The following is a 57,671-nucleotide window of genomic DNA, read 5'->3' as shown; positions in this document are numbered from 1 at the left end:
GCGCCTCGACGCCGACGGTGATCCGGATCTGCACGCGCTGGACCCTGCCCAGGGACTGGGCGATGTGGGCCACGCGCACGATCTCCTGGAAGGAGTCGAGCACGATCCGCCCGACCCCGGCCTCGACGGCCCGCTGGATCTCTTCCCCGGACTTGTTGTTGCCGTGGAAGGCGATGCGGTCGGCCGGCATCCCGGCGGACAGCGCGGTGGCCAGCTCCCCGCCGGAGCACACGTCCAGATTGAGCCCCTCCTCGTGCAGCCAGCGCACGACGGCCCGGGACAGGAACGCCTTGCCCGCGTAGAAGACGTCGGCGTCGGGCCCGAAGGCGGTGCGCCAGGCACGCGCGCGGGACCGGAAGTCGGACTCGTCGAGGATGTAGGCGGGGGTCCCGTGGGTCTCGGCGAGCGTCTTCACGTCGATCCCGCCGACGGTGAGTACGCCGTCCTCGCCCCGGCCGACGGTCTCGGCCCACACCTTGGGGTCGAGCGCGTTGAGGTCGGTGGGCGGGGCGGAGTAGTGGCCCTCGGGGAGGACGTCGGCGTGACGGGGCCCGGCGGGATGTGCGGAACGGCTCATGTCTGGGTCTCTTTTTTGCTCAGAGGTGGTCGGGTGCGTCGATGCCGAGCAGGGACAGGCCGCCGGCCAGCACCGTCCCGGCGGCTTCGGCGAGCGCGAGCCGGGCGCGGTGGGCGGCCGAGGGTTTCTCCTCGCCGCACGGCAGCACGCCGGGCAGCAGCGCAAGGGTGGCATCGGCGACGGTGACGAGATGCCGGGCAAGCCGGTCGGGCCCGCGGTGGGTGACGGCGGCGGTGAGGATGCGGGGGTGGTCGGCTAGGGCGGCTAGGAGGGGGGTGTGCGGGTTGGGGGCGGGGTGGGGGTGGCGGGTGGCGGGGTGGTTCGGCCGGGCGGCGGTGGGGTGGGGGTGGCGGTCGGCGGTCTGGTTCGGCCGGTCGGCGGGGAGGCGGCTGTGCCGGTCGACGGTTTGGCTCGGCCGGTCGGCGGCGAGGCGGCTGTGCCGGTCGACGGCTTCTTGGTACGACCCGTCGTCGGCGAGGCGGCTTTGCCGGTCGACGGTCTGGTTCGGCCGGCCGACGGCACCCGGCTCGGGGGCGAACCCGAGATCGGCGGCGTTGCGGAGCAGAGCCCGGGTGCGGGCATGGGCGTACCGGACGCGGAACAGCGGATTGGTCTCCCGCTGTACGAGGTGATCGGCGCTGATCCGGGGCCGGTCGTGCGGGGCGGGGTGGAGCAGAGCCCAGCGGGCGGCGTCGGGGCCGAGGGGGGTGGGGTCGTCGGGGGCGGGGCAGGGACGGAGGTTCACATCCTGCGCCTGGCCGTGCCCGGTGTGGGCATGTGGGGTGCGGCCGTGAGCGATCTCGACGCGCGCGCCTTGCGTGGCGGCGATCCGCGCGAGTGCGTCGGCGACGACTTCGGCACGGATCTCGTACGGGACGCGGAGTTCGATGACCTGCCCGGCGAGGGCGTCGCTGTGCCCGTACGCGGACCCCTGATCGAGGATCTTCCGGACCAGCGCGGCCGTCCCGCTCTCCGCGACGCTGATGTTGAGGAACCCGGGCCCGGTGATCTCGACGCGGGCGACGCCGTCGGCGTGGGCGAGGTGGCCCCGGAGGACCTCGGCGACATCACGCGGGGGCCGTCCGGCGGGCCGGGCCAGCTGCAGCGCGATGTTGGTCGCGTAGTCCCCGCACCCCCCGGGCCCCGGCACGGTGACCACGGCCCGCTCGGGAACGGTCACACTCAGCTCCCCCACGTCGACAGCACGACGCACCGCGCACAGCACGGTACGGGAGAGCTCGACGGGGGTCACGGGACAAGCGTAGGGGAGGAGGGGGGTGGGTAGGCGACTCGGTTTCGGGGGGGTCCGGGATGTGGACGGGGGACGGTAGGGGCTCGGGATGACGGTCGGGGGCGAGGGCGGGGGGGGCGGCGCGCTGGGCTGGGGCGGGGGCGGCTTACGCCGGGGGTCGTCCGTCGGGTCGACTCTTGGCGTTGGTCCCGGTGGAGCGACTCCTGGCGCCGAGCCGTACCGCCACGCCCTGACGGCTCGCCTCATTCCACCCGTAGCCACTGCCGCCGGAGCCCGCCTGGGACCGTGCCCCTCGGCGGCGCCCGCCGACGGTCAGCTTCCGCCGGGCGCCGTGCGCTCGGTGTCGTCGGTGGTCGGATCACCCTCGGCGTCCCCGGAAACGACGGAGTCCCGCTCCCCCACTGCGCCACCGAGGGCGCCGCCCTCACGTCCTTGCTCCCGCCCGCGCTCGATCAATTCCCTGACGACCCGCACGAGTTCGTGCGGCTCGAAGGGCTTGGCGAGGAACGCGTCGATGCGGACATCGAGGCCGGCGTCGACCTCGTACTCCGGACAGGCGCTGACGATGGCGACGGGAAGGTCCCGGGTACGGGGATCCGCACGCAGCCGGGCGACGGTCCGCAGACCGTCCAGCCGGGGCATGACGACGTCGAGGGTCACAAGATCGGGCTGCACCTCGTGCACCACGTCCAGACACTCGGCACCATCGGCCGCGGTCACGACCTCGAGACCCTCCAGCTCGAGGTTGACCCTGATCAGCTGCCGGATGACCTTGTTGTCGTCCACCACAAGCACCCGGCCCGATGCGCCTGACACAACTCGAGAGTAGGTCCGGACCGACCATCGCGTCCGGGTTTTGGTGACTTCCACCCCGTGCGAGGGATGTGGCCCCACGAAGCTGACGCGCCGCGCCACCGGAAGATCGACACGGACACCAAAACCCGTTCATGACCACCCGGTCGGAGCTGGTAGTGTTCTACCCGTCACCGCGACCAAGCGGCTGACACGCCCCCGTAGCTCAGGGGATAGAGCAACGGCCTCCGGAGCCGTGTGCGCAGGTTCGAATCCTGCCGGGGGCACCCAGCATGAGGTGCCCAAAGACCCCGTCACCAGCGGAAACGCTGAGGCCGGGGTCTTCGCGTATGTGCAGGCGTATGCCGCCCGGAGCGGCCCTATGTCGAGGTCTGTGGACGAGGCGTGGACGGGATCTTGGAGCATCGCCGCAGGTGGGGTCCCGGAAAAGGCCAAGCCCGCACCGCCGCCAGGCCCCCCGCCCGGCACGGAACCGTCACGCCACGGGGGCTACCGTCAGCCGACCCAGAAGGACTGCCGGCACCTCACCGCGGCCACCACCTCATGCCTGAGCCCACGCCTGACGATGACGAGCAACGCTGTACACCTGCTCCACCTGGTGGGCCGGGAGAACGCCTGAGAGCGGACCGAGGGCCGACACCTGGCGCTCCTGGTACACCCGGACGTCGAGCTGCGTGGCGACCACCTTCAGCTCGGTGACACCGACGAAGACGAGCACCGGCTCCACTGGTACCGGGAAGTCGCAATAGCGCTCAAGCACTCGGGCGACCCGCTTGGCCTCCACCCGGCTCTTGCGGGCGTAGGGCGCCGGTTTCCCGTGATCGACTTTCACGGAATCGTCCCCGACCCACACGGCCCGCTTGTGGTGGTACTTCGTATTGATGCTGAACACTCCACCGGGCCCGATCAATAAGTGATCGATATCCACTTTGTTGGCCAAGGGGGCGGAGTGCAGGACGCGCCAGCCGTAGCGCCCTAAGCGGTTCAGCTCGGCTCCCACTCGACGCTCCCCCGCCAATTCCTTTCGCCAGGAGTCCCACTCAGTGGGCCGCCGCAAAAGCCGTGAGACGACTCGCTCCATAAGCCCCGGGCCGGATTCGGCGAGCAGACCACGCAAGGACTGTCCGGGAGTATTGACGGCCAGGTCATCGGCCAGCGTCAGAGGCGGCAGCATCGGACGCGCCTGAGCACCCGGCGCCCTGTCTGGCGAGACAGGCCAAGTGAGGTTCTGTAAGTGCTTGGTGAGCACGGTGATCACGTCGTCGCGGTAGTCGGCCTGCAGGACCGTGATGTCCCCCGACGTGACGTCGGCCCAACCGACCGCGGTGCCATCAGGCAGGTTGGCGTACAGACGATCATGCCCGTATCGCTTCCAGCGCGTGACGTGCAGCTCCACAAGGCCCCCAGTGCTCCGGCATTGACGTTGCCGACATGCCAGCAGCAAGCGAGATGAGGCCACAAGAGCGCAGGGCAGGCCGCACGTCTCAGCTTGCCCGTTACGAAGCGAAGCATCGGCGCGTGTAGGGCCGAAACGAAGGAGGCCCCAGGCGGCATGCCTGAGGCCTCAGTGTCGGTGCAGGTTGTCTCACTCGTACTCGCGGAGCAGGTCCTCGATACGCCGGTTGGCGACATCCTGCCGTCCGTCGAGGCACTTCGCGTAGCGGGTCAGCAGGACCTCAACGCTGTTGCCGGCGCGCTCGGCAACCTCGGTGGGATCCACTCCCGCATTGAGCCACGTCGACAGCGCCGAGTGCCGAAGGTCGTACGGCCTACTCGCGAGCGGCGAGGCTCCGACAGCCGGAGGAAGCGCCAGGAGCCGAGCCTCCTGCCATACGCGGTAGTAGGTCGAGGACGGGACGACCGAGCCCTTCTCGCTGAAGAAGAGCCGCCCGTCCTTCGCCGTGCCGAACGTGGCCAGGTGCTCGCGCAGCACGGCGACGAGCTGGGGCGGGATGGGCACACGCCGAACGTCCTCAGCCGGTCGATTCTTGAGCCCGCGGTCGTCGTGGGTCTCCCCCGAGTCCGTCCATTGCTTGCCGACCGAAGGACGGGTGCGGTGGAGCAGCGCCGATCCCCAGCCCTGCTCAGGGAGGACAAGGTCAGTCTCGACCAGGCCGACCGCCTCAGCGGGCCGGAGGCCACCGAAGTACATCGCCGCGAACAGCCCGACGAGACGCCGGCCGCGAGCACGCCGGTATCCGCCCACGTAGGACACTGCCGCCAGGAGATTGCGTGCCTGCTCCGGGTTGGCCACAACGCGCGGATCGACCTGGTTCGAGACCTTGGGCTTCTGCCAGCGAACCGCCGTGATCGGATTCTCCCGCAGCTCGCCCAGGTCGACCGCGTAGTTCGCAGCGTTGACGAGGGTCCGCCGCTTCCGCCGCACAGTCTCGGCAGCTGCCGCGGTGCCGTCGAGCTTGAGCTTCAGCCCGTCGAGCACCGCGCGGGCCGTTGCCGGTTCAGCGAGGTCCGCGAGCGGCCGGGAAGCCTTCGCTACCCAGTGCAGGACGTTCCGGACATTGTCCGGGACTTCCCGGTCGTCGGGACCTGGCAGCACGAAGGCCCAGTTACGTAAGGCCTTGCGGATCTCCTCGTCGGACGGTCGCCCTGCGCGCTCCGCTAGCAGTTCCATGGTCACGCTGGTCAGAGATTCGTTGATGCCGTCTCGCGTATTGGGCGCAGCGTGCGGCCACTTCATTGCGAGATACCTGAGGGCGAAGTTGTACCAGGACGATGGCGACTTCTTCTCTTCCATCGAGGCTGGAAGACCAGTCTCCGTGTCAAACTCTTCGCCGCCCCGCATGGCACTCATAAGCTTCGCTCGGTAGTGATCAGCCAGCGCTTTGGTACGGAACGAGTCAGAGAAGACGTTCCCCGCGACGGACCAGCGGACGCCGTACGAAGGCGTCTTGGTGTCCCGCTTGCGTACGCCCCAGACCTTGACGTCGAGAGACTTCACGCTGCCTCCTCCAACTGCCGGAGCCACGAGGTGAAATCACTGCGCCAGACCCGAAGCTCACCGTTGGGCAGCTTGAAGGCCGTGGGCCCCATCCCCAGCTCACGCCAACTCGCGCCAGAGCAACCTTAGCCCGAAGCCGCTACACCGACCTTGATGCCGTAGCGGAATCAACAGTCCTACGCTATTCACAAGCCAAGCGTCCTCGGTACGGGCGTACGTCGCCACACCACAAGCCACAGCCGCACCAGAGCGAGCAAGGGAATGAAAGGGAAAATTAGAGCCACCTCCACCATGCCTGACTACCTCGCTGCCCCGCTGTTCAGCCAGGGCAGTGACCGAGTCGACTCCACGTAACCGCAGCTTTCATTCGGTCTCTACATGGCCGTCCAGGTCGAACATCAACCACTCGAGCCAGGCCGCCGTGACGCCCAAGGAGCCGGCCCACTCGTGCATGGCCCTCACATAGGTGGCGTATCGAGCTGCCCAACGACGTGTGCTCGCTGCATCTCTGCTGGACCAGCCGAGCGCGTTGAGGGAGTGGAAGACGCGGTCATCCAGGATCAAGGCACGCTCACACTCGGCATCCCGGTCATCGACTGTGGCAAACCACTTGGTGAAGAACGACCGCCTCAGTGAACGCGGTGTACGCCCGTGTCAGGTCGCCGACCCGGCCAGCGCTTCGCGTCGCCTCCAAAACGTTTGGAGCCGGGCATCTCCGAGGGCAGCGCTGGTGTAGCGGGGCGCTCGCCCATTGGTTGTCCCTGCTCCCCAGATCATGACCGCGACGAACAGGTCACGGAGTTCTTCTGGGTCGTCGCCGAGCGCTTGCCTTGCCCCAGCAAGGTCATCGCGGCTGATGAGGCGGTCACCTGACGTCGAAGTGGTGTCCGCACCGAGTCCTAGTACATGTGCCGCCCCATGGGGCGCCAGCCAGGGACGCCAAGTCGCAGGGTGGAATCGCACAGGTAGCTGTCGACGTCCACGATGTACCTCAACGAGCGGCCTCAGCCGCTCCACCATCTCTCTCTGGGACGCCATGGGAACAGCATGGCGCCCCTGATCACCGGGCGGGCGGTACAACAGCGAAATACAGCAACCGGCCCACCTCCAGCCTTCTCGCCAAGCCGCAGCACAGCCGATACGCCCGTCACAGACCGAGCCACATAGAGCTACGAATGAGAAGGTGCCGGGCCCCATTCGTACACGATCGAGCGGGAAACCACAGGGAACCACGGAGATGAGGGGGCACAACGCAAGGCAACGGCCCCGACCGTATCTCCTGATCAGGGGAGGCCAACCTACTGGCCCGGTGTGGGACTTGAACCCACGATGACATGTAGCCCCGGTTGCACTCCGCTCCGCCGGGCGCGCTTCCCGGCTGCGCTGGGCGACGCTTCTGCCTTCGGCTCGCTCCGCCCGCGCTGCGCCGGCGCGCGGCCACATGTGGGTAGAGCCACTAGGTATGAGTCGATCACCGCAGAGCGCGGCCCACGGTCAGGACAATGCCTCCGGCGGGGGATCGGCCGGCACCGGGATGGAGGGGGCGCCATTCCCGGCTGCGGGTCCGTAGGGGTGTGCGTGGGGAGCTCCCATCCCGACCACCGTCGACCCAGGCAGAGCCGAGCAGACGCGGCCCATGGCGTCCAGGTCGTTCGTGCAGTGGCGCGCTCCGCCTGGACGCCATGAACCACGCCCGCTCCACGATGTGTGGGTCGACGGCGGACGGGATGGGAGCTGGGGAAAGTGGAGGGTTGAGTCAAACGCCATCACGGCGCCGCTCAGGGAATGAAGAACATGGAGATGTACCGATGGGACCGGAAAGTCTCCTTTGCCCACAGCAACAAGCGGCAGGCTCCACGACCGACCCGGCGGACCGGATCGACCCCCTCGCTCCGCAGCGCGGTGACGAGCTTGGCGCCGGTGCCGTGACACACCAGCCACGACAAGATCATCTTAATCGTGACCAGCAGTTACGGGACACCGTCTAGACCCCCGAACCTGTCACCCGTAGCTGCAGGTCACCCCATCATGATCGGAACTACAGCTGCCGTGGCTGTGTCGCCGGTACCCTAGGTGCGCACTTCGAAGCAACGTGATCGCGCCGTGGCGCGGAGGAGAACAGCTGCAACATGGCACCGACCACCAAAGAAGGCCAGCGGACAGAGCTGCACAAGACGATCTGGCGTATCGCGAACGACCTGCGCGGCAGCGTCGACGGCTGGGACTTCAAGACCTACGTGCTGGGCATGCTCTTCTATCGCTTCATCTCCGAGAACCTAACGGCGTACATCAACCGCGGCGAACATGAAGCTGGAGATGAGACGTTCGACTACAAGGTACTTCCCGACGCACAGGCCGAGTTCGCTCGTGACGAGGTGGTGGCAGAGAAGGGCTTCTACATTCTGCCGTCGGAACTGTTCGCCAATGTCCGCGAGCGCGCCGCGCGGGACGAGAACCTCAATGAAACGCTCGCTCGGGTCTTCAAGAACATCGAGGGCTCGGCGCTGGGAACCGACAGCGAGGAGGATCTGAAGGGGCTGTTTGACGATCTTGACGTCAACAGCAACAAGCTTGGAGGAACGGTCGCCAAGCGCAACCAGAAGCTCGTGAAGTTGCTCAACGCCATCGGCGATCTGCCACTGGGGCGGTTTGAGGACAACTCGATCGACCTGTTCGGGGATGCCTACGAATACCTGATGCAGATGTACGCGGCCAACGCGGGCAAGTCCGGTGGTGAGTACTACACGCCGCAGGAGGTCTCGGAACTGCTGGCGCGCATCACAGTCGTCGGCAAGAAGCAGGTTAACAAGGTCTATGACCCGGCGGTCGGGTCGGGCTCGTTGCTGCTGAAATTCGACAAGGTGCTCGGCAAGAACAATGTCCAGCGGGGTTTCTACGGTCAGGAGATCAACCTGACCACGTACAACCTTGCCCGGATCAATATGTTCCTACACGACGTGAACTACTCCGACTTCAACCTCGCGCACGGCGACACTCTCATCGACCCGGCGCACTGGGACGATGAACCGTTCGAGGCGATCGTCTCCAACCCGCCGTACTCGATCAGGTGGGAAGGTGACGATAACCCGCTACTGATCAACGATGAGCGGTTTGCGCCGGCGGGCGTGCTGGCGCCGAAGTCGAAGGCCGACCTGGCCTTCACGATGCACATGCTCAGCTGGCTCGCCGTCAACGGCACGGCCGCGATCGTAGAGTTCCCTGGGGTGCTATACCGCGGGGGTGCGGAAAAGAAGATCCGTAAGTACCTGATCGACAACAACTACGTCGACACGGTGATCCAGTTGCCTGCCGATCTGTTCTTCGGAACCACGATCGCCACGTGCATTCTCGTGCTGAAGAAGTCGAAAAACTCCAGCGAGGTGCTCTTTATCGACGCCTCAGCCGAGTATAAGCGCGTCGGCAACAAGAACAAGCTGCTCGAGGAGCACCAGGCGAGGATCCTCAACGCGTTCACCACGCGGGAGCCGGAAGATCACTTCAGCACGCTCGTCAGCATCGAGGACATCGCGACGAACGACTACAACATCGCTGTGTCGTCTTATGTGGAGGCGGCGGACACGCGCACGGAGGTCGACATCGTCGAGTTGAACGCTGAGATCGCCCGCATCGTGGAGCGGCAGGCGAAGCTGCGCACGTCGATCGACGCGATCGTTTCCGAGCTGGAAGCAGGGGGAAATGCGCCTGTCTAAACTCCTCTCCGACGCTCCCACTGTGGCAACCATGCAAGTGGATGGTTTCCTCGACGGGCACGCATTGAAGTGGGGCAAGCACAAGAGAATCAAAGTAGGGAAGGTCCTCAGGAATTTTCATTGCCGCACCTGTGACACTCAGCGAACTTTCGTGTCTGGAGATGAGCTGTCGTGTTTGGGTCTCGGTGACAATCAAATCAGTATCGACGCCACGCTACAATGTATTGAATGTCAGTCATCCGTGGAAATATGGTTCCTCATCGGCAGCAACGGTGACATTTCTGGTGTCGCACCAGAAGTGCGCATCGAGCGCTACACAGAGAACCTTCGCGACCGCGCTGACCGGGTTGACAGTCATCGCGGGCCATTCTCGGATCTGGTCAAGCGAGCGCAGCTGGCGTATGAGAACCAACTTGGTGCCGGATCGATCGTCTACCTTCGCAAGATCTTCGAGCTCGTTACGTTCGAAGTGGCCGAGATTGCCGAGATCGAGACAAAGAAGAACAATGGGAAAAATTTCCCTTTTGCTGTGGTGCTAGAGAAAGTGAATGAAGTTCGCAATATCATTCCACGGCGCTTCTCAAGTGATGGATATCAGCTATTTCGTGAGCTCAGCAATATTATCCATGGCGAGTCAAGCGAAGAGGAGGCGCTCCAGAAGTACAAGCCCTGCCTCCAGCTGGTCCTAGGTGTCGTTGACGAAGTAAGCCGTGACAACGAATACGCGCGAGCGATCGAAGAGCTGGGCTGGGACATTAAAAGCATTAGTGAGATCGCAGGAGGAAGCGTCGCGTGACCAGTATCGATGAAATGCTTCAGGAACTGTGCCCGGACGGAGTCAAGTTCAAAGAGCTCGGCACGATCGCAGAACTGGTACGCGGTAACGGAATGCCGAAATCGGACTTCACGGATGGAGGGGTCGGCTGTATTCACTACGGCCAGATCTATACGCATTACGGCACCTGGGCCACTGAAGTAATTTCGCACGTACCCGAAGAGAAGGCTGCAAGACTGGCGAAGGTAAATCCTGGCGATCTCATCATCACTAATACCAGCGAGAATCTCGATGACGTGGGTAAAGCTGTTGCGTGGCTCGGTAGCGAGGCTATTGTAACGGGGGGGCATGCAACTGTCATTAAGCCGTCTATTAAGCCGTCTATCGACTCCAAGTATCTTGCCTACTGGTTCCAATCCCCAGCATTCTATTACGAGAAAAAGCGTCGCGCTACGGGCACCAAGGTTATCGACGTTTCCGCAAATAAGCTCGCAACGGTGAAAATTCCGGTCCCGCCCCTTGAGGTGCAGCGGGAGATTGTGAAGGTGTTGGACCAGTTCGCTAAGTTGGAGGCGGAGCTGGAGGCGGAGCTGGAGGCGGAGCTGGAGGCGCGCCGCCGCCAGTATGAGTACTTCCGAGAGCTGATGCTGGACAACGTGAAAGCCGAACGGAAGCCCCTATCGAGTCTGGGTAGGTGGTTCGGCGGTATGACGCCATCGAAGTCAAATCCCGCTTACTGGGAAGGCGGATCCATTCCGTGGCTCGCGTCGATGGATGTCAGCGATACAACCACGAGCGAGATTCGAGGGCGTATCACTTCAGTGGCGCTTGAGGAGACGACGCTTCGTCTCATCCCCTCACCGTCAGTTGTCGTGGTAATGCGATCGAACATCCTTCGTCGAATCCTTCCTGTCGGATTGATCGACACCGATACCACAGTTAATCAGGATATACGGGCGCTGGTGCCAGGAGATGGTGTCAGCGCAGATTACGTCTATCAGGCGCTCCGGGCGGATAGCGAGCGGATCCGTTCGAGTTGTGTGCGTACGGATGGATCCATGGCAGCCGTCGATTCGAAGTCATTCTTCGGGTGGGAAATCCCACTCCCCTCCTTTGAAGAGCAGGAGCGAATTGCAGCCGCACTTCGCACGTTCGAAAGCCTTGTACACGACATCAGCGTCGCGCTTCCCACTGAGCTGAGCGAACGTCGCAAGCAGTACGAGTACTACCGTGATCGGCTCTTGACGTTCAAGGAGGCTGCGGCATGAGGGAAGCGCAGGCGCGCGAGTATGAGCCGATTGCCGTCTCGGCTGAAAGTACCGTCGTTGCTGAGTACGTCCCCGATGTCTCTAGAGTCGCAGCGTACCAATCGGAGGCGGCGCTTGAGCGGGAGATGATCCGTCTGCTGGAGTCGCAGGCGTATGAGTACCTCCCAATCATATCGGAGGCGCAGCTTGTCGCGAACCTGCGACTCCAGCTTGAGGCGCTAAACCACGTGTCGTTCTCGGATTCTGAGTGGGAGTCCTTCTTCTCCACTAAGATTGCCGGACAGAACGAGGGCATCGTAGAGAAGACGGTGCGGGTCCAGGAAGACCACGTTCAGATTCTGAACCGTGACGATGGCTCGACGAAGAACATCACTCTTATCGACAAGAAGAACGTCCACAACAATCGTCTGCAGGTCATCAACCAGTATGACGTTGACCGAGGCCAGGGCGGTGCGAGCTTCGCTAATCGGTACGACGTGACGGTGCTAGTCAACGGTCTGCCGATGGTGCATATCGAGCTCAAGCGCCGTGGGGTGGACATCCGTGAGGCGTTCAACCAGATCAACCGGTACCAGCGCGATAGCTTCTGGTCGGGCTCTGGGTTGTTCGAGTATGTGCAGTTGTTCGTGATCAGCAATGGCACGTTGACGAAGTACTACTCCAACAGCACCCGCTCGAAGCACTTGAAGGACAACCAGAAAGCTGCCGGCGCGGGCAAGGGCAAGAGGTCAAGCAACTCGTTCGAGTTCACGTCGTGGTGGGCGGACGCGCAGAACAAGCCGATAACGGAGCTGACCGCGTTCGTCAAGACGTTCTTCGCCAAGCACTCGCTGTTGAACGTGCTGACGAAGTACTGCGTGCTGACAGCCGATCGTGACCTGCTAGTGATGCGGCCGTACCAGATCGTGGCGACGGAGCGGATCTTGCGGAAGATCGAGTGCTCGACGAACCGCAGGACGCTTGGCACTGTCGAGGCGGGCGGGTACGTCTGGCATACGACCGGGTCGGGTAAGACGCTGACGTCGTTCAAGGCTGCGCAGCTGGCATCGAAGCTACCCGATGTCGCGAAAGTGTTGTTCGTCGTCGACCGTAAGGATCTCGACTACCAGACGATGCGCGAGTACGACCGCTTCGAGAAAGGCGCCGCCAACTCGAATACGTCCACGGCGATCTTGAAGAAGCAGCTCGAGAATCCGAACGCAAGCATCATCATCACGACGATCCAGAAGCTGTCGACGTTCATCAAGGCGAACCGGGGACACGAGGTGTTCTCGGGCCACTCCGTGATCATCTTCGACGAGTGTCACCGGTCGCAGTTCGGCGACATGCACACCGACATTACGCGAGCCTTCAAGCGGTACAACCTGTTCGGCTTCACCGGTACCCCGATCTTCCCGGTCAACTCCTCGAGTGGCGGAAATCCGCTGATGAAGACCACTGAGCAGGCTTTCGGTGACAAGCTACACACGTACACGATCATAGACGCGATCACGGACAGAAATGTCCTGCCGTTCCGAATCGACTACGTCAACACGATCAAGGTCGGCAACCCAGACGATAAGCAGGTCTCGGCGATCGATCGGGAGCGCGCTCTGTTGGATGTGCGCCGGCTCCGCGAGATCACGACGTACATCCTGGCCCACTTCGATCAGAAGACGAAACGGCAGACGAGCTATGAGCACGCGGTTGTCGCCAATGTTGCGGAATCGACCCGGACGAGGCGTCAGGTAGAGGCGCTTCGTGAGAAGAAGCGAGTCCGCGGCTTCAACGCCCTGCTCGCCACCGCCTCAATCGAGGCAGCGCAGCGCTATTACTTGCAGTTTAAGCATCAGCAGGAGGCGCTCACCCCGGATCAGCGGCTGAAGGTGGGCATCATCTTCTCCTACGGCGCGAACGAGACCACCGATGACGGGATTCTTGACGACGAGGCGTTCGACACCGACGCCCTGAGCGGAGACGCGCGCACGTTCCTGGAAGATGCGATCCGGGACTACAACGCGATGTTCGGCACCAGCTACGACACCAGCGCCGACAAGTTCCAGAACTATTACAGGGACCTGTCGCAGCGAATGAAGAACCGCGAGATCGACTTGGTCATCGTGGTGAATATGTTCCTCACCGGCTTCGACGCGACCACGCTGAACACGCTGTTCGTCGACAAGAACCTAAAGATGCATGGTTTGATCCAGGCGTACTCGCGCACCAACCGGATCCTCAATTCTGTCAAACGCCACGGGAATATCGTCGTCTTCCGTGACCTTGAACAGGAGACGAACTCGGCTCTCGAGCTGTTCGGGAACAAGGACGCCAAGGGCATCGTCATCGTGCCGCCCTACAGCGAGTACTACAGCGAGTACGTGGAGAAGGTCACCGAGCTGCTACAGACCTTCCCGCTTGGCGCCCCTATCATCGGGGAGCAGGCCCAGAAGGCATTCATCAACCTTTTCGGTGCCGTACTGCGGCTGCACAACATCCTGACCGAGTTTGACGACTTCGCCGGCCAGGACCTGTTGACAGATCGCCAGCACCAGGACTACCGCAGTGTCTACCTCAACTTGTACGCCGAGTTCCGTGCAGAGACCGCCACGGAGAAGGAGCGCATAAACGAGGATGTCGTCTTCGAGATCGAACTGGTCAAGCAGGTCGAGATCAACGTCGACTACATCTTGATGCTCGTTGAGAAGATGCGGGCCGAGCGTGGGGACGGTAAGGACAAGGAGATTCGTGCCCAGATCTCGCGTGCGGTCGACGCTAGCCCGAGCCTGCGGAGCAAGCGTGACCTTGTTGAAGACTTCGTGAACTCGCTGTCTGTGCACGGCGCTGTCGATGAACAGTGGCAGGCGTACGTGGAGGCGAAGCGAGGTGCTGAACTCGCGGCGATCATCGAGGAGCAAAAACTCAAGCCCGAGCAGACCCGGGCGTTCATCACGGCCGCGTTCCGTGACGGGCAGATCCGTACGACTGGTACGGAGATTACAAAGATCTTGCCCCCCGTCTCTCGTTTCAGTCGCGAAGGCGGCCACAGCGACAAGAAGAAGCGTGTGATCGAAACGTTGACACAGTTCTTCGAGCGGTTCTTTGGGCTGGGCGCTGGAGGAAACGACTACCAGTAACGGCTCTTTCGCCTTTGTCGAGCGGGGCAGCAGAACCGCGACAAGTTCATGTCCTCTGGCCAGAACGTCGCGATCAAGGGGCAAACCGTTGGCTTCTATCTTTTCAGGCGCTGTGAAGAGAACCGTCGCCAGCCGACCAAACGGTAGCCCAACACATGACCGCTGACAGCTGATCTTGTCGTCAATTCGTCCGCAGCCAGAGATCGTGGACTATCTGTGGACGAGTTTCGACCCACCGCGCTGTGGGGGAGCGCTGACCTGTGCATACGCCAGGGACCGAAGCGCCCTCCGGAGCCGTGTGCGCAGGTTCGAATCCTGCCGGGGGCACCTTGGATCAGGTGCCCAAAGACCCCGTCACCAGCGGAAACGCTGAGGCCGGGGTCTTGGCGTATGTGCAGGCGTGTGCCGCCCGGAGCGGGCGTATGTCGGGGTCTGTGGACTCGTGGACAGGGTCTTGGGGCCTCTGCCCAAGTCAGCCCGACGAATGAGAGGGCCGGCGAAATCGACCCACCACGGCCCAGGCCCTCGCTAAAGACTGTTCCGCAAATGATCTGCGACGTGCCGACTGGCCTGATGGTTATCCCGTCATCCGGCGAAAACAAGTTGTGCAGGCGGGGTTGAGTGTAGCGGCCAGGGTTCGGCCTTTGACGAGGATCCAAGCGGCTGACCAGGCGCTTGAGTCTCGTCCGAGCGGCACCAAACGAGGGAAGACCTGATAACGCCCTCTGATATCTCAGATGTTGCGGGTGGCGCTCTGCGCCGAGTGCCATGATCGAGGAGCCCGGAGCGCAGACGCACAGGTGAGTCCACGACGGGGAGGGCGCAGTGGAGGGCCAGCTTCTGGGAGGCCGGTACCGGTTGGTCCGGCAGCTCGGCGAGGGCGGCATGGGCGAGGTCTGGGAGGCACGAGACGAGACGCTAGACCGGCAGGTCGCTGTCAAGGTGATCTCTCTCCTCGCCGGCGGCGGAAGCCGTGGGGATGAGGCTCGCGCCCGTTTTCTGCGCGAAGCGCGGATCACCGCCCGGCTGCAACATCCGTACGTCGTGACCGTCCACGATCTCGGGCAGAGCGGGACGCAGAGAGGCACCGCGCCCTTTCTGGTCATGGAGTTGGTGCGCGGCGAAGGACTCGACGTCAAGCTCCGCGAAGGCTCCATCAATCTGGCCGAGGCGGCCCGGTGGGGCGCTCAGATCTGTGACGCGTTGGGTGACGCGCACGCTCATGGCGTCATGCACCGGGACATAAAACCGTCCAACATCCTCGTCACACCTGCCGGAACGGTGAAAGTCCTCGACTTCGGTGTCGCACGCGCCGCCGATCCCTACGCGACCGCAGACCGGCTCACCCAGACCGGGTTCATCGTGGGCACGCCCCCGTACATGGCGCCGGAGCAGGCGCGTGGCTACCCGGAACCGCGGAGCGATCTGTACGCGTTGGGCTGCCTGCTCTTCGAGTTGGTCACCGGCAGGCTGCCATTCCAGGCCCCGGACAGCGTCGGCTATCTGACGGCGCACCTGAGCCAGCAGCCGCCCGCGCCCAGTTCCGTGGCCGCGGGTGTGCCAGAGGCATGGGATGCTCCCCTGCTCAAGCTATTGCGCAAGGATCCCGCAGAGCGGTACGCGGACGCTGCCGACGCCGCCCGGGCCCTGCGCAGGCTTGCGGAAGCCCCTGAGCCCATGCCGGCGGTCACCGCGCTGCTGACAGACGCTTCCCCGTCGCCGCCTCCCCCTGGCTCTAATCTCAGGAAGCCTGCTGTGGCGCGCTCCTGGATCGCGGTTGCGGTCTGGTGCCTCATCACGCTGGTGGCCGCCACGGTGACCGCGGTCAATATCAACGGAGTCGCCGACGGTCGCGACGTAGCCAGCGGCGCCGGTGCGATCGCCGTCGCCACCGGGGGGCTGATCGTGTGGTTCGCCGTGCAGAGACGACCCCATTGGCAAGCAGGCGTGGCCCTGCCGCTCCGATTCCTCCCACCGATGCTCCTCTTCTGCGTCTACGCCGCGGTGGTCGCGGTCGCCGTCGCCGACGACGCCTCCATCGGCGGGACCGACTGGGGCTACCGGCTGCCCGTCGGCGGGATCTCCACGCTCACGCTGACGGGCCTTTTGGCCATGACCGCGGCCCTCACCCCCCGGGCGAAGCGCCGGACCCGCGGAATCGGCTACGGCCTCGTCGGCGTCAACGCCGTCGCGGTACTCGGCACGTTCACGGAATTGGTGTCAGGTCAGCGGTTCTGGTTTCAATATGTCTGGTTCGTCTCGCCGCAATGGGTCCCCCTCGCCGTGGGCGTGTCGGCCATCGCGCTGTACTGCACGCGCGAGATCAGGACGCGCCGGGCGGGTTCGGTATCGGGGCATAAAGGGGCCGTCTCGTAAATGATCTTTGACATGCGGGGTGACATGCTTGGGCGTCGCTCAGCCCTCCGCACCCTTGCCAGAGACGAAGTCCAGGCGATCAACCTCCGTGGCAGAGAGGTACCTCTCCCGCTCGAAGAGGAAGGCACGTACGTAGTCCTTCGACTCGTGCTCATCGAAAGCCGCCTCGTCCAGATAGAGCTCGTAGAACGCACGCCGCAACGGACGGCCATCAACACGGTGTACCGCGTAAATCACTGTTCCAGGCTCGTTCGCCCGGATCTGCGCACCAGTCCGCGCCACCAACTCATCGAATGCGGTGGACCCCGTCACCAGCAGAATCGCTGATGTCGGGGTCTTCGCGTATGTGCAGGCGTGTGGGGCTGGGAAGCGGGCGTGTGCTGCGTTGCCGCAGGTGAGTCGCCCTTTTCGTAGCGCCCCGGATGGGGCCGACCGTCATCAGCCAGGTAGGAGCCCGGTACGAGCAGGCGTGCGCTTGGATGAGCGGGCGACCGTTCATGACGTTGCTCGGCAACTGCCGGGTATGCAGTCCTCCGTGAGCACTGCCGCTCCATGGCCACCGTGGAGGGAGTCCTGAGCCGAGGGGGGGGAAGACCGCCTATTACTCCTTCGACGACTACTGGTCCGAGATCGAGTCGATGGCTTCCATGCGGAACGGATCCGGTGACGAGTACTCGATCGTTTTCTCGTCCGTCGGTGCCTAGATCCGGGGATTCGATCATGAATCGCCGATGAGCCCCCTGCGCTGAGGACGGGCCATGGCCTGGAGTGCTCGATGAGGTTCGTGACGTCTTCCAGCCGTGTGTTGAGGGGCCGGCGTTCTCGGCTGCGGACGGCATACCTCTCGTCACTGCGTGCATGTGGCGGGAGACCGGCGATGACAGCTGGAGAGCAGGGGCGATCGACTTCCCTGGCGCGGAAACGGAAGATCCAGACGGCGCGTACCTCTCCCAGCTGTTGTTGGATCGCTCGCCGGAAGCGTTCCAACGGTGGGCCGAGGACTGCTACGAGATGCCGGTCGATCTGGAGGCCGTTCGTCACGTCTTCTCTTCGCGTCCTCTGACCGAAGAAGTAGTCCGTGGGTTGAACTCAGAGATCGCCCTGAGAGACCTCGCAGAGGACCTTACGGAGATCGGCTATCCGTTCAGCTGAGCCATGGAGCAACTCGGAGCCCGTACGTTCCCGCGTCCACTGCCACCGACCCCGCTCCGAAGCGGCTACACCTCCAGCTCCTCACACCGCAGAAGGAGCAGCTGCCAACCGGGCACTGTCCGGTGCCGAACTGCACGAGCCGCTCGACCGTCGCTGCCCGGTCGCGACGGCTACGTGACGTCCAACACAGGCAATTTTGGCCGTTTAGAGCAATTTGCCCGAATCACGCGTTAATTGACGTTGCGTCGGGCGGGTGCGCCTACACCACCCATGTGACCCAGTTCGCAGATTCAGTATTCAACTGTGGCTTTTTGGGTCTTCGCCCGCTTCACTCATTCCCGTCCGCTTTACGCCAGTTCGGGATCAGGAAGCGTGGTGCAGTATGTCCAATTCGTCCGGAGAGATGGAAAACCGACTCACCCTCGACCCCCACTCCGTCAGCGCCGCCGAGGTGATTCCCGGGGATCTTGTCGACCTCTCGGCCGCGGGGGCTGCGCAGGCGTGCTGGTACGTCGTCACTCACACGCTGCCCGAGGCTCCCGAGTGGATACGGCTCTTCCTGCGGCCCGCGCTCGGGGGGCCGGGGCGGGAGCACGTCGTGGCGCGGCATGCGCGGGTCACCGTCGCCGGGGCGCGGGTGGATCCTGTGAGTGTGCCGGTCCTCGAGTCCGACGATGTGGCGCAGGCTCGGTTCCGGGACGGGGATCGGGTTCGGTTCCTGCGGGTTGTCGATCCCGGGGCCGTCGAGGAAACCTACGTGCGGCGGTGGGGGGTCTGGCATCGGGGTCTCGATGACGGGAGTGGGGTCGCTCACTCCGATGAGGAGGTGCGGGAGTGGGCGGCCGACGCCCAGCATTACGAAGAGGTCGTCGTGCGGTACACGCCTCGGCCCAGCGCCTATGCCTCCGCACACCGGCCCCGGCGCGTCGTCGTCACCGGGCTTGGGGCCGTCACTCCGCTCGGGCTCGGGGTCGGGGAGTTGTGGCGCGGGCTGATGGAGGGCCGGCATGGGATTCGGGAGGTCGATGATCCCGAGTTCGGCGAGCTGCCCGTGCGGGTCGCCGGGGTCGTGCCCGTCGATCCGGGGGACGTGCTGCCGCGGGCCGTCGCGCGGCGGATGAACCGGGCCGCACAGTTCGCCGTGCTGGCGGGGCGGGAGGCTTGGGGCGGTGCCGGGTTCCAGGAGGGTGGGACGCTGGCCAGCGACGTCGATCCCTCGCGGGTCGGGGTCTGTCTTGGGGCCATTCTCGGGGATGCTTCGGTGCTGGTCGGCGGGGACCGGAAGTTGCGGGAGCGCGGGGCCCGTGGGGTGTCGCCGCTCACCACGCCCATGACCGTGCCCTCGCAGGCCGCCTCGCAGGTCTCCCTCGATCTGCACATCACCGGGGAGGCCCGGACCGTCACCAGCGCCTGCGCGTCCGGGACCGAGGCCATCGGGGAGGCCATCGACCGCATACGGTACGGACGGATCGACGTCGCCCTCGCCGGGGGCGCCGAGGCTGTCGTCACGCCGGCGATCATGGCCTCCTTCGCCGCCATGCGGGCGCTGTCCACGCACCCGCTGGAGGGCGGGATCTCGCCCTCTCGGCCCTTCGGCTCCGACCGTGACGGGTTCGTCAACGGGGAAGGCGCCGGCGTGCTCGTCCTGGAGGCCGAGGAGCATGCCCGGGCCCGCGGTGCGCGGATCTACTGCGAGGCCGCCGGGTGGGGGCTGTCCGCCGACGCCCACCACATGGCCGCGCCCGATCCGAGCGGGAGCGGGGTCGCGCTCGCGCTGCGGCGGGCCCTGCGGGACGCCGGGGGGCATGTCGTCGACGTCGTCCACGTCAACGCGCATGCCACCGCGACCGTGGAGGGGGATCTGGCCGAGGCCGCCGCGTTGCGGGACGTGCTCGGGGCGCGGGCCGTTCCGGTGACCGCGCTCAAGGGGCACCTCGGGCATCTGCAGGGGGCCGCCGGTGGTGTGGAGGCCGTCGCCGCCGTTCTCACGCTGCGCGACGGTGTCGTACCGCCCACGGTGGGGAGCGCGGCGATCGACGACTCCATCGGGCTCGACGTCGTCACGGGTGCGGCACGGCAGCTGCCTCAGGACGGTGATCTCGTGCTCAGCAACTCGTTCGGGTTCGGTGGGCACAACGCCGTGCTGGCGCTTCGGCGCGTGGCCTGAGCCCCTCCGACACAGAAGACGGCCGTCCCCTCACGCGCTGCGCTTGCGGGACGCCGTCTTCTTCGCCGGGGTCTTCTTCGCCGTGGCCTTCGACGAGGCCGCCGTCTTCTTCGCGCCGGTGCTCCGCGCGGACTTCGCCGTCGACTTCTTCGCCGAGGCCGCGGTCTTCTTCGCGGCGGACTTCTTCGCCGCAGCCGAAGCGGGCGCCTTCTTCGCCGAAGCCGAAGCCGCCTCCTTCTTCGCCGCCGTCTTGCGCCCCCGCAGCGGCCTGACCTCGGCCTCCTCCTTCGACGCCGGGGTCTCCCCCGCGCCGCCGCTCTCGCCGCGGGACTCGCGGGCCGCGCGCACGCTGTTCTCCAGGGCCGCCATGAGGTCCAGGACCGTGCCGCCGGCCGCGGGCTCGGGGGCCTCGGGCGGGGCCACCCCGGAGACCTTGGCGGCGATGACCTCCTCCACCGCCTCCCGGTACTCGTCGTGCAGGTCGTCCATGTCCACCTCGCCGAGGGTGTCCATCAGGGCGTCCGCGAGGTCCAGTTCCTTGTCGCGGACGGTGACGTCGGCGTCCGGCGCGACGCCTTCCGGCGCGCGGACCTCGTCGGGCCACAGCAGGCCGTGCATGGCGATGGCGTCGCCGACGACCCGGAGCATGCCGAGGCGCTCGCGGCCGCGCAGCGCGTACTTGGCGATGGCGACCTTGTTGCTGCGTTTGAGGGCCTCGCGCAGCAGGGTGTACGGCTTGGCGGCCGGGGCGCCGCTGGCGGCGAGGTAGTACGCGGCGTCCATCTGGAGCGGGTCGATCCGGTCGGCCGGGACGAACGCCACGATCTCGATGGTCTTCGCCGTGGGCAGCGGCAGACTGGCCAGGTCCTCGTCGGTGATCGGGATGATCGAGCCGTCCGCGTCCTCGTAGCCCTTGCCGATCTCCGACTGGGTGACCTCGCGCTCCTCCAGCTCGCAGAACTTGCGGTAGCGGATGCGGCCGCCGTCCTCGGTGTGGATCTGGCGGAAGGAGATGGAGTGGCTCTCGGTCGCGTTGACCAGCTTGATCGGGATGCTGACCAGGCCGAACGAGATGGCGCCGTTCCAGATGGATCTCACGTGCACACCCTTTCGGTCGGGTTGGTCCGCATAACTACGGATATCTCCCGTTTGTGGGGAATTCTCATCGTATGACGCCGATCACAGAGGTGGAGGGGCGGCGGATCGCGCTCAGCAACCTGGAGAAGGTGCTGTATCCGGCGACCGGGTTCACCAAGGCCGAGGTGCTGCACTACTACGCGACCACGGCCGGGGCGCTGCTGCCGCACCTGCGGGACCGCGCGGTGTCGTTCCTGCGCTATCCGGACGGGCCGGACGGCCAGCGGTTCTTCACCAAGAACGTGCCGCCCGGTACGCCCGACTGGGTCACGACCGCCGCCGTGCCCCGCTCGGAGGGGCCGGCGCGGATGGTGGTCGTGCAGGATCTGGCGAGCCTGATGTGGGCGGCGAACCAGGTCGCGGAGTTCCATACGCACCAGTGGCGGGTGCAGACGCCGGACGTGGCCGACCGGATCGTCTTCGACCTCGACCCCGGGCCGCCCGCGAGCGTCGTCGAGTGCTGCGAGGTCGCGCTGTGGCTGCGGGAGCGGCTGGCCGAGGACGGGATCGAGGCGTACGCCAAGACATCCGGGTCGAAGGGGCTGCATCTGCTGGCGTCCGTGCGGCCGGCGCCGTCCGAGCGCACCTCCGAGTACGCCAAGCAGCTCGCCGTCGAGGCGGAGAAGGCCATGCCGCGCCTCGCGCTGCACCGCATGACGCGCAGCCTGCGGCCCGGGAAGGTGTTCGTCGACTGGAGCCAGAACGCCGCCCGCAAGACCACCGCGACGCCCTACACGCTGCGGGCCCGCTCGCACCCCTGGGTGTCGGCGCCGGTGACCTGGGAGGAGATCGAGGAGTGCCGGGCGCCGGAGCAGCTGGCGTTCGGCGCCGGTGACATCGCGCCCCGGCTCCAGGACTACGGCGACCTGCTGGCGCCGCTGCTGGATCCGGGGCGCGCGGGACCGGTGCCCTGAGTGTCCGTGCCGCGGCCCGCCCGGCCGCTCATCCGCGCGTCACACGCGCGCCCAGGTGTTGCGGTCGCGGGCCATCGCGTGCAGGGCCTCCACGTCCGCCGGTTTCAGTACGCCGCCCTGGCGGGCCAGCTCGGGCAGGTCCGTGTCCGTGACGACGCGGACGGCGCGCGGCGGCGCGGTGACGTTCACGGACGCCGGGGCGAGCAGGCACAGGACCGGGCGGACCTCGGCGGTCAGCGCGTAGGAGGCGCGGGCGGCGGCCGCGCGGACGTCGCGGGGCAGCGGTACGGGGTCGCGGCGGCCCAGGGTGAGCAGCGGCCCGGCGACCGTGACCTTCTGCTTGCGGGCGTGCACGGCGTGCAGGAGGAACAGTCCGCCGGGGCCGATCAGCAGGTGGTGGACGCGGTCGCCGCCGGGCAGCGGGACGGAGTGCAGTGCGTGCCAGCCGGCGCCGTCCAGGCGGTCCAGCGCCTCGCCGACGGCCTGTTCGGCCTCCAGTGCCCGGCGGCGCGGGTCCGGGCGCAGCCGGTGCGCGGGGCCCGGATCGCGCTCCAGGGCGACCAGGAGGGCCTCGCCGGGCCGGTTGGGGGCGAGGTCGTCGTCGGGGTGGAGGCTGAGGCGGGCCAGCTCGGCGGGGGTGGGCACCGGCGGCGGGCCCACGGCGACCTGGCCGGTCAGGAACGGGCCGAGGGCGTCCAGGACGGCCTCCCGGTGGTCTTCGCTGAGCAGGTTCACCCGGCCGGCCTCACGGTCGTACCAGGCGACGTTCCGTCCGTCCGTGGAGCAGACGTACAGCCGTTCGCGGCCGTGTCTGTAGGTCGGTATGACGCGCAGTCGGCTCATGCCCCATCACCCCATGACCATGGGAACAGGCGGGGTGCTCCCGGGGCAAGAAGGCGGCTACCTTGGGAGGCGGTTGCGCGGGCGGGACAGTGGTGAGCGGGGTGGGGGAGGCGCCGTTGCGTACGCGTGGGAAACAGCCCGAAGTGCCCGTTCCGGACAGCCCGTGGAGCGAGATCGTGCCGGGTCTGTGGATGGGCGGGCACGAGTTCCGGGGCACGTCGGGGCTCAGGGAGTTCGCCGTCGTGCGGGACGAGTTCGATCTGGTGCAGACGCTGCTGCGGCTGCCGGGGCACGGGCCCGATCCCGGGGTCGAGCACCATGTGTGGGACATCCCGGACGGGCCGCTGGACGGCACCCAGCTCGCGGGGGTGCTGCGGCTGGCGCGGGCGGTGGGCGAGGCGCTGGACGAGCGCCGTCGGGTGCTGGTGCGCTGCTACCACGGCTACAACCGCTCCGGCCTGGTCGTCGCGCAGGCCCTGATCCACCGGGGCCACGCGGTGGAGGACGCCATAGGGCTGATACGGTCCCGTCGCTCGCCGTGGGCCCTGCACAACGAGCTGTTCGTGGCGTATCTGCGGGCCGGGCTGCCCACGGTGCGGTTGCTGGAGGAGCTCACCGAATAGGTCCTCCCCGAACAGCCATGCGAACAGCCGTGCGAACAGCCATGTGAGCAGTCATGTGAGCCGTCATGTGAGCAGCCCCTCGAACAGCGAGACCGAGCAGCGCCCCTCGAACAGCAAAAAGGACTTACCTACGAATATGGTGTACGGGGCCCTCGAACATCCCTACCCACAGGAGTCCCGTGCCCCCTCGCCGCCCGCGTGCCCTCCTCGCCGTCCTGGCCGTCGTGCTGGGGGCCGCCCTGACCGCCTGCGGTGACACCGGGGCACTGGAGGGGGCCGGCCCCACGCAGGTCGCGGTCAGCCCGGCCCGGCTGTGGCCGGAGCTGACGCCGGCGGCCTCTCCGGCGTACGACATCGACGAGGTCGAGCGGGAGGTCGTCAAGGGCGTGTCCGTGCCCGGCGACGACATCCGCGAGGTCGATCCGGCGGCGATCGTGCGGGCGGAGATCGCGGCGCACCCGGACCTGTACAAGGCGGGCGGCAAGAGCGGGGAGACGTTCCCTGAGACGGCCCGTCTGGTGCGCGACGCCTGCCGGCAGGGGCCCGAGCGGGGGCGGTGCCCGGTGCTCAAGCCGTACTACCGGGATCTGACCGGGGACGGGCACGACGACCTGGCCCTCGGGTTCCGGCTGCTGCCCGGGCCGATGACGGCCGTACGGGTGTACACCGTCGACCGGCACCGGCTGGTGCAGATCATGAAGTGGGAGGACGCCGTGAGCGCCGTCGAGGTGGCCGGGCGTTCCCTGGTGCTCAGCTCGCCTTCCGACCTGGCGCGCTACGAGTACCGGCTGGAGTGGACCTGGGACCCGGACCAGAAGGCGATGCTGCTCACCCATGACGAGATGGTGCGCACGGGCGGCGGGGTGCGACCGGGGCATCCGGTGCGCAAGCCGTCCTCGTCGCCGTCGGCCTCGGATTCCGGTTCCGCTTCTCCGACGCCCTCGGACTCGGGGTCCGCTTCGCCGTCGGCCGCGGCCTCGGGGTCCGCTTCGCCGTCGGCCTCCGGGTCGGCAGGTGTGCGATGAGGTCCGTGCTGCCGCAGTGGTCCGGGGCGCTGGCGGTGCGGGCGGCCGCCTTCATCACCGTGATGTGCTGTGCGCTGGCCGCGCTGCTCGGCGTACTGGTGCATGTGCAGGTGACGAACCAGACCGTCGGCCAGGCCCGCGACCTGGCGCTCGCCCGGCTGGCGGACGCCACCCAGGCCTTCGAGGCCGGGGACACGCTGCTGCCGAACGCCGGGGTCGACCCCCCGGACCTGCCCGCGCGGCTGCGGACGCTGGCGGCGGCCGGGGAGCGGGGCACGATGGTCGGCGAGCACCGCGGGGAGCCGGCGATGTGGGCGGCCGGGCCCGTGGAGGGCCGCCACGCGCTGGCCGTACGGGTGGACTACGCGCAGCAGGCCCGCACCATCCAGGGGCTGGACGGGGCGATCCTGTGGTCGTCGGCGCTGGCGATCGGGGCGACCGTGCTGGTGGGGGCGTTCGCGGTGAGCCGGGTGACGCGGCGGCTGCACGCCACGGCGCGGGTGGCGCGGCGGATCAGCGCCGGGGATCTGGACGCGCGGGTGGACGACCCGCGGGCCGGGGACCCGTCACGGCCGCAGGACGAGGTCGCGGCGGTCGCCTCCGCGCTGGACTCCATGGCGTCGTCGTTGCAGGGCAAGCTGCTGGCGGAGCAGCGGTTCACCGCCGACGTGGCGCATGAGCTGCGTACGCCGCTGACGGGGCTGCACGCGGCGGCGGAACTGTTGCCCGCGGGGCGGCCCACGGAGCTGGTGCGCGACCGGGTGGCCGCGTTGCGCACGCTCACCGAGGATCTGCTGGAGATCTCGCGGCTGGACACCGGGCGGGAGCGGCTGGACGTGGACAGCGAGGAGCTGGGGGCGCTGGCGGAGCGGGTGGTGCGGGCGTCGGGGACGCAGACGGAGGTGCGGATCGTCCGGGACGCGCGGGTGGAGACCGACCGGCGGCGGCTGGAGCGGGTGCTGGGGAACCTGGTGTCCAACGCGCACCGGCACGGGAAGGGGCCGGTGGTGGTGACCGTGGACGGGCCCGTGGTGACCGTGCGGGACCACGGGGACGGGTATCCGGACTACCTCGTCGCGCACGGGCCGCAGCGGTTCCGTACGGAGGGGGGTGCGAAGGGGCACGGGCTGGGACTGACGATCGCGTTCGGGCAGGCGGAGGTACTGGGCGCGCGGCTGACGTTCGCCAACGCGGTGGGGGGTGGGGCGTTGGCGACACTGTCCCTGCCGGGGGCTCCGCCGGCTGTGGGGTGAGGGTGGCTCCGCCGGGGGGGGCCTTGGGGGCGTTGCGCGGGAGGTGCGGTGGGCTCCGCCCGGGGGTCGGGGGTGTTTGCCCACCCACCCACCCGCCCGTCTCGGTCGGCCAGGAGGCCACGCCACGGGGCTCCGCCCCGGACCCCGGCGGGGGCTTCGCCCCCTGCGCCCCCAGGGTGTTCGCCCTCCCCCCACCCCCTCCCGATGGCCCAGCATTTCGCGCACCCTCCCCCCGAACCGACCTAACGTGGCGATTAGTCAGGTTTTGGCCCCTCAGGTTCCTCATGGAGGTACCCATGTCCCGTCGCCACCGTCTCGCCCGGTTCGCCATAGCCGCTTCGACCGTCGCGCTGCTCACCGCCGTCTCCGGTGCGCCCGCCGTCGCCGATGACGGGTGGGGGGACGACCCCTCGGCCTCCAGTCAGGGCGGCGGCGGTGACGGTGGGGACGGCGGGAGCTGGGAGCAGCAGGGCGGGGGAAGCGGAAGCTCGGAGCAGGGTGGGGACAGCGGAAGCTGGGAGCAGGGCGGAGGCAACGGAAGCTCGGAGCAGGGCGGCGACAGCGGGAGCTGGGAGCAGCAGGGCGGCGGCGGTGGTGGCGAGCACGAGTCGCGGCTCGCCCGGGGGCGCGTCACCGCCGGGACGTTGCTGTTGCGCAGCGCGCCCAGTCGGGGCAGCCAGGTGATCCGTTCCGTGCACCGCGGTGAGATCGTCTCCATCTACTGCCAGACCCGCGGTCAGAGCGTCGAGGGCGACCGGCTGTGGTACCTGCTGACGGACGGCACCTGGGCCTGGGGTTCCGCCCGCTACATCCAGGTCCTCGGGTCCTCGCCCCGCTGGTGCTGACGCCGCTGACACACCCTCACCCGCTCGCCCTGCAGGCGCGGCACAAGTCGCCCCGTTTGGGTAAGTTCCGGACATGACGAACGCCGGAACCGGAATCACCGTGGCAGTGGCGGACACCCCCGCTCCCCCGGTCCCCCTCCCCCGGCGCCGTGGCGTCGAACTCTCCCTCATCGTCGTCGCGGTCCTGCTGTCGGTGTGCGGCTACTGCGTGGTGGGGCTGGGCCGCACCGGCGCCGTGCCGCCCGGCGCCGCCGGCTACGGCGCCGGGCTCGGCGTTCTCGCGCTGCTGGCGCATGTCATCGTCCGGTTGCGTGCACGGTACGCCGATCCGCTGCTGCTGCCGATCGGCGTCCTGCTCAACGGGCTCGGGCTGGTGCTCATCTACCGGCTCGATCTGGAGACGCCGGGTGACCGGGCGGCACCCACGCAGCTGGTGTGGTCGACGCTCGGGGTGGCGTTCTTCATCATCGTCGTCGCCATGCTCCGCGATCACCGGATGCTCCAGCGCTACGCCTATGTGTGCGTGGCCGCCGCGCTCGCGCTCCTCACGCTGCCGATCCTCTTCCCGGCGGTGAACGGGGCGCGGATCTGGATCCGGATCGCCGGGTTCTCCATCCAGCCCGGGGAGTTCGCCAAGGTGCTGCTGGCGGTGTTCTTCGCCGCCTACCTCGCCGCCAACCGCACCGCGCTGACGTATGCCGGGCGGCGGGTGGGGCGGATGCAGGTGCCGACCGGGCGGGTCCTCGGGCCGATCGTCGCGGTGTGGCTGGTGAGCGTGGGAGTGCTGGTGCTGGAGCGGGATCTGGGGACCTCGCTGCTGTTCTTCGGGTTGTTCGTCGTCCTGCTGTACGTCGCCACCGGGCGGTCGGGGTGGATCGCCGTAGGGCTGGTGCTGGCCGCGCTGGGGGCCGTCGCGGTGGGGCAGATCGAGCCGCATGTGCACGCGCGGATCGAGGACTGGCTGCATCCGTTCGCCTCCATCGACGCCGGGCAGGGCGCCAACCAGCTCGCCCAGTCACTGTTCGCGTTCGCGGCGGGCGGGGTGCTCGGCACGGGGCTCGGTCTGGGGCACTCCGTCCTCATCGGGTTCGCCACCAAGTCCGACTTCATCCTCGCCACCGCCGGGGAGGAGCTGGGGCTGGCCGGGCTGTCCGCCATCTTCCTGCTCTACGGCCTGCTCGTGGAGCGCGGGTACCGGGCCGGGCTCGCGCTGCGGGACCCCTTCGGGCGGCTGCTCGCCGTAGGGCTCGCCTCGATCGTGGCGTTCCAGGTGTTCGTCATCGCCGGCGGGGTGACGGGACTGATCCCGCTGACCGGCATGGCGATGCCGTTCCTGGCGCAGGGCGGCTCCTCCGTCGTCACCAACTGGGCCATCCTCGCCCTGCTGATCCGCGTCAGCGACTCGGCCCGCCGGCCCGGCGCCACCCCGGAGACGCCATGACCCGCCGGCCCGGCGCCACCCCGGAGACGCCATGACCCGCACCATCCGCCACTCCGCCGCCTTCTGCGCCCTGCTGCTGGTCGCGCTGCTGGTCAACGCCGCCCGCGTGCAGGTCGTCGTCTCGGGCGGCTACGACGACAACCCGGCCAACCGCCGTAACACCATCGCCCGTTACGCCCAGCCCCGCGGCGACATCGTGGTCGGTGGCCGGCCGGTCACCGGCTCCCGGGACTCCGGCGAGCAGCTGCGCTACGAACGCGCCTACAGCGACGGCCCGTTGTACGCGCCCGTCACCGGCTTCTCCTCGCAGGAGTACGGCACGACCCTGCTGGAGCACACCGAGGACGCCGTACTGGCGGGCACCGACCCGCTGCTGGCGTCGCTGCCGCTGGTGGGTGAGCTCACGCGGGCCCGCGACCCGGGCGGGGACGTGGTGACCACCCTCGACCCACAGGCCCAGCGGGCGGCGTACGAGGGGCTGGCCGGGCGCAAGGGCGCGGTCGCGGCGATCGAACCGGCGACGGGACGCATCCTGGCGCTGGTGTCCACGCCGTCGTACGACCCCGGTGTGCTGTCCGGGAACGGGCCGCGGGCGGCGCGCGCCTGGGCGCGGCTGAACGCCGACCCGGACAAGCCGATGCTGAACCGGGCCGTGCGCCAGACGTATCCGCCGGGCTCCACCTTCAAGGTGGTCACCGCGGCGGCGGCGCTGGACGCGGATGTGGTCGGGGACCTGGACGAGCCGACCACCTCCCCGGACCCCTACCGGCTGCCGGGGACGACGACCCGGCTGACGAACGAGGGCGACGGCTGCCGGGACGCCTCGCTGCGGGACGCCTTCGAGTGGTCCTGCAACACGGTGTTCGCGAAGCTCGGCGTGGACGTGGGGGCCGCGCAGATGGTGCGGACGGCGCAGGGCTTCGGCTTCAACGACAAGCGCCTGCGCATCCCGTTCTCCGTGGCGCCCAGCACCTTCGACACGACCGTGGACCGGGCGCAGCTGGCGTTGTCGTCGATCGGTCAGTACAACACGCGGGCCACGCCGTTGCAGATGGCGATGGTCGCGGCGGCGGTCGCCAACGGGGGCCGGCTGCGCACGCCGTATCTGGTGGAGCGCACCACGCGGAGCGGGGGCGCGACGGTGACCACGGCAGGGCCGCGTCCGTCGCGGCAGGCGATGCTCCCGTCGACGGCGGCGAAGCTGCGCAGGCTGATGGAGGGCGTGGTGCAGGAGGGCACCGGCACCAACGCGGCGATCCCGGGCGCGATCGTGGGCGGCAAGACCGGCACCGCGCAGCACGGCCTCGGCAACACCGGTACGCCGTATGCCTGGTTCGTCTCGTGGGCGCAGGGCGAGCGGGACATGGAGGCGCGGGTCGCGGTCGCCGTGGTGGTCGAGGACGCCTCCGCGAACCGGGGCGAGATCAGCGGCGGCGGTACGGCGGCGCCGATCGCCCGTGCCGTGATGCAGGCGGTGCTCAGCTCGTGAGACGGGGGCTTCCGCGAGGCGGACGCCCGACCTACCGTTCGGTCATGACTGACGCCATGTTCGAACTCGCCCAGGTCAACATCGCCCGCCTCCGATTCCCGCTGGACTCCCCCGAGTTGAAGGACTTCGTCGACGGCCTCGACCCCGTCAACGCCGCAGCTGACGCGGCGGACGGCTTCGTGTGGCGGCTGCAGAGCGAGGGCGGCGACGCCACCGACATCGCCGTCTTCGGCGACGAGTGGCTGATCATCAACATGTCGGTGTGGCGGGACTCGAACGCGCTGACGGCGTTCATGTACCAGGGGCTGCACCGGGAGCTGCTGTCCCGGCGCCGGGAGTGGTTCGAGCGGGTGCGGGAGGCGATGGCGGCGCTGTGGTGGGTGCCGACGGGCCACCGCCCGACGGTCGCCGAAGCCGAGGCCCGGCTGCTGCACCTGCGCGCCCACGGCCCGACGCCGTACGCCTTCACGCTGCGTACGACGTTCCCGGCGCAGCACGCGGAAGCGGTCCTCGGCGACGGGCCCGCGCGGGGCGTGGCCGCCGAGGCCCTTCAGTGCCCGGTGTAGGTCAGAGCGGCTTGAGGAGTTCGGTGCGGACCTGGAGGGCGGTCTTCGCGGCGGCCTCCAGGTCGACCTTCTGCGGGTCCTGGGCCATGGTCTCGGCGGTGAGTTCGGCGATGGAGGCACCGGTGTTGTCGTCGGCCCAGCCGCACATCGGCACGGTCAGCGTGGTGCCCATCTGCACCTGGGTGAGCACCTCGCACGTCACCGTGATGCCGGAACCGTCGGGGTGGAAGTCCTTCGGAGCCACGACGACCTTGGCCTGACCCTCGCCGGCGCCCTTCATCATGTTGTCGCGGGCCTGGTCGGGGTGCTTGAAGCGCCCGTACATGCCGGAGACCACCAGGGTGCCCTTGGTCTGGTCGCCGCCGAGGGAGTACTGGCCGACGACGGCGTGGGTGTCCTTGGCGTCCCAGGAGCCGTCGGCCTCGTCCTCGATCTTCTTGCCCTCGGAACCGGACAGGTCCTGGCTGAGCGTGTAGCGCCCGTCGAGCAGCGTCTTGGACAGCACCAGCTTGTTCTTGGCCTCCGGGAAACCGCCGCCCTTGGAGCCGACGAACGCCAGCACGGCCACGACGACCACGATCAGGGCGACGACCCCGCCGACGATGCCGATCACCATCCCGCGCCGCTTCCTCGGCGGCGGCGCCAGGGGCGGCGCGCCCCAGCCCTGGGGCTGCGGCGGGTAGGGCGCGGGGGGCTGCTGTCCGTACGGCGGATACCCGCCGGCCGGAGGCTGCCCGTACGGCGCCTGCGGCTGCTGCGCACCGTAGGGGCTCTGGCCGTAAGGAGGTTGGCCGTAGGGGCTCTGCGGCTGCTGACCGTAAGGATTCTCGGGAGGCGTGGACACGCCAGAACCGTACTCCACACGGGTGACACTGCTTGCCCTTGCCCGTCTGCGGGCGGCGCGGACGAGTTGGCGCACGGGGGATTGACGGGCTTACTGACAAGCAGTCTCATAAGAAGACGTGACCGGCGGGTAACTCCGCCACGCCCCCGTACGACGAGGTGGATGAGCCATGACGACCCTGACGGAAGCCGAGGCGCTGGACGGCCTGCGGGACGCGCTCGGCCTGCTCAAGGACCGCGAACAGGTGGCCGAACGCCTCCTCGCCTCCTCCGCGAAGCACTCCTTCGACCCGGACAAGGAGCTGGACTGGGACGCGCCCTTCGAAGAGGGCAAGTGGTTCTGGCCGCCGGAGCTGGTGTCGCTCTACGGCACACCGCTGTGGAAGCGGATGAGCGAGGAGCAGCAGATCGCGCTCTCCCAGCACGAGGCCGCGGCACTGGCCTCGCTCGGGATCTGGTTCGAACTGATCCTGATGCAGCTGCTCGTCCGCCACATCTACGACAAGGCGGCGACCAGCGCGCACGTGCGCTACGCCCTCACCGAGATCGAGGACGAGTGCCGGCACTCGAAGATGTTCGCGCGGGTGATCTCCCGGGGCGGCACGCCGTGGTACCCGGTCAGCCGCACCCACCAGAACCTCGGCCGCCTGTTCAAGACGATCTCGACGACACCGGGGTCCTTCACGGCGACGCTGCTCGGCGAGGAGGTCCTGGACTGGATGCAGCGGCTGACCTTCCCGGACGAGCGGGTCCAGCCCCTCATCCGCGGCGTCACACGCATCCACGTCGTGGAGGAGGCCCGCCATGTCCGGTACGCCCGCGAGGAGCTGCGCCGGCAGATGCTGACGGCGCCGAAGTGGTCGCAGGAGTTCACGCGGGTCACCTCCGGTGAGTTCGCCCGGGTCTTCTCCATCGCCTTCATCAACCCCGAGGTCTACACGAACGTGGGCCTGGACAAACGGGAGGCCATGGCCCAGGTGAAGGCCAGCGGCCACCGCCGCGAGGTCATGCAGACCGGTGCGAAGCGTCTGACGGACTTCCTGGACGACATCGGAGTCCTCCAGGGCGTCGGCCGCCGCCTTTGGAAGTCCTCAGGCCTGCTGGCGTAACGAGGCCGCCAGCAGGGGGTTCGCCCCCGGCGACTCCTTCCACCCGGCGTTGCGGCTGGGAGGGGATGGGGTGCGCAACCGGCGCTGGGCGAGCGCCCGGTGCTGTGACTGGCCGGGGGTGGGTACGCAGCCCGGCGTGACGGGGTACCTCCCCCAAGCTCTTCGAGTAGGGGGTACCCCCAGCCCACCCGTGCCGCCCCAGCGGCACGACTGCCCGCAGCTACGCCGACATGGCCGCCCGGGGCTGTGCAGCCGATGCGGAAGGCGCGACAGCTCGCAGCCGCGTATGGCGGCGTAGCGGCCCGCCCGCGGCTGCGCGCTGGGCCGCCCCGCGCGGCGGTCCGCACCCGCGGGCGGAAGTGGCGACGGGCTGTAGTCGCCGACGGCGGGAAGGGGGCGGGGTGGGGGGTGTCCGCCCGCAGTGGCCGGCACCGGCGGAGGGCGCCCTCGTCGGAAACGGGCGGCCGGACCGAGGACGGACACCCCCCACCCCGGCCCCGACCCAGAAACCGGCCGCAGGCGCGACAGCAACCGGCCACCGGACAGCAACGGGCCGCCGCAGGCACAAAAGGGGCGCGGGGAACTGCGCGACCAGCCACAACGAAACCCGCAGACGACAACGCACCCAGCGCCGCAGGCACAACGCACCCGAAACACGACCCACCCCACCCCACAGCGGACGCGACTACGCTGCGAAGCATGACCCCCTCCACCACCCCCGCCTACCGCCGCCTCAGCGTCGAGGAACGCCGCAGCCAGCTGCTCACCTCCGCCCTGTCGCTGTTCGCGCACCGGGCCCCGGAGGAGGTGTCCCTGGACGACGTCGCGGAAGCCGCCGGAGTCTCCCGCCCCCTGGTCTACCGCTACTTCCCCGGCGGCAAGCAGCAGCTCTACGAGGCAGCCCTCCGCTCCGCTGCCGACCAGCTCCAGCTCTGCTTCGACGAACCGCACACCGGCCCCCGCCTCACCCGCCTCTCCCGCGCCCTCGACCGCTACCTCACCTTCGTCGACCAGCACGACGCCGGCTTCAGCGCCCTCCTCCAGGGCGGCAGCGTCGTCGAGACGTCCCGCACCACCGCCATCGTGGACGGAGTCCGCCGCGCCGCCGCCGACCACATCTACCGCCACCTCGACGTCCGCGCCCCCGGCCCCCGCCTGCGCATGACCGTCCGCATGTGGATCACCGCGGTCGAGGCGGCCTCCCTGATGTGGCTCGACGACGACAAGCAGCCCCCCGCCGCCGAGCTGCGCGACTGGCTGGTCGAGCAGTTCGTCGCCGCCCTCGGCGTGACCGCGGGACGCGACCCGCAGACCGCCGACGTGCTCGCCGCGCTCGCCGGGGATGTCTGAGACTGGTGGCGTGAAGAGCGAAGACACCCCCTTCGAGGGCGGCCCCATGGACGGCCGGGTCCTCCCCGTGCTCGTCGGCCCCACCGGCCACCCCCCGAAGACGTACCGCATCCCGGTCCCGGACGCCGCCGGCGGCCCGCCCACCGTGCTGGTCTACCGCCGCGTCCCCCGCGGCCACAGCAAGCGCATGGGCCTGACCCAGGGCTGGAAGTACGCCTTCGACCCCGCGGGCGACACAAGCACCGGCCGTCTGCGCTGGCCCTGGTCGAAACCCGCCGCGCAACCCCACCGCACGCCAGACGCCACGCCAGACGCCACGCCGGACGGCAACCCGCACGACCCGCACGAGTGACACCTTTGCGCCGGTCCGCGCACGTCCGGCGCGCGCACTTCGCGCAGCCGTCCCAAGCTCACGGTGCGGAGCAGAGGGGCTGCCCCGCGCCGGAGGTGATGACGTGTCAGGAAAGCTGCTGCGTCTCGTCGGTACGACGATGGCGGCGGCGCAACTAGCGCTCGCACCCACCCATGCCGCAGCCATGCCCGACCCCCAGCCACAACCACCCGCAGACGCACAACAACAACCACCCGCAGAAGCACCAGACGCACTGGATGCACCAGACGCACTGGATGCACCAAACGCACCGGACGCACCGGAGGCACCGACCGCACCGGACGCACCCGAAGAGACCCCCAAGACCCTCCCCGCCCTCCTGACGGAGCTTCAGACCCTGTACCAGCAGGCGGAGCAGGCCACCGAGGCCTACAACGCCACCGAGGAGGCGCTGAAGAAGAAGCGCGCCGAGGTGGCCCGGCTGGACACCGCCCTGGCGAAGGCGCGGCTGTCCCTGCACGCCGGCCGCGGCGCCGCCGGCCGGCTCGCCCGCCAGCAGTACCAGAACAGCAGCGACCTCTCCCCGTACCTGCGGCTGCTGCTGGCGTCCGACCCGGAGCACGCCCTCGACGAGGGCCATGTGATCGGCCGGCTGGCGCGCGAGCGCGCGCAGACCATCGGCCGTCTCACCGGCAGTGAGCGCAGGGCCGCGGACCTCGCCCGCCGCGCCCGTACCGCACTCGACCAGCAGCTGACGCTCACGGAGCGGCAGAAGAAGCAGCGCGACGACGTGCGGCGCCGCCTCGCCGAGGTCGAGAAGCTGCTGGCCTCCCTCACGGCCGACCAGCTGTCCGCCCTGACCGCGCTGGAGCGCACCGGTACCGCCGAGGCGCAGCGCAGCCTGGTCGCCTCGGGCGCGCTGGGCGGCGACGACAAGCCGTCGTCCACCGGGGGCGAGCGGGCCGTGCGGTACGCCGAGCGGCAGATCGGCAAGCCGTACGCGTGGGGCGCGCAGGGCCCGGCGTCGTACGACTGCTCCGGGCTGACCTCTCAGGCCTGGCAGGCCGCCGGTACGCCGATCCCGCGTACCAGTCAGGAGCAGTGGGCGCGGCTGCGGCACGTCCCGCTGCGCACGCTGCGCCCCGGGGATCTGGTGGTGTACTTCCCGCAGGCCACGCACGTGGCGCTGTACGTGGGCGGCGGCAGGGTGATCGAGGCGCCGCGCGCCGGGGAGAGGATCAAGCTCTCCCCGATCGCGTCCCATCCGATCCTGGGAGCGGTCCGCCCGGACCCGAAAACCCCGCCCCACCCGCTCCCGGCGAACCCGCCGGGCCCGCTCCCGGCGAACCCGGCAGACCCGGCCCGGAAGGACCAGGCACCCGCGACCCCCAAGGACCATGCACACCCGGCCCCGAAGGACCAAGCGCCCCCGCCCCCCGGCAAGCCGACCGCCCTGTAGCTCGCCGAACGGCGCTACCCGGCCAGCGACCCCAGATAGGCGGCCGTCTTCTCAGGCTCGTAGAAGAAGTTCTCGAAGTCGGCCGGGTCGTTGAATGCGTTCGCGAACCGGTCGGCCGCCGGCTGGAGCTCGCCCGCCGCGCCGATGAGGTTCAGCACGTGCTCCGGCGGCGGCGCCAGCATCGCGTTGGTCCACTTCACGACGTGCTGCGCCGTGCCCCAGTACCGGTCGAACGCCTGCTGCATGAAGTCCTCGTCGAACGGCTTGTCGCCGTGGTCGAGGATCGCGGCGAGGTAGGCGGCCGCGCACTTGGACGCCGAGTTGGAGCCCTGCCCGGTGATCGGGTCGTTGGCGACGACCACGTCGGCGACGCCGAGCACCGCGCCGCCGCCGGGCAGCCGCCCGATCGGCTTGCGCACGGTCGGGGCGTAGCGGCCGGCCAGGGTGCCGCCGGCGTCGGTCAGCTCGACCTTGGTGGCCCGCGCGTACTCCCAGGGGGTGTACCGCTCCATGAGTTCCAGGGTCAGGGAGAGGTGCTCCGCCGGGTCCTTGACGCCCTTGAAGACGTCGAGCGGGCCGCCGGGTATGCCCTCCCAGAACAGGATGTCGGCGCGGCCGGAGGTGGTGTACGTCGGCATGATGAACAGCTCGCCGACGCCGGGCACCAGGTTGCAGCGGACCGCGTCGAACTCGGGGTGCTCCGGGCGCGGTCCGAGGCCGTGCACGTACGCCACGGCCAGAGCGCGCTGCGGCTCGCTGTACGGGGAGCGGGAGGCGTCCCGTTCGAACATCGACACCAGTTCGCCCTTGCCGGCGGAGACCAGGACGAGGTCGTAGGCACGGGAGAAGTAGTCGAGGTCGGAGACCGCCGCGCCGTGGATGACGAGCTGGCCGCCGCGCTGCGCGAACGTCTCCATCCAGCCGGCCATCTTCACGCGCTGGTCCACCGACTGCGCGTACCCGTCGAGCCGGCCCACCCAGTCGATGGCGCGGGCCGCGGGGCCCTCGGCCCAGGAGCCGGGGGCCGCCACCGAGACGCCGAGTCCTTGGATCTTCGGGGCCTGGGACTCCCAGAAGTTCAGCTGGAGGTCACGCTCGTGCTGGAGTGCCGTGTGGAACATGCACTGCGTGGACATGACCCGGCCGGAGCGGATCTCGTCCGCGGTCCGGTTCGACATCAGGGTGACCTCGTAGCCGTGCGCCTGCAGGCCGAGGGCGAGCTGGAGGCCGGACTGCCCGGCCCCTACGACGAGTATCTTCCGCATGCGGAATGTCTCTCCTAGGTGGAACTACTCGGGGGTTTCCTCGAGCGCGTGGGCCACGAGGGCGAGGAGCGTCTCGATCACCGAGATGCGGCGCCGCGCGTCCATGATCATGACAGGTATGTGCGGGGGGATCGTGAGGGCCTCCCGCACGTCCTCCGGGTCGAACCGCTCGGTGCCGTCGAAGTGGTTGACCGCGACGACGTACGGCAGCCCGCAGCTCTCGAAGTAGTCCAGCGCGGGGAAGCAGTCCTTGAGCCGGCGGGTGTCGGCCAGCACGACGGCGCCGATCGCGCCGCGCACCAGGTCGTCCCACATGAACCAGAACCGCTGCTGACCCGGCGTACCGAACAGGTACAGCACCAGGTCGGCGTCGAGCGTGATGCGGCCGAAGTCCATGGCGACGGTGGTCGTCGTCTTGCCCGGCGTGGCCGTGAGGTCGTCGGTCTCCTGGCTCGCCTCGGTCATCAGCGCCTCGGTCTGCAGAGGCGTGATCTCCGAGACGGACGTGACCAGGGTGGTCTTGCCCACGCCGAAGCCGCCCGCCACCACGATCTTCGTGGCGATGGGGGCGCGGGTGCGGTCCGTCTGCCAGGACTTCAGGTTGTCGTCGGGCTCGGCGGCGTGGGCCGCCCCGACGAACGGGGAGACGCCGCGAGCGGCGTCAGAGACGACGGAGTCCACCCAGCACCCTTTCCAGCAGCGCGCGGTCCGGACGGCCCGTGCCGTGGCCGGTGCCCGTTCCGTAGACGCGGATCTTTCCCTGGTCCGCGAGGTCGCTCAGCAGGACGCGGACCACGCCGAGCGGCATCTTCAGCAGCGCGGCGATCTCGGCCACCGTACGCATACGGCGGCACAGTTCGACGATGGCCCGCATCTCCGGCATCACGCGGGTGGCGAGACTACCGTTCGCCAGCTCCTTGCGCTCCTCCGGGGCGTCCAGCGCGGCCACGAACGTCTCCACGAGGAGGACGTGACCGAAGCGGGTACGGCCGCCGGTGAGCGAGTACGGCCGTACGCGCGCCGGTTTGCGGTCGCCGCCACGGACCGGCAACTGGCCCTTCGCCGCGTGGGACATGCTGCTCATCGCTCGCTCCCCGTCGAGGTGGACTCCAGGGATTTGCGCAGCTCACTGCGGAGTTCGGGGGTCAGGACGTGTCCGGCGCGGCCCACGAACAGGGCCATGTGGTACGCCACGACGCTCATGTCGCAGTCGGCGGAGCCGTGCACACCGAGCAGCGAGCCGTCGCTGATCGACATCACGAACAGGCTGCCCTGCTCCATGGCGACCATCGTGTGCTTCACCGCGCCGCCGTCCATCAGCTTGGCCGCGCCGATGGTGAGGCTGCCGATGCCGGAGACGATGGTCGCGAGGTCGGCGGCGGAGCCGCGGGGCCCGGCGGACCGGGCGGTGCCGCCCGCCTGCCTGGCCTCGAGGTTGCGGTCCTGGTCGGACGAGAGCAGCAGCAGACCGTCGGAGGAGACCACGGCGACCGAGACGATGCCGGGGACCTCCTCGACGAGGTTGCTCAACAGCCAGTGCAGGTTGCGGGCTTCACTGCTCAGCCCGAAGGTACTGGGCGCGGTCAACTGCTTGCCTCCTCGACTGTGCCCCCCGTGGCGTCTTGTGTAGGTCGTCGCTCCGCGGGCTGCGCCGCGGGTGTCCTGGTCCGGCCCGTCTGCTCGGCGATCTCCGCCTGGGCGTCGCGGTAGCCGGCGGTGGCTCCCTTCCGGAAGCCGCCGAGCCGCCGCCGCAGGGCGTCCGCGTCCACGGAGGTGGAGCGGGGGCGCTCCGCGGGGGCGGGGGCGGTGATCTTGGGGGTGCGCTTGGGGAGGCCCTTCGCGGTGTACTGGTCCTCGTCCTCGGCGCGTTCGTGCTCCGCTTCGGCCTCTGCCTCGGCTTCGGCCGGTGTTCCGGCTCCGGCGGGCTCGTCGGCGCCGGCGGCCGCGGGCCGAGGGGCGGGGGCGGGGGCCGTCGTGGGTTCGGACGCAGCTTCGGGCGCGGCTTCGGACGCGGACTCGGGCGCGGCTTCCTCCGTCTTCGGGGACGGGATCAGCAGCTCCATCGTCATCTCGGCCGGGGACTCCAGCGGCGGCGCGTGCTGCGGTACGGCGTCCTCGGCCGGCGTCGGCTCCTCGGCCGGCGTCGGCTCCTCCGCCGTGGGCTGCTCGGGCTCGTCCTCCCCGGCCTGCGTCTGAGCGAGCTCCCGTTCCCGTACCGCCTGCTCCGCGAGGGCGACCAGGCGGTCGCCGTCCGTCGTGCGGCTGTGCAGGACGTTGGAGTTGGCCTCGGCGTCGGCGCCGGGCAGGGAGAAGGTCTGGGTGGTGCTCGCGGTGTGCGTCGGCGAGGCGACCGCGGCAGCCGGGGCCGCGGCCAGCAGCTGCTGGGGCAGGACGACGACCGCGGCCGTACCGCCCTGCTTCTGCTCGCGCAGCCGCACCCGCACGCCGTGCCGGTGGGCGAGACGGGCGACGACGTACAGGCCGAGCCCGAGGCCCTCCTCGCCCTCCTGGTCGTAGGGCGTGTTCGGGTCGAAGTCGGTGAGGCGGGCGTTGAGCCGCTGCATCCGCTCGTCCGTCATGCCGATGCCCTCGTCCTGGACGGAGAGCATGACCTCGCCGTTCTCCAGCAGCCAGCCGGAGACCTCGACGGGCACATCGGGCGGGGAGAACGCGGTGGCGTTCTCCATGAGTTCGGCCAGCAGGTGGGAGAGGTCGTCGGCGGCGAACCCGGCCACGTGCGCGTGCGGCGGCAGCGCCGCGATGCGGACGCGTTCGTAGCGCTCGATCTCGCTGACCGCGGCGCGGACGACGTCGACCAGCGGGACGGGTCCCGCGTGCTGCTGAACGTGCTCGGTACCGGCCAGGACCAGGAGGTTCTCGCTGTGCCGGCGCATGACCGTGGCGAAGTGGTCGAGCTTGAACAGGGTGGCCAGGCGGTCCGGGTCCTGCTCGCGCTCCTCCAGGCCCTCGATGACGGCGAGCTGACGCTCGACCAGGCCGAGGGTGCGCAGGGCGAGGTTGACGAAGGTGGAGCCGATGCTGGTGCGCACCCGGTCGAGCTGGGCGGCGGACTCGGCGAGTTCGGCGCGCAGTTCCTCGCGGGCGTCGGCCATCTTCTGCCGCTGCCCGACCAGGTGCTTGCGGTCGGACTCCAGGGTGCCGACGCGTCCGGCGAGGGTGACGGCGTGCTGGTGCAGGGCGTTGACGGAGCGGACGACCTGGGCGAACTCGTCGTTGCGGCCGGTGAACCCGACCGGTTCCTGCGTGGCCGGGTCCTCGGCCTCGGCCAGGCGGGCGGAGCCGCGCCGCAGCACCGACAGCGGGCGGGTGAGGCTGCGGGCCATGGCGGTGGCGATGCCGACGGCGAGCAGGATCAGCGCGCCGAGGATCGCGACGCGGATCTCCAGCGCGGTGACGTCGTCGTCGCGCAGCTGCTCCAGGGCCTTGGTGCGGTGCTCGTAGAGCGCGGACTCCGCGCCGCGCATCAGCTCGATCCGCGCGGACAGGGCCGCGTCCAGCTTGCGGGTGCTGGTGTCGAGCTCGTCGTCGCTGAGGGCGGGCTGGTCGGTGAGGCGCGCGAGGTACTTCTCGGCGGTGGTCGTCTCCGGTCCGGTGACGGTCGAGTCGTAGGACGTGACCGCCTGCTGGGGTGCCGACTCGTGGAAGTCGGCGAGGGCGGCGTCGGAGCGCAGCCGGGCCTGCTGGGCGGCGGCGGTGAGCGCGTCGCGCTGTTTGGCCGCCGACGAGGAGGAGTCGGAGCCCGTCTCGGGCAGGCCGGTGACCGGGTCGATCGTGCGCTGCGTGCCGCCGGGGACGTTCAGCGCGGCGAGCAGCAGGCCGCGGGTGGCGGCGGCCTGCTGGACGGCGGAGTCCAGTTCGGCGAGCGCGTAGGCTCCGGAGCCGGCGCGCGGCGGGCTCTGCTGGGCGAGCTGCTCGGTGAGCCGGTGCAGCTCGTTGATGGCGGCCGAGTACGCCTGGTGGGTCTCGAGCGCGCCGTTCTGTCCGGTGAGCGCGGCGCGGCGGACCGCGGCGATGCCGTCGAGGTCGGTGCGCAGCGCGGCGGGCAGGTCGGTGTCGGCGCGCAGTTCCTCGACCTGCCGGTCGACGCGGGCGCTGCGCTGCTCGTCGGGCGCCTTCGACTTGGGCCGGCCGGCGGCGACGTAGGAGGTGACGTCGTCGCGTTCGTCGGCGAGCGCGTGGGCGAGGGTGAGCGCCTCCTGGGTCTGCCCGGCGAGGGTGACCAGGTCCTGGGTGTCCTTCAGCTGCCCGGAGGCGGCGATGACGGACGGCGCGCCGGCGCCCGCGATGGCGGCCGCCACCACGGCCACGGCAACGATCAGCCGATTGCGTACGTGGGTGGGGCGGCCCTTGCCGACGGCGGGGGGCTGCGCGCCCCCTTCGGGGGCCGACTGCCTGCCTGTGCGCCGAGGCCGCGTCTTCTGCACCGGTGCTCGCATTCCTGTACTCGTGTAGCCATGGGACCGGATGACACCCCGTCAATCGGCGCGTACGTCCGGTACGGTTCCCGACCCTCCCAGTGCCGGTGGGCAGCGGGCGGGCATCGCCTGCCCCGCCACCCGAAGGAGTGAACATCGGAGGAGAGTTGGCGGGCAAGTTCCTCTGGCGCGTGCAGCGCCCTTGCGCGGCGGGCCGGTTGGACGTCTGCGGCGGGCTTTGGCAGGATTCGCCGCCACGCCTTGACGGAGTGAAGCATTCCACCCCAAAACCGACGCCGTGACCGCGCCGGTACGGCGGATCCACGATGTTTGCCAGCCGTTCGCGGAGCATGTGAAGGCCTCGTGCAGACTGGCCGGATGCGTACGGAACTCGTCTCGGAACCCGGTGACCCGGCCCGCCCCAACGAGGACTTCGCCGGCATCGGAGTACCCGCTTCCGGACAGGGCGCGTCGCTCGTCGTCCTGGACGGCGTGACGCCGCCCCGCGACGGGGACACGGGTTGTCTGCATTCGGTCCCCTGGTACACGGCACGACTCGGCGGAGCGCTGACCGAACTGACCGTTTCGCTCCCGGATGTCCCTCTGGCGGAGGTCCTCGCTCGCGCCATCGCGCGCACCGGCGCCGCACACGCCGCCACCTGTGACCTTTCTCACCCACGCACACCGCAGGCAACCGTGGCGCTCACCCGCTGGTCCGCGACGTCCGTGGAGTATCTGGTGCTGTCCGACTCCGCGCTGCTGGTGCGGTCGCCGGACGGCGTGGTGACGGCGGTCCTCGACGACCGGCTGGCCCGGCTGCCGCGCGCCGCGCTGGCCACGGACGCGATGATCGACGGGCACCTGCGCAACCAGGAGGGCGGCTTCTTCACGGCGGCGGCCGACCCCTCGGTGGCGCACCGCGCGGTCACCGGCTCCCTGCCGCGCGCCCGGGTGAACGCGCTGGCCGCGCTGACGGACGGGGCGACGCGCTGGGTGGAGACGTTCCGCGAGGGCGACTGGGCGGACTGTCTCACGCTGATCCAGAAGGAGGGCGCCCACGCCCTGGTCGCCCGTGTGCGTTCCCTGGAGCGGGCGGACGCGGGGCCGCGCACCCACCTGGGCCGCGGCAAGACCCACGACGACGCGACGGTGGTCTACGCGGAGCTGTGACACCGCGGCCGACGGCCCTGCGCCGTCGTGCCGTGCACCTGCCCCGAGCGCGCCTCAGCGCTGTTCCATTCCCCGGTTCAACTGGTGGAGCAGCCGTGCCAGTTCCGCCACCTCCAGACGGTTCCAGTGGGCGAGCTGGCTGACGTAGCGGGCGCGGCGGGCGTCGCGGACGCTGCTCACCCGGCGGTGGCCCTCCTCGGTGAGGTGGACCAGCCAGGCGCGGCCGTCGGCCGGGTCGGGTTCGCGGGCCACCAGACCCAGCTCCTCCAGGGCCCGCAGCTGGCGGGACATGGTGGCCTTGCCGACGCCGATGTAGGCGGCCAGTGCGGTGGCGCGCTGGCGGCCGCACTCGTCCAGCCGGACCAGCAGGCCGTAGGCGGCCGATTCCAGGTCCGGGTGGACCTCGCGGGCCATCTCCCCCTGGCTGGCGCGTGCCCGGCGCAGGAAGACCGTCAGCTCGCGTTCCAGCGCCAGGAACTCCTGGTCCACACCACTCGGCGACGTCCCGGGTTCGCCCCGATGCTCCGCGCCGTTCGCGTCCTCGTGCACGTCAGTCCCCTGATCCGGCTTCCCGATTCTGAAAGTTTCCGCCAGGCGCCCGCCATCGCCGCAGCTTGGTCAGTATTTCGCAGGGCTAGACCAACGGCAGCGCCCGGACCCCTTCCCTCCCCAGGTCTACGTGCGTAGCTTCGTTTACCAGGCCCATGACTGGCATGCCCACGCCAGTCACTATCGGGCCACCTGTGCAGCACGTCGTCCAGCGTTCCCCACCAACGCCTTCGGAGGCACGTCATGCCCGTGCACAGACCCGGTTCCGCACGCCGCCGCCTGCTCGCCCCGCTCGCGGCGGCCGGCCTCGCGGTGCTCTCCCTCGCCCTGCCCGCGTCCGCTCAGCCCTCCCCCGGGCCCTCGGCCTCGCCCGCGCAGGGCGCTGCCGCCACCGTCCCCGCCCGCGGCTCCGCCCACATGGGCATGGGCGTCCTGGCACACGACGGCCAGAGCGGCACGCCCACCACCGGCGACGCCACCCAGACCGAAGGCGTCGACGTCTCCAACTACCAGGGCAACGTTGCCTGGTCCACGCTGTGGAACAGCGGCGTCAAGTGGTCCTACGTCAAGGCCACCGAGGGGACGTACTACACGAACCCGTCCTTCGCGCAGCAGTACAACGGCTCCTACAACGTCGGCATGATCCGCGGCTCGTACCACTTCGCGACGCCCGACACCACGAGCGGCGCCACCCAGGCCAACTACTTCGTCGACCACGGCGGCGGCTGGTCCCGCGACGGCAAGACCCTCCCGGGCGCCCTCGACATCGAGTGGAACCCCTACGGCGCCGCCTGCTACGGCCAGACGCAGAGCGGGATGGTCACCTGGATCCGCGACTTCCTGAACCAGTACAAGGCCCGCACGGGCCGCGACGCCGTGATCTACACGGCGACGAGCTGGTGGACCCAGTGCACCGGCGACTACAGCGGCTTCGGCGCCACCAACCCGCTGTGGATCGCCCGCTACGCCACCGACCCGGGCACACTGCCGGCCGGCTGGGCCTACTACACCATGTGGCAGTACACCTCGTCCGGCCCCACGGTCGGCGACCACGACAAGTTCAACGGGGCCTACGACCGGCTCCAGGCGCTGGCCAACGGCTGACGGACGCCCCGCGCCGACAGCCTCGGAGGGCGTCGGCCCGGGGCGCCGCCGCCGTCAGCTCGGGCGCGCTGCCGCCGTCCGCACCGCTCCCGCGCTCGCCGTCACCACCAGGGCGATCGCCAGGCACTGGGCGAGGGACAGGTCCTGGTGCAGGACCAGGAAGCCGGCCAGGGCCGCGATCGCCGGGGCCAGGCTCATCAGCACGGCGAAGGTGGCGGCGGGCAGACGGCGCAGGGCGAGAAGCTCCAGGGTGTACGGCAGCCCGGAGGAGAGCACCGCCACCGCCAGACCGAGGCCCAGGACGGGGGGCTCGACCAGGCCGGCGCCGGCGGAGGCGATGCCCAGGGGCAGGCTCAGCAGGGCGGCCACGGTCATCGCCAGCGCCAGGCCGTCGAGACGGGCGAAGCGGGCGCCGGTGCGGGCGTTGAACACGATGTACGCCGCCCACATCGCGCCCGCGCCGAGGGCGAAGGCGGCGCCGGCGGGGTTCAGCGCGTCGAAGCCCTCGTGCCCGAGCAGGACGACGCCCGTCAGGGCCAGCGCGGCCCACACCAGGCTCAGCGCGCGGCGGGCGCCGGCCACGGAGAGGGCGAGCGGGCCGAGCACCTCCAGGGTGACCGCCGGGCCGAGCGGGATCCGGTCGATGGCCTGGTAGAAGAGGATGTTCATGCCGCCGAGGGCCACGCCGAACGCGGTCACGACGGCCCAGTCGGCGCGGCTGTGGCCGCGCAGGCGGGGCCGGCAGACCGCCAGCAGGAGCACCGCGGCGAGCGTCACCCGCAGCGCCACCACGCCGAACGCCCCGGCCCGCGGGAAGAGCAGCGCGGCCACGGCGGACCCGAACTGCACCGAGACCGTGCCGGTGAGCACGAGCGCGATGCCGACGAGACCGCCGCCGCCGCCGGCGGCCGGGCGGGCGCCGCGAGCGTCCGGGGCCGTCGTACGGACACCCTCCCCCTGCGGGGCCGTAGGTCGGAGGCCGCGGGGGTGCGGTGGGGGTGTCGGCTGGGCGCCCGGCGCCTGCGAAGTCGTCTCTGGCATGCCTCCACGCTAGGAATCCGCGCACGGTGCGTGAAATGCCGATCGCGCCGCGGTTATGCTCCGCAGGCATGACCATGGAGCTGCGCCATCTGCGGGCCTTCCTGGCGATCGCCGAGGAGGGCACGATCACGCGCGCCGCCGCACGGCTGCACACCGGCCAGCCCGCCCTCTCCCGCACCCTGCGCCAGCTGGAGAACCATCTCGGGGTCCGCCTGGTCGACCGGTCCACGCATCACCTGGAACTGACGGCCGCCGGCCGGATGTTCCGGGATCGCGCCGCGGCCGCGCTGGCCGCCGTGGACGAGGCCCTCGACCCGCGCACGCTGTCCGCCCTGCCGCTGCGGCTCGGCCACCCCTGGGCCGCGCTCGGCGACCACACCGTCCCGCTGCTGCGCCGCTGGGACGAGGAGCACCCGGACGTGCCGCTGCGGCTGCGCCGGATCGACGACCGCACGGCCGGCCTGACCCGGGGCCAGGTCGACGTGGCGCTGCTGCGCGGGGAGGTACGGGCGCCGGGGCTGGTCACGGAGTTGCTGAAGCTGGAGGACCGGGTCGCGGTGGTGCCCGCGGACAGTGAGCCGGCCGGCCGCGACAGCCTCACGCTGGCGGATCTGGCCGGGTGGCCGATCGCCCTGAACACGGTGGCCGGGACCACGACGCTGGATCTGTGGCCGCCACAGCTGCGTCCGACGGCGACGATCGAGGTCACCAACACCGACGAGTGGCTGACGGCGATCGCCGCGGGCCGCGCCGTCGGCGTCACGACGTCGGCCACGCCCCGGCTGCACGTCCACCCCGCCATCGCCTACCGCCCGCTCACCGACGCCCCGCCGGTGCCGCTGGTGCTGGCGTGGCGCAGCGGCGTCCCCGCCCACCCCGCCCTCCCGGATCTGATCCGGCTCGCCCGCGAGGTGGTCGGCGAGGAGCAGTGACGGCGAAGGCCCGGGCCTCCCTCACGGGACCCGGGCCCTGCCTCATCCGGTCGCGTCCGTCACGCCGCCACCGGAATCTCCCCCGGGCGTCGCGCCGCCCGTCACGCCGCCACCGGAACCTCCGGCGCCGCGTCGCTCGTCGCGGGCGCGAGCGCCAGCTCCAGGACCTGGCGGACGTCGGTCACGGCGTGGACGTCGAGCTTGTCCAGCACCTCGGCGGGGACGTCGTCCAGGTCGGGCTCGTTGCGCTTGGGGATGATCACGGTGGTCACCCCGGCGCGGTGCGCGGCGAGCAGCTTCTGCTTCACGCCGCCGATGGGCAGCACCCGGCCGGTCAGCGAGACCTCGCCGGTCATCGCCACGTCGGTGCGGACCAGACGGCCGGAGAGCAGGGACGCCAGGGCCGTCGTCATCGTGATGCCGGCGCTCGGGCCGTCCTTGGGGACCGCGCCCGCCGGGAAGTGGATGTGCACGCCGCGGTCCTTCAGATCGCCGACGGGCAGCTCCAGTTCGGCGCCGTGGCTGCGCAGGAAGCTCAGCGCGATCTGCGCGGACTCCTTCATCACGTCACCGAGCTGACCGGTGAGGGTCAGTCCGGCCGCGCCGGTCTCCGGATCGGCCAGGGACGCCTCCACGTAGAGGACGTCACCGCCGGCGCCGGTGACCGCGAGGCCGGTGGCGACACCGGGCACGGCGGTGCGGCGCTCGGCCGGGTCCTGAGCGGACTCGGGCACGTGGTGCGGGCGGCCGATCAGGTCGCGCAGATGGTCCGCGGTGACCGTGAACGGCAGTTCCCTCTCGCCCAGTTCGTGCTGGGCGGCCACCTTGCGCAGCAGCCGGGCGAGGGAGCGCTCCAGGGTGCGCACGCCGGCCTCGCGGGTGTACTCGCCGGCCAGCTTGCGCAGGGCGCTCTCGTCGATCGTGACCTCGTCGCGGCTCAGGCCGGAGCGTTCCAGCTGGCGCGGCAGCAGGTGGTCGCGGGCGATGACGACCTTCTCGTCCTCGGTGTAGCCGTCGAGGCGGACGACGTCCATGCGGTCGGCGAGCGCCTCGGGGATGGCCTCCAGGACGTTGGCGGTGGCGAGGAAGACGACGTCCGACAGGTCGAGTTCGACCTCCAGGTAGTGGTCGCGGAAGGTGTGGTTCTGCGCCGGGTCGAGAACCTCCAGCAGGGCCGCCGCCGGGTCGCCGCGGAAGTCGGAGCCCACCTTGTCGATCTCGTCGAGGAGCACGACCGGGTTCATGGAGCCGGCCTCCTTGATGGCCCGCACGATCCGCCCGGGCAGCGCCCCGACGTACGTACGGCGGTGACCGCGGATCTCGGCCTCGTCGCGCACCCCGCCGAGGGCGACGCGGACGAACGTGCGGCCCATGGCGTGGGCCACGCTCTCACCGAGGCTCGTCTTTCCGACGCCCGGCGGACCGACGAGGGCGAGCACGGCGCCGCCGCGACGGCCGCCGACGACGCCCAGACCGCGGTCGGCGCGGCGCTTGCGCACGGCCAGGTACTCGGTGATGCGCTCCTTCACGTCCTCCAGGCCGGCGTGCTCGGCGTCCAGGACGGCCTGGGCGCCCTGGATGTCGTAGGCGTCCTCGGTGCGCTCGTTCCACGGCATCTCCAGGACCGTGTCGAGCCAGGTGCGGATCCAGGAGCCCTCGGGTGAGGCGTCGGAGGCGCGCTCCAGCTTGTCGACCTCCTTCAGGGCGGCCTCGCGGACCTTCTCGGGGAGGTCGGCGGCCTCGACGCGGGCGCGGTAGTCGTCGGACTCCTCACCCTCCTCCTCGCCGTTCAGCTCGCGCAGTTCCTTGCGGACGGCCTCCAGCTGGCGGCGCAGCAGGAACTCGCGCTGCTGCTTGTCGACGCCTTCCTGGACGTCCTTGGCGATGGTCTCGGCGACGTCCTGCTCGGCGAGGTGGTCGCGCAGCTGCTGGGTGGCGAGCTTGAGGCGGGCGACCGGGTCGGCGGTCTCCAGCAGCTCCACCTTCTGCGCGGTGGTGAGGAAGGGCGAGTAGCCGGAGTTGTCGGCGAGGGCGGAGACGTCGTCGATGGCCTGGACGCGGTCGACGACCTGCCAGGCGCCGCGCTTCTTCAGCCAGGTGGTGGCGAGGGCCTTGTACTCCTTGACCAGTTCCTGCACGTGCCCCGGCACGGGGTCGGGCTGTGTCTCGTCGAGCTGCGTGCCCTCGACCCACAGCGCCGCACCCGGGCCCGTGGTCCCGGCGCCGATCCGGACGCGGCCGCGGCCGCGGATCAGGGCGCCCGGGTCGCCGTCGGCCAGCCGGCCGACCTGTTCGACGGTGCCGAGGACACCGGTGCTCGCGTAGGTCCCGTCGATGCGTGGCACGAGGAGGACCCTGGGCTTTGCGGCCTGGGCACCGGCGGCGGCCTGCGCGGCCTCCACCGCGGCGCGCACCTCGGAGTCGCTCAGGTCCAGCGGAACCACCATCCCGGGCAGCACGACCTCGTCGTCGAGCGGCAGCACGGGGAGGGTGAGCGATGCGGACGTCGAAGCCATGATCTCCCTTTCGGCAGTCAAGTTGAGTTGTACCGACTCAATGCTTGGGAGTCACGGGATGTTCCCATGCGGGTGTTCGCTGTGAGCGATCAAGGAAGCGGGCTCCCGGGAAGGGTCGCGCACCCGATCCGCTGGGTAATAGGTTCAGGCCACTAGTGACTATTACTGCTAGTGGCTATTACTGCTGGTGACCATTACTGCTGGTGACGATTACTGCTGCTCTTGCTGCCGGGATGCCGGCATGGCGGACGGGAGACCGGAGTGGACACGATGGTGCGGTCCTGGGTGGAGGGGTGGGTCGTGTCGCGGGGTGCGGCTCCGCCGGTGGCGCAGGGGTGGGGCTGGACCATCGACGTCGGACGGCCGGACCACGTCAGCCGGCACGTGTTCGGCGGGGTCGGCGAGGCCGTGACGGAGGCGGCCGTACGGAAGGTGGCGGGCGCGGTGACCGGGGCGGGTGTGCAGTTCAAGGCGTTCCGGGAGCCGGCCGAGGTCGGCGGCTGGCTCGGTGACGGCTGGTGGATCGACCCGGAGCCGGGCTGGCTGATGTCCGTCCCGCTGACGGCGTCCGCCCCGGCGCCCGCCGTCCCGGACGGTTACCGGCTGCGCACATGGACGCGGGGCGGTGTACTGCGCGCCCTCGTCACCGCACCGGACGGCTCCTGGGCGGCGGCCGGGCAGATCGCGCCGACCGGCCGCGCCGCGGTGGCGGACATCATCGAGACCTCGCCGGAGCACCGCCGCCGGGGCCTGGGCACGCTCGCGATGCGCACCCTCCAGCGGGGTGCGGCGGACGCGGGCGCGCGAACGGGCGTACTGGCCGGGACGCCGGACGGGCGGGCCCTGTACGAAACACTGGGCTGGCGGGTGATCGCACCGCTGACGAGCGCACGGCGGGTGCAGGACTGAGGGGGCGGGGGCAGGGGGCACCCCCTCACCCGCGCGGATCGCTTCTCGCCCGGGGGGCGCCCCTCACCCGGGGGGATCGTTCCCTGCGCGGGATCGCTCTTCGCCCGGGAGGGGGATCCTTCCCTGCCCGGGGGATCGCTCCCTGCGCGGGATCGCTCGCCGCCCGCGCGGAACACTCCTCGCCCGGGGGGCCCTTCTCGCCCGGGGGGCCGCTCCTTGCGCGGGATCGCTCGTCACCCGGGGGCGGTCCCTGCCCGGGGGGATCGTTCCCTGCCCGGGATCGCTCGCCGCCCGCGCGGAACACTCCTCGCCCCGGGGCGCCCTCCTCACCCAGGGGGGTCGCTCCCTGCGCGGGACCGGTCGCCGCCCGCGCGGAACACTCCTCGCCCGGGGCGCGCTTCTCGCCCGAGGGGGGACCGTTCCCTGCACGGGATCGCTCTTCGCCCGGGAGGCGTGCCCTGCCCGGGGGGAGACTTCCCTGCGCGGAATCGCTCCTCGCCCGCGCGGATCGCTCGTCGCCCGGAGGGGCGCTTCTCGCCCGGGGTGCTCCTCACCCGGGTGGGATCGTTCCCTGTTCGGGATCGCTCGCCGCCCGCGCGGATCACTCCTCGCCCGGAGGGGCGATCCTCACCCGGGGATCGCTTCTCGCTCGGGTGGGATCGCTCCTCGCCCGGGGGATCGCTTCTCGCCCGCAGGTCCGTCGTGGCCGCCCGTGCGGCGACTCTCCGCGCCGCCTCTCACCTCTGCGGTGGCCCGCTGCCCTGTGGGACGGCGGGCGTCGCGCCGACCGCGTGCAGTGCGTCGGGGCCGCGACCGCGCCGGGGGGCGGTGGCCGCCCAGCGGCGCAGGCAGGGCCAGGTGGCGACGCCGATCGTCAGCGCTGTCGCGTGGCCCCAGCTGGTGAGGGGGTCGTAGGAGGACAGCAGGTCCTGGCCGACGATCAGCGCCACCCAGGCCAGCAGCGGCCAGCGCAGCAACGGTGGCAGCAGCCCGGCCAGCGCGCCCACGCCCGCGGCGACGCCGAAGCTGATGCCGTAGTCGAGCCGGTGCAGGGACGTGTCCGGCAGATGCCCCGTGGCCACCGCGAACCCGACCGGCACCTCCGTCGCGAGGGTCGCCAGCACGTGCCCGCACAGGAAGACGCCGGCCGTGCGCAGACCGCCGACGCGCCGCTCCAGCGCGGTCAGCACGAGCAGGAAGCCGAGCGTGTACGGCGAGAGGACCCCGCCGGCGATCCACAGCGCACTGCCGACGAGCACCAGCACCGGATGCCGCACCAGGTGCGCCACGTCGGTGCTGGAGCCCTGCTGCAGCGCCTGCACGACGGCGGGGTCGGCATACGTGGCGACGAGGGAGGTGACGGCGAGGACGACGCCGTAGGCGAAGGTGAAGGGCGTCGCGCCGGGAGTGGGCAGCAGCCGCCAGGAACGTACCGCGCGCAGCCGGTCACGGGCGGCCGGTGCGGCCCCGGCGTCGGCGGCGGGCGGCTCGACGCGCGCCTGCGCGTCTCGGCGCCGGGGCTGCCCGGGCATGGCGTCCAGCAGGTGCGCGAGGTCCGGCAGATCGGCCGGAAGGGGCGCGTCGGGGGGCGTCGTGTCGACCCTCGCAGTGCGTTCCACGGTGAGGCGCTCCTTCCGTCGCACCCCACTTTTCGGCCCCCACCCACCCGCTGTCTGTGATCCACGCCACGCACGACCGGATTCTCAGCAACCTCTCAAGGTTCTTACGCGTCAACCTCTCGAGGTCTTACGCGTCCACCCCCGGCCCGGCGTCCCCCGCGCCCCGTCCATGCACCCCGCGCCCCCATCCCACGAACGGGTGCTCCCCTGCCGCCCCGCGCGAGCACCTCCGGTAATTCCCGTTCCCGCAAAGCCGTGTTCATGCAGGATGGGGTGCATGTCCACGACGTACGACAGCCCTGAAGTCCTGGACCGCCGCGAGGGCCCTTACGGCGAGGTGGTGTTGCGGCGCCACGGTGAGCTGCTGCAGATCATCGCCAACGGGTGCTTCCTGATGGACACCTCCGACGGCCGCAGCGAGCGGCTGCTGGTCGACGCCGCGCTGGACGCGCTCGGCGACCGCCCCGCGCCGCACGTGCTGATCGGCGGGCTCGGTGTCGGCTTCTCGCTGGCCCATGCGGCTGCGAATTCGCGGTGGGGCCGGATCACCGTAGTGGAGAGGGAGTCCGCCGTCATCGACTGGCACCGCGGCGGTCCGCTCGGCGCACTCTCCCGCGCGGCGCTGGCCGATCCGCGCACCGAGATCGTCCACGAAGACCTGGTGACGTACGTCAATGAGACATGCGCCACGTTCGACGCGCTGTGCCTGGACATCGACAACGGCCCCGGCTGGACCGTCACAAAGGGCAATGACGGACTGTACTCACCGGCCGGACTGGCAGGCTGCGCAAGGGTGTTGAGGCCGGGCGGGGTGCTCGCGGTGTGGTCGGCCAAGCCGTCACCGGATTTCGAAGAAACCTTGGGGAATGTCGGGTTCCAGCAGGTGCGTACGGAAGAGATCCCCGTTGCCCGAGGCGTTCCCGACGTGGTGCACCTCGGGATCCGACCTGAATAGCAAAGCCGTGGTGACTCCCCGTACGCTGCTTCCCTGACGCCGATCATTCAAGCGTCAATCGCAGTCACGCGCAGACCGAGGGATCACCCCACTGATTCCGGAAAGCACACTTCAGGGGCGGGCGATGGAGCAGACACACACCTCCCAGAGCGGCACGACGGCGTCCCCCGGCGCACAGCGGCGGGTCCTGGTCGTCGAGGACGATCCGACGATCGTCGACGCCATCGCGGCCCGCCTGCGCGCCGAGGGATTCCTCGTGCAAACCGCGGGTGACGGCCCGGCGGCCGTCGACACCGCAGAGGCCTGGCAGCCCGATCTGCTGATCCTCGACATCATGCTGCCCGGCTTCGACGGGCTCGAGGTCTGCCGCCGGGTGCAGGCACAGCGGCCGGTTCCGGTGCTGATGCTCACCGCCCGCGACGACGAGACCGACATGCTGGTCGGGCTGGGCGTCGGGGCCGACGACTACATGACCAAGCCGTTCTCGATGCGGGAGCTGGCCGCCCGCGTGCACGTGCTGCTGCGCCGGGTGGAGCGGGCCGCGCTGGCCGCCGCCACGCCGCGCAGCGGGGTGATGCGCCTCGGCGAGCTGGAGATCGACCACGCTCAGCGCCGGGTCCGGGTGAAGTCGGAGGACGTGCATCTGACGCCCACCGAGTTCGACCTGCTGGTGTGCCTGGCGAACACCCCGCGCGCGGTGCTCTCCCGGGAGCAGCTGCTGGCGGAGGTGTGGGACTGGGCGGACGCCTCCGGCACCCGCACCGTCGACAGCCACATCAAGGCGCTGCGCCGGAAGATCGGCGCGGAGCGGATCCGTACCGTGCACGGTGTGGGCTACGCGCTGGAGACGCCGACGCCATGAGCGACGGGCGGCCCTCCGCACGGCGCGGTCCCGGGGATCTCTGGGGCGGCGTACGCCCGTTCTCGATCAAGACCAAGCTGGGTGCGCTGGTCGTCATCGCGGTCCTGATCACCACAGGACTGATGATGATCGCCATGCGCACCCGCACGGAGCTGCGCTTCATCACGGTCTTCTCCATGATCGCCACGCTGCTGATCACGCAGTTCGTGGCGCACTCGCTGACCGCGCCGCTGGACGAGATGAACACCGTGGCCCGGTCCATCTCGCAGGGCGACTACACCCGCCGGGTGCGCGAGAGCCGCAGGGACGAGCTGGGCGACCTCGCGCAGACGATCAACGTGATGGCGGACGAGCTGGAGGCGCAGGACCGCCAGCGCAAGGAGCTGGTGGCGAACGTCTCGCACGAGCTGCGCACCCCCATCGCGGGTCTGCGGGCGGTGCTGGAGAACATCGTCGACGGCGTCACCGAGGCCGACCCCGAGACCATGCGCACGGCGCTGAAACAGACCGAGCGGCTGGGCCGGCTGGTGGAGACGCTGCTGGACCTGTCCCGCCTGGACAACGGCGTCGTACCGCTGAAGACACGTCGCTTCGAGGTGTGGCCCTATCTCTCCGGCGTGCTGAAGGAGGCCAACATGGTCGCCTCGGCGCGGGCCGGCATCGCCTCCGGCTCCGGCAGCCACACCCGCGCCGACGTCCATCTGCACCTGGACGTCTTCCCGACCGACCTGACCGCGCACGCCGACCCGGAGCGCATCCACCAGGTCGTCGCCAACCTCATCGACAACGCGGTCAAGCACAGCCCGCCGCACGGCCGGGTCACGGTCAGGGCGCGGACCGGGAAGACGCCCGGCTCGCTGGACCTGGAGGTCATGGACGAGGGGCCCGGCATTCCGAAGTCGGAGTGGCACCGCGTCTTCGAGCGGTTCAACCGGGGTGTGGTCACCCGGCCGCACGGTCCCGGCAGCGACGGCGGCACCGGGCTCGGCCTGGCGATCGCGCGCTGGGCCGTGGACCTGCACGGAGGCCGGATCGGAGTGGCCGAATCCGAGCGAGGTTGCCGGATTCTTGTCACTCTTCCAGGAGAGCCCAGCGTCCGGAGTTGACGTAGGGTTCGAAGCGGAGCCTCAAGATCCACGAGCGTCCGCGCCGACGGACACGTGTGATCAGGCACAGGCCCGCACGCCAGGCGTGACGGGCCCGCGTCGCCGTACCCCGGCACGCCACTCTCACACCGGAACCACGCTTGTTTCCCGCCATTTCAAGCCCCGAAACACGGGCTGAGATGTGACTTACGCGACGATGAACGGGCCCGACCTGACCTTCACCCTCAGGGAGGCGTAGCCTTTATTCCCGCTGTCCATCACCTTGTGAAGCGGAAGAGGGCGGTTGCCGCCGTGTCGCCACAGTCCCCCAGTAACGCATCGAGCGCACCTACGACCGACGCCGACCCAGCGGGAAAGAACCCCGCTGCCGCGTTCGGTCCCAATGAGTGGCTCGTCGATGAGATCTATCAGCAGTACCTCCAGGACCCGAATTCGGTAGACCGTGCCTGGTGGGACTTCTTCGCCGACTACAAGCCGGGGGCGGCAGGAGCCCCGGTTGCGTCGGGCGGTGCGGCCGCGGGGGCCGCGCAGCCCCCCACCCAGGCGCCCACCCCGGCCCCCCGGGCCGCCGCGCCGGCCGCTCCGGCGCAACCCGCCGCCGCGGCCCCCGAGGCTGCGAAGCCCGCGGCCGCCGCGCCGGCCCAGGCCCCCGCCCCCGCCCCCGCCCCCGCCCCCGCGGCGAAGCCCGCCCCCGCCCAGGCTCAGCCGGCGCGTCCCGCACAGGCGCCCGCTCAGCCCCGGGCGAAGGCGGAGCCCGCCAAGGAGGCACCGGCCGGTCCGGAGCTCGTGACGCTGCGCGGTCCGTCCGCCGCGGTCGCGAAGAACATGGACGCCTCGCTGGAGATGCCGACCGCCACCTCGGTGCGCGCGGTCCCGGTGAAGCTGCTGTTCGACAACCGCATCGTCATCAACAACCACCTCAAGCGCGCCCGCGGCGGGAAGATCTCCTTCACGCACCTCATCGGGTACGCGATGGTGCAGGCCATCAAGGCCATGCCGGCGATGAACTGGTCGTACCAGCTCAAGGACGGCAAGCCCACCCTGGTCAAGCCGGAGCACGTCAACCTCGGTCTCGCCATCGACCTGGTCAAGCCCAACGGCGACCGCCAGCTCGTCGTCGCGGCGATCAAGAAGGCCGAGACGCTGAACTTCTTCGAGTTCTGGCAGGCCTACGAGGACATCGTCCGCCGCGCCCGTGACGGCAAGCTGACGATGGACGACTTCACCGGTGTCACGGTCTCCCTGACCAACCCCGGCGGCCTCGGCACCGTCCACTCCGTGCCGCGGCTGATGCCCGGCCAGTCCGTGATCATGGGCGTCGGCTCCATGGACTACCCGGCGGAGTTCCAGGGCACCAGCCAGGACACCCTGAACAAGCTCGGCATCTCGAAGGTCATGACGCTCACGTCGACCTACGACCACCGGGTCATCCAGGGCGCCGCCTCCGGCGAGTTCCTGCGCATCGTCGCGAACCTGCTGCTCGGCGAGAGCGGCTTCTACGACGACATCTTCGAGGCGCTGCGCATCCCCTACGAGCCGGTCCGCTGGCTCAAGGACATCGACGCCAGCCACGACGACGACGTCACCAAGGCCGCCCGCGTCTTCGAGCTGATCCACTCCTACCGGGTCCGCGGCCACGTCATGGCCGACACCGACCCGCTGGAGTACAAGCAGCGCAAGCACCCCGACCTGGACATCGTCGAGCACGGCCTCACCCTGTGGGACCTGGAGCGCGAGTTCGCCGTCGGCGGCTTCGCCGGCAAGTCGATGATGAAGCTGCGCGACATCCTCGGCGTGCTGCGCGACTCGTACTGCCGCACCACCGGCATCGAGTTCATGCACATCCAGGACCCCAAGCAGCGCAAGTGGATCCAGGACCGCGTGGAGCGCCCGCACTCCAAGATGGAGCGCGAGGAGCAGCTGCGCATCCTGCGCCGGCTGAACGCGGCGGAGGCCTTCGAGACGTTCCTGCAGACGAAGTACGTCGGCCAGAAGCGCTTCTCCCTGGAGGGCGGCGAGTCCGTCATCCCGCTGCTGGACGCGGTCATCGACTCCGCGGCCGAGTCCCGGCTGGACGAGGTCGTCATCGGCATGGCCCACCGCGGCCGCCTGAACGTGCTGGCCAACATCGTCGGCAAGTCGTACGCGCAGATCTTCCGCGAGTTCGAGGGCAACCTCGACCCGAAGTCGATGCACGGCTCCGGCGACGTGAAGTACCACCTGGGCGCCGAGGGCACCTTCACCGGCCTCGACGGCGAGCAGATCAAGGTCTCCCTGGTCGCGAACCCCTCCCACCTGGAGGCCGTCGACCCGATCCTGGAGGGCGTCTCCCGCGCCAAGCAGGACATCATCAACAAGGGCGGCACGGACTTCACGGTCCTGCCGGTGGCGATCCACGGCGACGCGGCCTTCGCGGGCCAGGGCGTGGTGGCCGAGACCCTGAACATGTCGCAGCTGCGCGGCTACCGCACCGGCGGCACGGTCCACATCGTCATCAACAACCAGGTCGGCTTCACCGCGGCCCCCGAGTCCTCGCGTTCCTCCATGTACGCGACGGACGTGGCCCGCATGATCGAGGCCCCGATCTTCCACGTGAACGGCGACGACCCCGAGGCCGTCGTCCGCGTCGCGCGGCTGGCGTTCGAGTTCCGTCAGGCGTTCAACAAGGACGTGGTGATCGACCTCATCTGCTACCGCCGCCGCGGTCACAACGAGTCGGACAACCCGGCCTTCACCCAGCCGCTGATGTACGACCTGATCGACAAGAAGCGCTCGGTGCGCAAGCTGTACACCGAGTCCCTGATCGGTCGCGGCGACATCACCCTGGAAGAGGCCGAGCAGGCGCTGCAGGACTACCAGGGCCAGCTGGAGAAGGTCTTCACCGAGGTCCGCGAGGCCACCTCGCAGCCGGCCGGCGGCGACGTGGCCGAGCCGCAGGACGGCTTCCCGGTCACGGTCCCGACCGCGATCTCCTCGGAGGTCGTCAAGCGGATCGCCGAGTCCCAGGTCAACGTGCCCGACCACATCACCGTCCACCCGCGTCTGCAGCCGCAGCTGCAGCGCCGGGCGGCCATGGTCGAGGACGGCACGATCGACTGGGGCATGGGCGAGACCCTGGCGTTCGGTTCGCTGCTGCTGGAGGGCGTGCCGGTCCGTCTGGCGGGCCAGGACTCCCAGCGCGGCACCTTCGGCCAGCGCCACGCGGTCATCATCGACCGCAGCACCGGCGAGGAGTACACGCCGCTGCAGTACCTCTCCGAGGACCAGGCGCGGCTGAACGTCTACAACTCGCTGCTGTCCGAGTACGCGGCCATGGGCTTCGAGTACGGCTACTCGCTGGCCCGCCCGAACGCGCTCGTGCTGTGGGAGGCCCAGTTCGGCGACTTCGTCAACGGCGCCCAGACGGTGGTGGACGAGTTCATCTCCTCCGCCGAGCAGAAGTGGGGCCAGACCTCCGGCGTCGTCCTGCTCCTGCCGCACGGCTACGAGGGCCAGGGCCCGGACCACTCCTCGGCCCGCCCGGAGCGGTTCCTGCAGCTGTGCGCGCAGAACAACATGACGGTCGCCATGCCGACGTCGCCGGCGAACTACTTCCACCTCCTGCGGTGGCAGGTGCACAACCCGCACCACAAGCCGCTGGTCGTCTTCACGCCGAAGTCGATGCTGCGTCTGAAGGCCGCCGCGTCGAAGGCGGAGGACTTCACCACCGGTCAGTTCCAGCCGGTCATCGGTGACTCCTCGGTCGAGGCGAGCGCGGTCCGCAAGGTCGTCTTCTGCACCGGCAAGGTCTTCTACGACCTCGACGCCGAGCGCAAGA

General features: G+C 69.7%; 45 protein-coding genes, 3 tRNA genes and 2 pseudogenes (2 of these 50 only partly in view). 29 read left to right on the top strand and 21 right to left on the bottom strand.

The window, feature by feature from the left end; translation table 11 throughout:
• The 3 genes from lysA to AC0B9F_RS15620 all read right to left on the bottom strand — a co-directional run.
• Positions 1-577 carry the 5' end (the start) of a diaminopimelate decarboxylase gene (gene lysA / locus AC0B9F_RS15630; RefSeq protein ID WP_472002770.1) on the bottom strand. It extends 815 nt beyond the left edge of the window, so 577 of the gene's 1,392 nt are visible here — the first part of the coding sequence; the start codon lies at positions 575-577; the stop codon falls past the left edge of the window.
• Positions 578-596: 19 nt separating this feature from the next.
• Complete coding sequence (nrtL, locus tag AC0B9F_RS15625; protein WP_472002768.1) at positions 597-1,829, bottom strand: ArgS-related anticodon-binding protein NrtL; 1,233 nt, start codon at positions 1,827-1,829, stop codon at positions 597-599.
• Between the two features lie 312 nt (positions 1,830-2,141).
• Entirely contained in the window at positions 2,142-2,645 is a 504-nt protein-coding gene (locus tag AC0B9F_RS15620; protein ID WP_472002766.1) for a response regulator, read from the bottom strand.
• Between the two features lie 191 nt (positions 2,646-2,836).
• Between AC0B9F_RS15620 and AC0B9F_RS15615 the strand changes: the two genes are divergently transcribed.
• A tRNA-Arg gene (locus AC0B9F_RS15615) sits at positions 2,837-2,908 on the top strand.
• Positions 2,909-3,183: 275 nt separating this feature from the next.
• Here AC0B9F_RS15615 and AC0B9F_RS15610 read toward each other — a convergent pair.
• The 5 genes and pseudogenes from AC0B9F_RS15610 to AC0B9F_RS15590 form a co-directional block, all read right to left on the bottom strand.
• Complete coding sequence (locus AC0B9F_RS15610) at positions 3,184-4,038, bottom strand: nuclease-related domain-containing protein (RefSeq protein WP_472002764.1); 855 nt, start codon at positions 4,036-4,038, stop codon at positions 3,184-3,186.
• Between the two features lie 189 nt (positions 4,039-4,227).
• Positions 4,228-5,601, bottom strand: coding sequence for a tyrosine-type recombinase/integrase (locus AC0B9F_RS15605; protein WP_472002762.1), 1,374 nt, complete (start codon positions 5,599-5,601; stop codon positions 4,228-4,230).
• A pseudogene (locus AC0B9F_RS15600) lies at positions 5,598-5,708 on the bottom strand (excisionase); the annotation flags it as partial. The pseudogene AC0B9F_RS15600 and the gene AC0B9F_RS15605, both read right to left, overlap by 4 nt.
• 256 nt (positions 5,709-5,964) lie before the next feature.
• A pseudogene (locus AC0B9F_RS15595) lies at positions 5,965-6,621 on the bottom strand (8-oxoguanine DNA glycosylase OGG fold protein).
• 283 nt (positions 6,622-6,904) lie between these two features.
• Positions 6,905-6,990: transfer RNA gene (locus tag AC0B9F_RS15590), tRNA-OTHER, on the bottom strand.
• A 740-nt stretch (positions 6,991-7,730) separates the two neighbouring features.
• Between AC0B9F_RS15590 and AC0B9F_RS15585 the strand changes: the two genes are divergently transcribed.
• From AC0B9F_RS15585 to AC0B9F_RS15560, 6 genes are all read left to right on the top strand, one after another.
• Positions 7,731-9,311 (top strand): type I restriction-modification system subunit M, encoded by a 1,581-nt coding sequence (locus AC0B9F_RS15585; protein WP_472002760.1) that lies wholly within the window; start codon positions 7,731-7,733, stop codon positions 9,309-9,311.
• A gap of 22 nt (positions 9,312-9,333) precedes the next feature.
• Entirely contained in the window at positions 9,334-10,107 is a 774-nt protein-coding gene (locus AC0B9F_RS15580) for a hypothetical protein (RefSeq protein WP_472002758.1), read from the top strand.
• Positions 10,104-11,354: a restriction endonuclease subunit S gene (locus tag AC0B9F_RS15575; RefSeq protein WP_472002756.1), complete on the top strand. Its 1,251-nt coding sequence runs from the start codon at positions 10,104-10,106 to the stop codon at positions 11,352-11,354. The genes AC0B9F_RS15580 and AC0B9F_RS15575 overlap by 4 nt, the downstream gene beginning before the upstream one ends.
• Positions 11,351-14,467, top strand: a complete 3,117-nt coding sequence (locus tag AC0B9F_RS15570) for a type I restriction endonuclease subunit R (protein ID WP_472002754.1) — start codon at positions 11,351-11,353, stop codon at positions 14,465-14,467. Before AC0B9F_RS15575 ends, AC0B9F_RS15570 begins: the two co-directional genes overlap by 4 nt.
• Positions 14,468-14,735: 268 nt before the next feature.
• Positions 14,736-14,794 (top strand) — tRNA-Ser (locus AC0B9F_RS15565).
• A gap of 498 nt (positions 14,795-15,292) precedes the next feature.
• Positions 15,293-16,843, top strand: a complete 1,551-nt coding sequence (locus AC0B9F_RS15560; protein WP_472002752.1) for a serine/threonine-protein kinase — start codon at positions 15,293-15,295, stop codon at positions 16,841-16,843.
• Positions 16,844-16,882: 39 nt separating this feature from the next.
• On the opposite strand, the gene AC0B9F_RS15555 is transcribed toward AC0B9F_RS15560, so the two are convergent.
• Positions 16,883-17,155 carry a putative quinol monooxygenase gene (locus AC0B9F_RS15555; protein WP_472002750.1) on the bottom strand — a complete coding sequence of 91 codons (273 nt, stop codon included), beginning with the start codon at positions 17,153-17,155 and terminating at the stop codon, positions 16,883-16,885.
• Between the two features lie 456 nt (positions 17,156-17,611).
• On the opposite strand from AC0B9F_RS15555, the gene AC0B9F_RS15550 reads away from it, so the two are divergent.
• Both AC0B9F_RS15550 and AC0B9F_RS15545 read left to right on the top strand, forming a co-directional pair.
• Positions 17,612-17,995, top strand: a complete 384-nt coding sequence (locus tag AC0B9F_RS15550; RefSeq protein WP_472002748.1) for a hypothetical protein — start codon at positions 17,612-17,614, stop codon at positions 17,993-17,995.
• A gap of 382 nt (positions 17,996-18,377) precedes the next feature.
• Complete coding sequence (locus tag AC0B9F_RS15545) at positions 18,378-20,162, top strand: beta-ketoacyl-[acyl-carrier-protein] synthase family protein (RefSeq protein ID WP_472002746.1); 1,785 nt, start codon at positions 18,378-18,380, stop codon at positions 20,160-20,162.
• A gap of 30 nt (positions 20,163-20,192) precedes the next feature.
• Here AC0B9F_RS15545 and ku read toward each other — a convergent pair whose 3' ends face one another.
• Positions 20,193-21,260, bottom strand: a complete 1,068-nt coding sequence (gene ku / locus AC0B9F_RS15540) for a non-homologous end joining protein Ku (RefSeq protein ID WP_472002744.1) — start codon at positions 21,258-21,260, stop codon at positions 20,193-20,195.
• A 71-nt stretch (positions 21,261-21,331) separates the two neighbouring features.
• Here ku and ligD point away from each other — a divergent pair, with 71 nt between their 5' ends.
• Positions 21,332-22,213 carry a non-homologous end-joining DNA ligase gene (ligD, locus tag AC0B9F_RS15535; protein ID WP_472002742.1) on the top strand — a complete coding sequence of 294 codons (882 nt, stop codon included), beginning with the start codon at positions 21,332-21,334 and terminating at the stop codon, positions 22,211-22,213.
• A 39-nt stretch (positions 22,214-22,252) separates the two neighbouring features.
• On the opposite strand, the gene AC0B9F_RS15530 is transcribed toward ligD, so the two are convergent.
• Entirely contained in the window at positions 22,253-23,056 is an 804-nt protein-coding gene (locus AC0B9F_RS15530) for a nuclease-related domain-containing protein (protein ID WP_472002740.1), read from the bottom strand.
• Positions 23,057-23,172: 116 nt separating this feature from the next.
• Between AC0B9F_RS15530 and AC0B9F_RS15525 the strand changes: the two genes are divergently transcribed.
• The 7 genes from AC0B9F_RS15525 (at position 23,173) to AC0B9F_RS15495 (ending at position 30,298) form a co-directional block, all read left to right on the top strand.
• Positions 23,173-23,679: a protein-tyrosine phosphatase family protein gene (locus AC0B9F_RS15525; RefSeq protein ID WP_472002738.1), complete on the top strand. Its 507-nt coding sequence runs from the start codon at positions 23,173-23,175 to the stop codon at positions 23,677-23,679.
• A 179-nt stretch (positions 23,680-23,858) separates the two neighbouring features.
• Positions 23,859-24,704, top strand: a complete 846-nt coding sequence (locus tag AC0B9F_RS15520; RefSeq protein ID WP_472002736.1) for a hypothetical protein — start codon at positions 23,859-23,861, stop codon at positions 24,702-24,704.
• Positions 24,701-25,957, top strand: a complete 1,257-nt coding sequence (locus AC0B9F_RS15515) for an ATP-binding protein (protein WP_472002734.1) — start codon at positions 24,701-24,703, stop codon at positions 25,955-25,957. Before AC0B9F_RS15520 ends, AC0B9F_RS15515 begins: the two co-directional genes overlap by 4 nt.
• A 296-nt stretch (positions 25,958-26,253) precedes the next feature.
• The gene (locus tag AC0B9F_RS15510) at positions 26,254-26,802 is read left to right on the top strand and encodes an SH3 domain-containing protein (RefSeq protein ID WP_472002732.1); all 549 of its coding nucleotides are present in this window, start codon (positions 26,254-26,256) and stop codon (positions 26,800-26,802) included.
• Between the two features lie 73 nt (positions 26,803-26,875).
• Positions 26,876-28,243: an FtsW/RodA/SpoVE family cell cycle protein gene (locus tag AC0B9F_RS15505; RefSeq protein ID WP_472002730.1), complete on the top strand. Its 1,368-nt coding sequence runs from the start codon at positions 26,876-26,878 to the stop codon at positions 28,241-28,243.
• Positions 28,244-28,274: 31 nt separating this feature from the next.
• Positions 28,275-29,732 carry a penicillin-binding transpeptidase domain-containing protein gene (locus AC0B9F_RS15500; protein WP_472002729.1) on the top strand — a complete coding sequence of 486 codons (1,458 nt, stop codon included), beginning with the start codon at positions 28,275-28,277 and terminating at the stop codon, positions 29,730-29,732.
• Between the two features lie 44 nt (positions 29,733-29,776).
• Positions 29,777-30,298 (top strand): DUF3291 domain-containing protein, encoded by a 522-nt coding sequence (locus AC0B9F_RS15495; RefSeq protein ID WP_472002727.1) that lies wholly within the window; start codon positions 29,777-29,779, stop codon positions 30,296-30,298.
• A 1-nt stretch (position 30,299) separates the two neighbouring features.
• Here the strand turns inward: AC0B9F_RS15495 and AC0B9F_RS15490 are convergent, their stop codons facing one another.
• A complete protein-coding gene (locus tag AC0B9F_RS15490; protein WP_472002725.1) occupies positions 30,300-31,142 on the bottom strand; it encodes a hypothetical protein in 843 nt (280 codons plus the stop codon).
• A gap of 169 nt (positions 31,143-31,311) precedes the next feature.
• Between AC0B9F_RS15490 and AC0B9F_RS15485 the strand changes: the two genes are divergently transcribed.
• The 4 genes from AC0B9F_RS15485 (at position 31,312) to AC0B9F_RS15470 (ending at position 35,390) form a co-directional block, all read left to right on the top strand.
• A complete protein-coding gene (locus tag AC0B9F_RS15485; RefSeq protein ID WP_472002723.1) occupies positions 31,312-32,250 on the top strand; it encodes an AurF N-oxygenase family protein in 939 nt (312 codons plus the stop codon).
• A gap of 699 nt (positions 32,251-32,949) precedes the next feature.
• Positions 32,950-33,600 carry a TetR/AcrR family transcriptional regulator gene (locus AC0B9F_RS15480; protein ID WP_472002721.1) on the top strand — a complete coding sequence of 217 codons (651 nt, stop codon included), beginning with the start codon at positions 32,950-32,952 and terminating at the stop codon, positions 33,598-33,600.
• Between the two features lie 10 nt (positions 33,601-33,610).
• On the top strand, positions 33,611-33,952 hold the full coding sequence (locus AC0B9F_RS15475; protein ID WP_472002719.1) for a hypothetical protein: 342 nt from the start codon (positions 33,611-33,613) through the stop codon (positions 33,950-33,952).
• Between the two features lie 103 nt (positions 33,953-34,055).
• Positions 34,056-35,390, top strand: a complete 1,335-nt coding sequence (locus AC0B9F_RS15470; protein WP_472002716.1) for a C40 family peptidase — start codon at positions 34,056-34,058, stop codon at positions 35,388-35,390.
• A 14-nt stretch (positions 35,391-35,404) separates the two neighbouring features.
• On the opposite strand, the gene AC0B9F_RS15465 is transcribed toward AC0B9F_RS15470, so the two are convergent.
• Genes AC0B9F_RS15465 through AC0B9F_RS15445 form a run of 5 tightly spaced genes read right to left on the bottom strand, consistent with a single transcriptional unit; the run spans position 35,405 to position 41,100 of the window.
• Positions 35,405-36,655 carry a styrene monooxygenase/indole monooxygenase family protein gene (locus AC0B9F_RS15465; protein WP_472002714.1) on the bottom strand — a complete coding sequence of 417 codons (1,251 nt, stop codon included), beginning with the start codon at positions 36,653-36,655 and terminating at the stop codon, positions 35,405-35,407.
• A 24-nt stretch (positions 36,656-36,679) separates the two neighbouring features.
• Positions 36,680-37,336: a GTP-binding protein gene (locus AC0B9F_RS15460; protein WP_472002712.1), complete on the bottom strand. Its 657-nt coding sequence runs from the start codon at positions 37,334-37,336 to the stop codon at positions 36,680-36,682.
• Entirely contained in the window at positions 37,317-37,739 is a 423-nt protein-coding gene (locus tag AC0B9F_RS15455; RefSeq protein ID WP_472002710.1) for a DUF742 domain-containing protein, read from the bottom strand. Before AC0B9F_RS15455 ends, AC0B9F_RS15460 begins: the two co-directional genes overlap by 20 nt.
• Positions 37,736-38,242, bottom strand: a complete 507-nt coding sequence (locus AC0B9F_RS15450; RefSeq protein WP_472002709.1) for a roadblock/LC7 domain-containing protein — start codon at positions 38,240-38,242, stop codon at positions 37,736-37,738. The genes AC0B9F_RS15455 and AC0B9F_RS15450 overlap by 4 nt, the downstream gene beginning before the upstream one ends.
• Entirely contained in the window at positions 38,239-41,100 is a 2,862-nt protein-coding gene (locus AC0B9F_RS15445) for a sensor histidine kinase (RefSeq protein WP_472002707.1), read from the bottom strand. Before AC0B9F_RS15445 ends, AC0B9F_RS15450 begins: the two co-directional genes overlap by 4 nt.
• A 369-nt stretch (positions 41,101-41,469) precedes the next feature.
• Between AC0B9F_RS15445 and AC0B9F_RS15440 the strand changes: the two genes are divergently transcribed.
• Positions 41,470-42,261: a protein phosphatase 2C domain-containing protein gene (locus AC0B9F_RS15440; protein WP_472002705.1), complete on the top strand. Its 792-nt coding sequence runs from the start codon at positions 41,470-41,472 to the stop codon at positions 42,259-42,261.
• 54 nt (positions 42,262-42,315) lie between these two features.
• On the opposite strand, the gene AC0B9F_RS15435 is transcribed toward AC0B9F_RS15440, so the two are convergent.
• Positions 42,316-42,810 (bottom strand): MarR family winged helix-turn-helix transcriptional regulator, encoded by a 495-nt coding sequence (locus AC0B9F_RS15435; RefSeq protein WP_472002703.1) that lies wholly within the window; start codon positions 42,808-42,810, stop codon positions 42,316-42,318.
• Positions 42,811-43,053: 243 nt separating this feature from the next.
• On the opposite strand from AC0B9F_RS15435, the gene AC0B9F_RS15430 reads away from it, so the two are divergent.
• Positions 43,054-43,914 (top strand): lysozyme, encoded by an 861-nt coding sequence (locus AC0B9F_RS15430; RefSeq protein WP_472002701.1) that lies wholly within the window; start codon positions 43,054-43,056, stop codon positions 43,912-43,914.
• A 54-nt stretch (positions 43,915-43,968) separates the two neighbouring features.
• Here the strand turns inward: AC0B9F_RS15430 and AC0B9F_RS15425 are convergent, their stop codons facing one another.
• Entirely contained in the window at positions 43,969-44,955 is a 987-nt protein-coding gene (locus tag AC0B9F_RS15425; protein ID WP_472002699.1) for an EamA family transporter, read from the bottom strand.
• A 68-nt stretch (positions 44,956-45,023) separates the two neighbouring features.
• Here AC0B9F_RS15425 and AC0B9F_RS15420 point away from each other — a divergent pair, with 68 nt between their 5' ends.
• Entirely contained in the window at positions 45,024-45,887 is an 864-nt protein-coding gene (locus AC0B9F_RS15420; protein WP_472002698.1) for a LysR family transcriptional regulator, read from the top strand.
• A 101-nt stretch (positions 45,888-45,988) separates the two neighbouring features.
• On the opposite strand, the gene lon is transcribed toward AC0B9F_RS15420, so the two are convergent.
• The gene (lon, locus tag AC0B9F_RS15415) at positions 45,989-48,403 is read right to left on the bottom strand and encodes an endopeptidase La (RefSeq protein ID WP_472002696.1); all 2,415 of its coding nucleotides are present in this window, start codon (positions 48,401-48,403) and stop codon (positions 45,989-45,991) included.
• A gap of 261 nt (positions 48,404-48,664) precedes the next feature.
• Here lon and AC0B9F_RS15410 point away from each other — a divergent pair, with 261 nt between their 5' ends.
• The gene (locus tag AC0B9F_RS15410) at positions 48,665-49,312 is read left to right on the top strand and encodes a GNAT family N-acetyltransferase (RefSeq protein ID WP_472002694.1); all 648 of its coding nucleotides are present in this window, start codon (positions 48,665-48,667) and stop codon (positions 49,310-49,312) included.
• A 737-nt stretch (positions 49,313-50,049) separates the two neighbouring features.
• On the opposite strand, the gene AC0B9F_RS15405 is transcribed toward AC0B9F_RS15410, so the two are convergent.
• Positions 50,050-50,931, bottom strand: coding sequence for a rhomboid-like protein (locus AC0B9F_RS15405; RefSeq protein WP_472002692.1), 882 nt, complete (start codon positions 50,929-50,931; stop codon positions 50,050-50,052).
• Between the two features lie 277 nt (positions 50,932-51,208).
• Here AC0B9F_RS15405 and AC0B9F_RS15400 point away from each other — a divergent pair, with 277 nt between their 5' ends.
• The 4 genes from AC0B9F_RS15400 to AC0B9F_RS15385 all read left to right on the top strand — a co-directional run.
• A complete protein-coding gene (locus AC0B9F_RS15400; RefSeq protein ID WP_472002690.1) occupies positions 51,209-51,886 on the top strand; it encodes a spermine/spermidine synthase domain-containing protein in 678 nt (225 codons plus the stop codon).
• 124 nt (positions 51,887-52,010) lie between these two features.
• Complete coding sequence (locus AC0B9F_RS15395; RefSeq protein ID WP_472002688.1) at positions 52,011-52,748, top strand: response regulator transcription factor; 738 nt, start codon at positions 52,011-52,013, stop codon at positions 52,746-52,748.
• Positions 52,745-53,854, top strand: coding sequence for a sensor histidine kinase (locus tag AC0B9F_RS15390; RefSeq protein WP_472002686.1), 1,110 nt, complete (start codon positions 52,745-52,747; stop codon positions 53,852-53,854). The genes AC0B9F_RS15395 and AC0B9F_RS15390 overlap by 4 nt, the downstream gene beginning before the upstream one ends.
• A 291-nt stretch (positions 53,855-54,145) precedes the next feature.
• On the top strand, positions 54,146-57,671 hold the 5' portion of the coding sequence (locus AC0B9F_RS15385) for a multifunctional oxoglutarate decarboxylase/oxoglutarate dehydrogenase thiamine pyrophosphate-binding subunit/dihydrolipoyllysine-residue succinyltransferase subunit (RefSeq protein WP_472002684.1). 323 nt of this gene lie beyond the right edge of the window; only the first 3,526 of its 3,849 coding nucleotides appear in the window; the start codon lies at positions 54,146-54,148; its stop codon lies off the right edge, out of view.

The sequence above is a fragment of the Streptomyces sp. NPDC097129 genome (assembly GCF_055668065.1).
Note: the sequence above shows the minus strand (reverse complement) of the source record. Positions and strands in the feature narration are given on the sequence as shown.

Coding starts and splice junctions, on each gene's coding strand:
- AC0B9F_RS15585 (WP_472002760.1), top strand. CDS start 7,731: ATGGCACCGACCACCAAAGAAGGCCAGCGGACAGAGCTGCACAAGACG.
- AC0B9F_RS15570 (WP_472002754.1), top strand. CDS start 11,351: ATGAGGGAAGCGCAGGCGCGCGAGTATGAGCCGATTGCCGTCTCGGCT.
- AC0B9F_RS15545 (WP_472002746.1), top strand. CDS start 18,378: ATGTCCAATTCGTCCGGAGAGATGGAAAACCGACTCACCCTCGACCCC.
- ligD (WP_472002742.1), top strand. CDS start 21,332: ATGACGCCGATCACAGAGGTGGAGGGGCGGCGGATCGCGCTCAGCAAC.
- AC0B9F_RS15530 (WP_472002740.1), bottom strand. CDS start 23,056: ATGAGCCGACTGCGCGTCATACCGACCTACAGACACGGCCGCGAACGG.
- AC0B9F_RS15515 (WP_472002734.1), top strand. CDS start 24,701: ATGAGGTCCGTGCTGCCGCAGTGGTCCGGGGCGCTGGCGGTGCGGGCG.
- AC0B9F_RS15510 (WP_472002732.1), top strand. CDS start 26,254: ATGTCCCGTCGCCACCGTCTCGCCCGGTTCGCCATAGCCGCTTCGACC.
- AC0B9F_RS15505 (WP_472002730.1), top strand. CDS start 26,876: ATGACGAACGCCGGAACCGGAATCACCGTGGCAGTGGCGGACACCCCC.
- AC0B9F_RS15500 (WP_472002729.1), top strand. CDS start 28,275: ATGACCCGCACCATCCGCCACTCCGCCGCCTTCTGCGCCCTGCTGCTG.
- AC0B9F_RS15495 (WP_472002727.1), top strand. CDS start 29,777: ATGACTGACGCCATGTTCGAACTCGCCCAGGTCAACATCGCCCGCCTC.
- AC0B9F_RS15485 (WP_472002723.1), top strand. CDS start 31,312: ATGACGACCCTGACGGAAGCCGAGGCGCTGGACGGCCTGCGGGACGCG.
- AC0B9F_RS15480 (WP_472002721.1), top strand. CDS start 32,950: ATGACCCCCTCCACCACCCCCGCCTACCGCCGCCTCAGCGTCGAGGAA.
- AC0B9F_RS15465 (WP_472002714.1), bottom strand. CDS start 36,655: ATGCGGAAGATACTCGTCGTAGGGGCCGGGCAGTCCGGCCTCCAGCTC.
- AC0B9F_RS15455 (WP_472002710.1), bottom strand. CDS start 37,739: ATGAGCAGCATGTCCCACGCGGCGAAGGGCCAGTTGCCGGTCCGTGGC.
- AC0B9F_RS15440 (WP_472002705.1), top strand. CDS start 41,470: ATGCGTACGGAACTCGTCTCGGAACCCGGTGACCCGGCCCGCCCCAAC.
- AC0B9F_RS15430 (WP_472002701.1), top strand. CDS start 43,054: ATGCCCGTGCACAGACCCGGTTCCGCACGCCGCCGCCTGCTCGCCCCG.
- AC0B9F_RS15425 (WP_472002699.1), bottom strand. CDS start 44,955: ATGCCAGAGACGACTTCGCAGGCGCCGGGCGCCCAGCCGACACCCCCA.
- AC0B9F_RS15420 (WP_472002698.1), top strand. CDS start 45,024: ATGACCATGGAGCTGCGCCATCTGCGGGCCTTCCTGGCGATCGCCGAG.
- lon (WP_472002696.1), bottom strand. CDS start 48,403: ATGGCTTCGACGTCCGCATCGCTCACCCTCCCCGTGCTGCCGCTCGAC.
- AC0B9F_RS15400 (WP_472002690.1), top strand. CDS start 51,209: ATGTCCACGACGTACGACAGCCCTGAAGTCCTGGACCGCCGCGAGGGC.
- AC0B9F_RS15395 (WP_472002688.1), top strand. CDS start 52,011: ATGGAGCAGACACACACCTCCCAGAGCGGCACGACGGCGTCCCCCGGC.
- AC0B9F_RS15390 (WP_472002686.1), top strand. CDS start 52,745: ATGAGCGACGGGCGGCCCTCCGCACGGCGCGGTCCCGGGGATCTCTGG.